The sequence below is a fragment of the Silvimonas sp. genome, assembly GCF_031291215.1.
Lineage (GTDB): Bacteria > Pseudomonadota > Gammaproteobacteria > Burkholderiales > Chitinibacteraceae > Silvimonas > Silvimonas soli.
Window position 1 is genome coordinate 515,053 of sequence record NZ_JARLJK010000054.1, and the last position, 57,671, is coordinate 572,723.

Consider the following 57,671-nt stretch of genomic DNA (forward strand, 5'->3'; position numbering starts at 1 on the left):
CAAAGTGCAAAATCATATCGGCACGGTTCATGCCATCGCCATGTGCAATATGGCCGAGCTGGCTGCTGGTACGATGACCGACGTCACCATCCCGGTCACGCACCGCTGGATTCCCAAGGGCATGACTGTTGAGTACCTCAAGAAGGCCGAAACCCATCTGCGCGCCGTTGCTACGGTCACCGCGCCTGCCGATTGGGGCACAGGGATGGACTTGCCGGTGAAGGTGGAAGTGCTGGATAGCAATGAGCAACTGGTACTGCTGGCGACGGTGACCATGTGGGTATCGGCAAAAAAGAGCTGAACCAAACGGGAATGTGACTGCGCGGAACCGGGCCGCCGCGCGTTAAAATGGCGTTTTGCGACCAGCCTTGCACCATGACCGAATTTACCCAAACCCATGAAGCCATCCTTGCAGCAACGCAACGCTGGCTCACCCGCGCCATCATCGGTCTGAACCTGTGCCCGTTTGCCAAGAGCGTGCATGTGAAGCAGCAGATCCGTTACGTGATCAGCGATGCCACTGATGCCGAAGGCGTCGAAGCAGCCCTGGAGCTGGCTTTGCTGGAGCTGAACGATAGCGATCCGGCCGACGTAGATACCACCTTGCTAATCCTGCCCGCCGCATTTGCCGATTTTCTGGATTACAACGATTTTCTGCACCAGGCCGACCGTTTGCTCAAGCTGATGGGCTTTCAGGGCAAGTACCAGATCGCCAGCTTTCACCCGCAGTATCAGTTTGCGGGCACCGAAGCAGATGACATCGAGAACTACACCAACCGCGCGCCGTATCCGACTTTGCATTTGATCCGCGAAGCCAGCATCGAACGCGCCGTGGCGGCTTTTCCCGATGCATCGGTCATTTACGAGCGTAACCAGGAAACCATGCGCCGGATCGGGCTGGATGGCTGGCGCAAGTTGATGAGTGCCGACGAGCCGGATTGAGCGTGACCTGAGTACCACCAACCGTAACCCCCGATGAAGTGAAACGAAAATCCGGGGGTGCAATGCAGAAACACAGCGCAGGCCCTGGATTTTGGCTGTGGAGGCCGCCCTGAGGCGCCCGCCGTATCCGGGTGTGGCGGGCGCAAAGTGCAGATGCTTTGGTGCTGTTGCCTGGATGCCTACTTGTCTTTCAAATAAAGCCGGTCATCAAACGTAGCGACCCATTGCGGGAAATAAACCACCAGCAAGGTCATGACGATGCCGCTGGTAAAGGCTTCCGGCCAGCCCATCAACAGGTAGTAGGGTAGTTGTTCGTCAACCAGAAAACCCAGGTCATACACACCGCTGGCCGCCAGCAGGCCGCAGGTGAGCAGCCCCACGCACCACATCGACAAAGCGCCCGCCGCAAAGCTGTTGACGAAGATATAGGTGAAGTAGTTGATGGGCATTTTCTTTTGGGCAAACCGCAGCAATTGCCAGGTGAGCGTGGTGGGAACAGCCGCCACAATCAGCCACGACAAACCCATGCTGGCCCAATCGCCATGCCCATCGTAGATATCTCCGCCCAACGCCACCGCCAAGCCCAGCCGCGCCCGATCCGGTCCGGCGATCAACGTTAACGCGGTGGCGCCGATCAAATGAAACGCCAGTCCGGGCTGGATATTGGCTTTCATTTGCCAGGCAATCAGCACGGCCACCGTGCCGCCAAACCAGCAGGTCAGTTCTGACTGCGGCAACTTGAGCCACGGCACTTGCCACGCCGAGCGGGCCAGCAAGCAGGCGCACAGCAGCCATGCCGTAATCAGCCAGGAATCGGGAAAATGCGCGGCGACCAGGTTCATGGCATCAGGCCAGGTGAATGCGCCACTGTTTGTCCACGATGTCTGCCAGTTGCGTCAGACGGCCATGGAAAAAATGCCCGACACCTGGCACCACAATAATCGGCAATTGTTGCGGACGCGCCCAATCGAACACACCAGCTAATGCCACCACTTCGTCCTCCTCACCGTGAATCACGATGGTGTCGGCTGGCACGTTGGGAAAAGCCTGACGAGTTACCGATGGACCGATCAAAATCATGCCTTCGACTTCGTCATCACCCAGGCGCTGGCGAAACTGCGATTGCACATAGGTACCAAACGAGAACCCGCTCAGCAGCACTTTGGGCAGGTATGGATATTCGCTGCGGGCATGCGTCAGCACCGCCGCCATATCGTTGGGTTCTTCCACTCCGCGGGTATGTTCCCCTTCAGAGTTGCCCACGCCGCGCAAATTGGGGCAGTACGCCACGTATCCCAGTCGCGACAAGGTTTTGGCTACCGTCGTCACAATCTTGTTGGTGAACGTGCCGCCTTCCAGCGGGTTGGGATGCGCCACCAGCGCAATGCCTCGTGTTTCGGGCTGCGCGGATTCCAGGCGCAGACATTCCAGGTTGCCCGCTGGGCCAGTGATGTTGATTTGTTCGAAGGTGGGTGCTTTGCGGGGGATGGTCATGGTGGTGGTGGGTTGGGCGGGGAAGGGAGTATTTTAGCGCAGGAGGGGATTATGTAGGGCGGGTGCACGCTGCCGTTGCGGATTGGGGTGAATATCAACCGCTAAAGCCAAAGCTTGAGTGCCTTCGGCACGGTGTGAAAGGCGTTTGATACCCGGGGGTGCCCGGGGGCACGTTTCTTTCTTTTGCGTCGCCAAAAGAAAGAAACCAAAGTCCCGCAGAGCGGGATCGCAAAAAGGCGACCCGGGCGCAAGCGCCGACGGGATCCGAAGTCAAAAGCAGAAACGAACCGTCTGTTTGCTTGGGGTCTTTACGCCCATCCTGCGTTCCCTCGGTCGGCCGGAGCCTAAGGTCTCCGGCTCTCGGTCGGCGTGGTAAGCATGGATGATTATTCTGGAAGAAACAGCAATATCAGTTCCCCTCTTTTTCAAAGAGGGGCTAGGGGAGATTGGTTTTTGGGTGGATCAGACAGCAATGGTGAATTCCATATTGCAGCCATCTCCCCCAGCCCCTCTTCCAGAAGAGGGGAGCTAAAAGCAACAGCACTGCAACAGCAACAGCAACAGCAACAGCAACAGCAACAGCAACAGCAACAGCAACAGCAACAGCAACAGCAACAGCAACAGCAACAGCACGAAACCCTTGCAGACCAATCACCTTGTCATTCCAGAGGGAATGACGAAATGGTGGAGGCAAAGGTGCATGAGGAGTTGAATCGCAATCGCTCGCCAACAGACGAAGTGCTCTTCCTCCCCTGTCAGGCGCCAAGCGAAGCGAGATTGAACCGGGGTTTCGGGTGACGCCTGTCCGACGCCCGCGTGCGGGCTAGTTCGTCGACCCGCCGGGGCAATCTTGCGAAAGCGCGGGTATCCAGCCGCAGGCTGGAAGCCGGTTCGGGGTCGCCTTCTTTTTGGTTATTTATCCCGGTTTACCGGGACACTTTCTTGGCGAAGCAAGAAAAAGTAACGTGTCCCCGGTCACCACCGGGTATGTAAATAGCCGTGCCGACGGTACTCAAGCGTTTGGTGCTCGGCTAATAAAAAGCACCGGGGAGATTAACTCCAGAAATCCTCGCCCAACAAACCTAAACCAACCCCATATCCACCGCCCGGACCCCCGGAAAAACCGCATCCAGCTGTTTGCCTGACAATCCATACATATGTCCGAACATCCCACCCAACATGCTCCGGTAATCATTCAACACCGGCCAGTCCCGATTCTGGAACAGCGTCGCAATCGACACCGCACTTTGCTGGCCAGCGATCTGGCCGCCACGAATGCCGCCACCCATTACCCAATACACACTGCCATGGCCGTGGTCGGTGCCTTTGTTGCCGTTTTCACGGAAAGTCCGACCAAACTCCGAGACCACAACCACGACAGTTTTTGACCACGTATCGCCGGTTTCCTGCGCAAATGCCGCAAGACCTTTTCCCAGATTGTTGAGATTGGTTGCCAGTGCACCATTGGCGTTGCCTTGGTTGACGTGCGTATCCCAGCCGCCGACATCCACAAACCCCAGCCGATACTGTTCGCGCATCAGTTTCCCCATCCGGCGGGCCTGATTTTCAAAGGCGGTACTGGACGCGGCGCCGCGGTTGGCGGCGGTCATTTCGTCTTGCAACATTTTGGCCACGTCCTGACGCAGGTTCAGGCCTTCGTGCACCTGTTGGGCGAGCGCAGTGTTGGAGTACATGGCAGCCAGCAGTTTTGATTGCCGCTCATCAAACGGGCTGTGATTGGCGTCTTGCAAAGCCACGTTGGGGATATTGATGCCGCCGCTGCAGCAGATCGGCAGCGTGCCAGTGAAAGAAATCGCCGGTATGCCCTGGATTTGCGCGGCCAGGCGATTGATAAACCCGCTCTGATAATCACGGTGCCCGCTCACCGGCTGGCCCAGTTCGATACTGTCTTGGGTTTCAAAGTGGCTGCGGGTCAGGTCGTCGGTACCGGCAAAGGGCACGAAGGCGATTTCGGAGCGTTGCCATAACGGGTAGAGCGAATCCTTCAGTGCTGGATGCAAACCCCAGTCAGTGGATAGCGGTAACGCCTGAGTTTTGGCAATCGAGATATTCGGGCGCACGCTGTAGTAATCGTCGCTGCTGATCGGCACCAGCAGGCTGGATGCGTCGTAACCACCGCGCAAAAACACCAGCAAAAACCGGGTGTCGGTGTTGCTGGCAGCGGCGAACAGCTTGCCGGACCAGCTTAATGTGGTCGCGCCAGCTGCCAAGGCCATCAGTTGCAATACGCGGCGGCGTTCGGGGGAGAAATCGGCGATGGCGTCAGTCATACATGAACTCCGGCGATGACAGCAGCAACATGTTCCATTCTTGCTGGGAGGCGGCTTGCGTCAGCGCGTTGCGGGTGGTGTCGGAGACGTACGGATCAAACAGCTGGTAATAAAGGCGGTTGTTCAGCATCGGAAAGCCGGTGCCCTTGCTGCCATCGGGTTGGTCGAACAAACCGGCGTTACCGGAGCCGATGGCCCGGGCAATTTCAAAGCGTTTTACCATCTGGCCCGAGCTGGACCATGCCTCGGCGGTGAGCGGATAGCCGTCTGGCGTGAGGCGGCCATATAGCGGCTCGCCCAGATTGTTGAGCCAGTTCACTTCCGGTTTCAGATTGATGATCTGGCGGCCGTCATAAGCCAGCCGCAATGCCGATACCGTATACGCCATCGGGTCTTTGAACTGCTTGCCCAGTGACGCGGTGAATTCGCGGCTTTGCAGCAGTGTTTTGAGGACGGCGGCAATGTCGCCATCCGTGTGTTGCCAGGTTTTGGCCATTTGCTCGACCACGTGTTCGGGCGGGGTTTGCGCCATGAAATAGGTGGCGATCTTGCGGCTGACAAACCGGGCGGTGGCGGGTTGGTTGGCCAGAATGTCGGCAACTTGTTCGATCTCGGCAAAGCCTTTGCCGTCGATGGTCTGCCCCAGAAACTGCTTGCTGCCAAAGTCGTGCCGTTGCGGGTTGAATTCAAACGCGCCATTGCGCACCAGATAAGCCGCCAACTCCGGTTTGACCTTGGCCGGTTGCGGATTGAAGTTGACGCCCAGGCCGGTAAACACGCGGGCCAGTTCCTGCACATCTTGCTGGGTATAACCGCTGTTCACGCCCATGGTGTGCAGTTCCATGATCTCGCGGGCGTAGTTCTCGTTGATTTTGCCGACGGCGTTTTGCGCGTTATCCAGATACACCAGCATGGCGGCGTTGGTCATGGTGGCCAGTAACAAATCGCGAAAATGCCCCAATACATGCGGGCGGATAGCGGTTTCTTCGTAATCCGGGATCAGATTACGCAGGTTGTTCTTACCCGCGTAAACACTGAAATGGTTGAGCCAGAACCAGTTCATGCGCTCTTGTAATTGGTCGGGCGAATACAGATCACGCAACAAATGACGCTGCATGGTTTCTTGCAGCAGATCGTTGCCCAAGTCATTGCGGGCTTTTTGCAGCGCCTGTTTTTGCTCGTCTGTGGTCGCGGTTTTGAGTTGGTCGTTGATATAACGCCAGTTGTTTTCCAGCGTCAGTGGCGTTTGCTGGTCGACCCACAATCCAGCAATTTGCTGTTTGACGGGCGCAGGCAGGTCACGGTCACCATGCGGATGCAGTTGTTCATCCAGAAAATTCGCGCGGCCCAATTTGCGATACCGCGCCACGGTGGCGCTGTCGGCGCCCCAAGTTACGCGTTGCAGCCAGTTCAGATCGGCTTGCGGCAAGTCTGACGACGAATCGGCCAGCGTGCCCGAGCTGTAGATCAGGCTACCCAGCGCCAACGCGCCAGCAAGAAAAGGGCCGGTTTGGAACATGCGTTCGTATCCTTGATCTGCGAGATCGCAATAAACATTCAACGGTTGGCTGGCCCCGACGATGACCGCCGCATGTAACGGACAGTAAGCAAGCTCACACATAGCCTTGCGGCCAGTCCACCGGGCGAAAGCACGCGCTCTGCGCTTATCGCAATGGCCTGTCCGTTAGCTGCTCTACAATGCGAAAGCCAGCCTTTACACATTTTTTACCTTCGACTAACCCTGGCTTAAGTCGATTTGCGGCAGACTTCGGGCCGTGGCTGTGATCTATACACTTGTAAGCAGCGAGTCCTGTAACAGGTTGGCGTGCGCCATCGGTATTAGTGCCGGATGTCGCGCCGTAAACTGGCTCCGCTGCCTGGCGTTGATCAATTCGCACCGTTGTTCCATACGTTTTAGAGCCGCTCGCCCCATCGTCCCGGCTGTTGCCGGGTTGCAAGCAGAGTAACAAGCGCCCGCTTTACCGGCACAAGAAGTCCGGACGGCAGCGCGAGTGGTTATTAAGCCCGTTGAAGGGCCGCACCGGATAACACTGGATTACCTCATGTCTGCTGACCAGCACCAAAACCCGCCTGTAGTTTCCGCTTCCAGTTTTCAGCCCCAGTCCCGTCGCCGCGTGTGGCCGTGGCTGCTTGCCGCCGTGGTGGTGGTGGCCGGTGCCGGGTACTTCATCCATAACGCCAAGCCAGGCGCTGCGGCCCAGGCCGGCGGTGGTCGTCGCGGGGGTGCGGCTGGAGCGGGCGGGGCGCCGATGCCGGTGCAGGCGCGCAAAGTACATGCGGGTGATCTGAACGTTTATCTCACTGGCTTGGGTACTGTGACGCCAGCCAATAGCGTGATCGTGCACACGCGGGTCGATGGCTTGCTGCAAAAAGTGTTGTTCACGGAAGGCCAGGTAGTGAAAGAAGGTCAGGTGCTGGCGCAGATTGATCCAGCGCCGTTTGCCGTTACCGTCGCGCAAGCACAAGGCCAGTTGCTGCGCGATCAAGCGCAATTGCTGGGTGCCCAACAAGATCTGGCGCGTTATCAGACGCTGCTGACGCAAGAATCTATCTCTAAGCAACAGGTTGATCAGCAACAGGCGCTGGTCAAGCAATACGAAGGCACGGTCAAGGCCGACCAGGCGGCGGTGGATAGCGCCAAGTTGCAGTTGTCGTACACCAAAGTGACCGCGCCTGCGTCCGGCCGTATCGGTTTGCGCCAGGTCGATCCGGGCAATATGGTGCATGCGGCGGATACCAATGGCTTGGTGGTGATTAACCAGGTCACGCCGATTTCCGTCATGTTTACCATTCCCGAAACCAACCTGCCGGCGGTGTTGCAGCAGGTCAACAATGGCCAGACGCTGGCGGTAGATGCCTTTGATCGTGGCCAGACCATCAAGCTGGCGAGCGGTAAATTGCTGTCACTGGATAACCAGATCGACACCACTACCGGCACGGTGAAACTGAAAGCCGTGTTCCCGAATACCGATGGTTCGCTGTTCCCCAACCAGTTTGTGAACGCGCGCTTGCTGGTGGAGACGCGCCATGACGCCACCATTTTGCCGAGCGCCGCCGTGCAGCGCGGTACTGCGGGCACCTTTGTGTTTGTGGTGGGCGATGACCAAACCGTCTCGGCCCGGCCGATTACGCTTGGCCCAGTCGATGGTGACAATGTAGGTGTGGAGTCTGGCCTCAAGCCCGGCGAAACGGTGGTGATCGACGGCGGCGACAAGCTCAAGGAAGGCTCGCCGGTTGAGGTGATCTCGCCCAATGCGAGTGGTGTGGCAGGACAAAAGCCGCATGCGCATCGTGGTAGTGGCCCGCACGGCATGCGAGCCAGTGGCGCGTGGAAACACAAGCAGAGCCAGGAATAAGGCGATGAGTCGGTCTGATCGTCCCCTGTTCCGGAGCCATAAATGAATCCCTCACGCCTGTTTATTCTGCGGCCAGTAGCAACGTCGTTGCTGATGGTCGCCATCTTGCTGGCCGGTTTGGTGGCCATGCGCTTTTTGCCGATTTCTGCGTTGCCGGAAGTCGACTACCCGACCATTCAGGTGGTAACGCTATACCCTGGCGCCAGCCCGGACGTCACAACGTCATCGATTACCGCGCCGCTCGAACGCCAGTTCGGGCAGATGCCTGGGCTGAACCAGATGTCGTCGGTGAACTCCGGCGGTGCCTCGGTTATTACTTTGCAGTTCAATCTGGCGATTGGCCTGGATGTGGCTGAACAAGAAGTGCAAGCCGCGATCAACGCAGCCAGCAATTTGTTGCCGACCGATCTGCCGATGCCGCCGATTTACAGCAAGGTGAATCCGGCCGATACGCCAATCATGACGCTGGCAGTGACCTCCGGCACCATGACGCTGCCCAAGGTCGAAGACCTGGTGGATACGCGACTGGCGCAAAAGATTTCGCAATTGCCGGGCGTAGGTCTGGTGAGTTTGTCCGGCGGGCAACGTCCGGCGGTGCGGATTCAGGCGAATCCGCAGCAATTGGCATCGTACGGGCTGAATATCGAGGACGTGCGCACTGCCATTGGCAACGCCAATACCAATCAGGCCAAGGGCAGTTTTGATGGCCCGATGCGTGCCTCAACCATTGATGCCAACGACCAGCTCAAGTCGGCGGCCGAGTACAACAGCCTGGTGCTGGCATACAAAAATGGCGCAGCGATTCGCTTGTCGGATGTCGCAACCATTGTCGATGGCTCCGAGAACACCCGCCTGGCGGCCTGGGCCAACGAAAAACCGGCCATTCTGGTGAATATCCAGCGCCAGCCTGGGGCCAACGTCATTCAGGTGGTCGATAGCATCAAGCAACTGCTGCCATCGTTGCAGGCTACGTTGCCTGGCGCGGTGCAGGTGCAAGTGCTGACTGACCGTACCACGACCATCCGCGCATCCGTGCTGGACACCATGTTTGAACTGCTGCTGGCGATTGCGCTGGTGGTGCTGGTCATCTACGTGTTCTTGCGCAACGTGCCTGCCACCATTATCCCGAGTGTGGCAGTGCCGCTGTCTTTGGTGGGCACATTTGGCGTGATGTATATGTGCGGGTTCTCGATCAACAACCTGACGCTGATGGCGCTGACTATCGCCACCGGTTTTGTGGTCGATGACGCCATCGTGATGATCGAAAATATCTCGCGTTATATCGAAGAGGGCGAAGAGCCGATGAAGGCTGCGCTCAAGGGCGCCGAGCAAATTGGCTTCACCATTATCTCGCTGACTTTTTCGCTGATCGCCGTGTTGATTCCGCTGCTGTTTATGGGCGATGTAGTGGGGCGCTTGTTCCGCGAATTCGCCATTACCCTGGCGGTATCGATCCTTATTTCTGCAGTCGTCTCACTCACGCTCACGCCGATGATGTGCGCGCGTTTGCTCAAGCACACGCCGGAAGAAAAACAAAGCCGCTTCTATCACAGCATGGGCGCGTTCTTTGATAACGTCATTGCCCGCTACGGCAAGATGCTGACCTGGGTGCTGGACCATCAGCGTATGACGCTGACCGTTGCAGTGGGCACGATTGCGCTGACTGCGTTGCTGTATGTGTTCGTGCCCAAGGGTTTCTTCCCGGTGCAGGATACCGGCGTGATTCAGGGTATCTCGGACGCTTCGCAATCGGTGTCGTTTACCGCGATGGCGCAGCGGCAGCAGGCGCTGGCTGATGTCATCCTGAAAGACCCGGATGTGGATTCGCTGTCTTCGTTTATCGGGGTAGATGGCGTTAACGCCACGCTCAACAGTGGCCGTTTCTTGATCAACCTGAAGCCGCACGATCAGCGCAGTTCGTCTGCTACCGATGTGATTCGCCGCTTGCAGCCGGAAGTAGCCAAGGTCGAGGGTATCTCGCTGTTCATGCAGCCGGTGCAGGATCTGACCATTGAAGATCGCGTAGCGCGTACGCAGTATCAGTTCACGCTGCAAACTGCGGACATCAACCAGCTGAGCGAATGGACGCCCAAGCTGGTAGCCAAACTGGCCACGCTGCCGCAACTGGCGGACGTGACCAGCGATTTGCAAGACAAAGGTTTGCAGGCGTACGTGGATATTGATCGCGACGCGGCAGGGCGCCTGGGCATTACCCCAGCGGCGATTGATAACGCGCTCTACAGTGCCTACGGCCAGCGCATGATTTCCACTATCTACACCCAGGCCAACCAGTACCGCGTGATTCTGGAAGCCTCGCCTGAACAGGCTGTCGGTCCGCAATCGCTGGAGAATCTACACGTGGCTGGCACCAACGGCGTGCAAGTACCGTTGTCGGCGGTGGCCAAGGTGGTGGAGAAAAACACCCCTCTGGTGATCAACCATCTGTCGCAGTTCCCGTCGTCTACCGTGTCGTTTAACCTGGCGCCGGGCGCATCGCTGGGTGAAGCGGTGAAACTGATCGACCAGGCCGAGCAAGAAATCGGCATGCCAGCGGCGGTGGAAACCAGCTTTCAGGGCGCTGCGCTGGCTTTCCGGGCGGCACTGTCCAACGAGCTGTGGCTGATTCTGGCGGCGATTGTCACGATGTATATCGTGCTGGGCGTGTTGTACGAGAGCTATATCCATCCGATCACCATTCTGTCGACCTTGCCGTCGGCTGGTATCGGCGCACTGCTGGCGCTGTTGCTGGCGCGCACTGATCTGAGCGTGATTGCCATCATCGGTATCGTGCTGTTGATTGGCATCGTCAAGAAAAACGCCATCATGATGATCGACTTTGCCTTGCAGGCAGAGCGTGACGAAGGCAAGCCGCCGCGTGAGGCCATCTATCAGGCATGTTTGCTGCGCTTCCGGCCGATTCTGATGACCACCATGGCCGCGTTGCTGGGCGCTTTACCGCTGATGCTGGGCACGGGCGTGGGTTCCGAATTGCGTCACCCGCTGGGCGTAACCATGGTGGGCGGTTTGCTGGTCAGCCAGTTGCTCACCCTGTTTACCACGCCAGTCATTTACCTGTGGTTTGACCGCGTCAGCCTGCGTTTCCGTAACTGGAAGGCGCAACGCGACGGCGGCACCACTACCGCGTCAACGGACGTGCGCTGATGAGTTTTTCATCTACTTTCATCAAGCGCCCGGTTGCCACCACATTGCTGACCGTTGGTATTGCATTGGCTGGTGCCGTGTCGTTCCTGTTGTTGCCCGTGTCGCCCTTGCCGCAGGTGGATTACCCGACGATCTCTGTTTCCGCCAGCTTGCCCGGCGCTTCCCCGGATACAATGGCCGCCACGGTGGCGACACCGCTGGAACGTGCGCTGGGCCGCATTGCGGGCGTGACGGAGATGACGTCTTCCAGCTCGCTCGGTTCTACCCGGGTGACGCTGCAGTTTGATCTGAATCGCGATATCAACGGTGCGGCGCGCGATGTGCAAGCGGCCATCAATGCCGCTCGCAGTTTGTTGCCGACCGGCATGCCGAGCAATCCAACCTATCGCAAAGTCAACCCGGCCGACGCGCCGATCATGATTCTGGCGCTGACCTCGGACACCCTGAGTCAGGGCCAGATGTATGACGCAGCCTCGACCATCCTGGCGCAAAAGCTGTCGCAGATTGATGGTGTTGGGCAGGTGGACGTGGGCGGCAGTTCGCTGCCGGCGGTACGGGTGGAATTGAATCCGCTGCAGCTGAACCAGTACGGTGTGTCGCTGGAAACCGTGCGCACTGCGCTATCAGCCGCCAACGCCAATCGCCCCAAAGGACAGACCGAAGACGGTGATCGGCACTGGCAGATTTACGCCAGCGACCAGGCCAAAACCGCCAAAGAATATTTGCCGCTCATTGTCAGTTACAAAAACGGCAACGCGGTGCGCCTGGCAGATGTGGCCGAGGTTAAAGACTCGGTGCAGGATGTGCGCAACGCGGGTTCGGCCAATGGCAAACCTTCGGTACTGCTGATTTTACGGCGGCAGCCTGGCGCTAACATCATCGAAACAGTGGATCGGGTGAATGCTGAACTGCCGGGCCTGACGGCGCAAATTCCGGCGGCAATTAACGTCGCCGTAGCCATGGATCGCTCGCCGACCATCCGCGCCTCGCTGTCTGAAGTGGAGCGCACGCTGATCATCTCGGTAGCGCTGGTGATCATGGTGGTGTTTTTATTCCTGCGAAATGGTCGCGCGACATTGATTCCGGCGGTGGCCGTGCCGGTGTCATTGATCGCCACCTTTGCTGCGATGTATCTGTGCGGATTCAGCCTGAATAACCTGTCGCTGATGGCATTGACCATCGCCACCGGTTTTGTGGTGGATGACGCCATCGTGGTGCTGGAAAACGTATCCAGGCATATCGAAGAGGGCATGAAACCGTTCCAGGCAGCCATGGCCGGTGCGCGCGAGGTGGGTTTTACGGTTATCAGCATGAGCATTTCGCTGGTGGCGGTGTTTATTCCGATTTTGATGATGGGCGGGATTGTCGGGCGGTTGTTCCGAGAATTTGCGGTGACACTGTCGGTGGCCATTCTGGTGTCGCTGGTCGTTTCGCTGACCACCACGCCAATGATGTGTTCGCGCCTGCTGCGCGCCGAGCGCAAAGAACATGGCCGCTTGTATCGCCTGAGCGAACGCATCTTCAACGGGATGCAAAACGGGTATCGGCGCTCGCTCACGTGGATTTTGCTGCACGGCCCGCTGACCATGCTGATTCTGCTGATCACCATTTGCCTGAACGTGTATCTGTACGTGGTGATCCCCAAAGGGTTCTTCCCGCAGCAAGATACCGGCCGCATTACCGGCAACGTGCAGGCGGACCAGAGCATTTCGTTCCAGGCCATGCGCCTGAAAATGGCCGACTTTACCCGGATTGTAAAAAACGATCCGGCGGTCGATTCGGTGGTGGCTTATACCGGCGGTGGCCAGCGCAACAGTGGTTTCATGTTTGTCTCGCTCAAGCCATTGGCCGAACGCAAGCTCTCGTCCGATGCGGTGATTGCACGGCTGCGCGACAAACTGGCCAACGAACCGGGCGCGAAGTTGTTCTTGCAATCAGTCCAGGATATTCGCGTGGGTGGCCGAAGCTCTAACGCCCAGTATCAATACACCTTGCAAGCCGATGACCTGGCCGTGCTGCGCGAATGGCAGCCGAAAATCCAGAATGCGCTGGCCAATGTCGACATTCTCAAAGATGTAAACACCGACCAGCAAGACAAAGGTTTGCAGACCACGCTGACGCTCAATCGCGATGCCATTGCGCGGCTGGGGCTGACGGTGAGTCAGGTTGATTCGGTGCTCAATGACGCATTCGGCCAGCGGCAGGTCTCCACCATTTACCAGCCGCTAAACCAGTACCACGTAGTGATGGAAGTTGCCCCGCAATACTGGCAGAGCCCGGAAGCGCTAAAGAATATCTACATCATCAGCTCGACTGGGGCGCAGGTGCCGTTGTCGACCGTGGCAAGCTATGCGCCGACATTTACGCCGCTGGCAGTGAACCACCAAGGCGAATTTGTGGCGGCGACGATCTCGTTCAATCTGGACCCGGGAACGTCATTGTCTGAAGCGCAGACGGCCATTGAAGACGCCATGAACCGGCTGAGCGTGCCGTCGTCGATACACGGCAGTTTTGCCGGTAGCGCCGCCGCTTTCCAGCAGTCCAATGACTCTCAGAAGTGGCTCATTCTGTCCGCCATTGTGGCGGTTTATATCGTGCTGGGCATCTTGTATGAGAGCTACGTGCATCCGATCACCATCTTGTCGACGCTCCCTTCGGCAGGTGTCGGGGCACTGTTGGCGCTGATGTTGTTCAAAACTGAATTCACCATCGTGGCGTTGATTGGTGTGCTGTTGCTGATCGGTATCGTTAAAAAGAACGCCATCATGATGATCGACTTTGCGCTGGATGCAGAGCGTCGCCAGGGCATGAGTTCGCGTGATGCCATCTTTCACGCCTGCATGTTGCGCTTTCGGCCGATCATGATGACCACCATGGCGGCCATTCTTGGGGCCATTCCGCTGGCGCTGGGACATGGCGATGGCGCCGAGCTGCGTCAGCCGTTAGGCATCTCGATCGTTGGTGGTCTGGTGGTGAGCCAGATACTGACGCTGTACACCACACCCGTAATGTATCTCTACCTGGATCGTTTCCGTCTCTGGTGTTTGCGCCGCATGGGCCGCACTGAAACCCAAACGACCTTTGACGCGCAAAGTGGAGCAGGAGTCCGCTAAATGAACCGAAAACTACAAATCAGCCTGATGACCCTTGCCATCGTCACCGCCTTGACTGGTTGTGCCGTTGGCCCTGACTACAAAGGCGCGCCCCAGGTCGATGCTGGTACCGCGTTCAAGGAGGCGGCAGGCTTTAAACCAGCCAACCCGCAAGATCTGACACCGCGCGGCAAATGGTGGGAAGCCTACGGTGACCCGACGCTCAACGGTCTGATGGAACAAGTCCAGATCAGCAACCAGAACGTGAAGCAGTTCGAGGCGCAGTATCGGCAGGCCCAGGCCGCTGGTGACGTGGCCCGCGCCGCATTCTGGCCCACGGCCGGGCTGGATCTGTCCGCCGGTCGCAGCCAGAGCAACACCAGTACCGTGAGCGGTACCGGTGGAGCAGGCGCCACCACATCCAACCGCACCGCCATCAAGAACAACTATGGCACGGTGCTCGATGCCAGCTGGGAACCGGATATCTGGGGTAAGGTCCGCCGCCAGGTAGAAGCGCAAGACGCCAGCACGCAAGCCAGCGCAGCTAATCTGGCTGGGGCTTTGTTGTCGGCACAAGCCACACTGGCGCAGGATTATTTCCAGCTGCGCGTGCTGGATGGGCAAAAGGCGTTGTACGTACAGACCGTCGCCGCTTACCAGAAGTCGCTGACGCTGACGCAGAACCAGTACAAAGCCGGCATCGTGACACGTGCTGACGTGGCGCAAGCGCAAACGCAGTTGTATGCGGCGCAGGCTTCACTGACTGACTTGGGCGTTTCGCGGGCGCAGCTGGAACACGCCATTGCCATTTTGATTGGCAAGGCTCCGTCCAACTTCACGCTGCCAGAAGAAACCCTGGCCGCGAACTTGCCAGGTATCCCGGCCGGTTTGCCTTCTCAGTTGCTGGAACGTCGCCCGGATATCGCTGCGGCAGAACGTGCCGTCGCCCAAGCCAATGCCAACGTCGGCGTCGCCACTGCGGCTATGTATCCAGCGCTGACGCTCTCTGCCACCGGTGGTTATCAAGGCAACAACTTTGCCGATTTGTTTAATTTGCCCAGCCGTATCTGGTCGCTCGGGGCCGGGCTGACGCAGCCGATCTTTGAAGGCGGTTTGCTGCGTGCCGGTAAAAACGAAGCTGAAGCCCAATACGACGCGGTGGTGGCAGAATATCGCCAGACCGTGCTGGGTAGCTTGCAGGAAGTAGAAGACAATCTGGCCGCGCTGCGGATTCTGGAAGACGAAGCCAAAACCCAGGAAATGACGGTGCATGCGGCGCAAGATTCGGCCGATCTGGCGTTCAATCAGTACAAAGCCGGAACTGCGACCTATGTGAATGTGGCGACGACGCAGGCTGCGTTGCTGAACGCGCAAAGCAATGCGCTGAACGTGCGGCAGCGGCGCTTTACCGCCAACGTGTTGTTGATCAAAGCATTGGGCGGTGGCTGGGAAGCGTCTGAAATGACGCAAACCGCATCGGCAAAGTAAATCCGCAATACGCATGAACGTAGCAGCAAAAAAGCCTCCGAAACTGGAGGCTTTTTTCATTTATTCGGGCCGATAGCCTTCGCGCGTTACCTCGCCCTCAATGCTGCCAGCCGCGCCGGTTAATCCACAGCGCCGCAAGCATCACCAGTCCGCCAATCACCAGCCTTGGGATATCCGCATGCTGGTTGAAGAACGCCAGATTGATGAGCAAGCCCACTGGAATATGCATGTTGTTCATGGCGCCTAGCGTACCGGCATCGACCATGCACGCGCCTTTGTTCCACCAGTAAAAACCCAGCGCTGACGAGATCAGTCCCAGGAACGCCAGCACGGCAAACTGGTCAAGGGTTGCGGGCAATTTGGCCGCGTTGCCAAAGATCAGGAACGAGGGCAGGGCGACGATCAACGCGCCGAGAAAGAAATAACCAAACGAGCGATATTGCGGCAGGTCGCTCGGGTAACGGGCAACCAGACGGCGGTATCCAACCTGGCCGGCGGCAAAGGTCAGATTGGCCGCTTGTAGCAGCAAAAAGCCGGTGAGGGCGTTGCTGTCGATGTGGTCGTATCGAATGATCAGCGAGCCAATCACTGCCACCAGCGCCGCAGCAAAGGCGCGCGGATTGAAGCGGCGTTGCAGCAGATCGTCCAGCAGCGTGATGTAGATCGGCGTGAAGATGGTAAACAGCAGCACCTCTGCCACGCTGACAAAATGAAAAGAGCGATACAACAGCAGATAAGTCACGCCAAACTGCAGCGCGCCAGCCGCCATGGTGCCCAGCTTGCGCATGCCGGCAATGCCGTTCCAGGCCGTAAATGGCAGAAAGACCAGCCCGGCAATGGCCACGCGGGTGAGCACGGCAAAATCACTATCGACATGACCGGCCAGAAAGATGCCAATCAGATTGAAAGACAGCGCCCAGACGACGGTGATGATGGCGAGATAAGGCATACGGGAACCTTTGAACAAGTTTTTTGGGGCAGCGACGGTCCTTTGCGGGATGGAGCGCGGCGTCAGCCTGTATGACAGGCCCATTACCTGTTCAGGGCCTGCAACACAGCAAGCAGCCCGCAACGGACTGTCCCTGCGGGTTTGCGCGAAATCGGGTGCCTGCCGCGCCGTTGCTGTGCCCAAAGGCGCCTGGCCTTGGGGCACAGCAACGGGTCAACAGATCATCCCGATTTGGCGCAAACGCTGCTCCCAAAGAACCCGTTCAGAGGTTCCTTGAGGTCTTCCGCAGCGGTTTTGTACAAGTTGTAATATGACGAAATACTAATTTCGTGCGCGGATGATACAGCGCTGGCGGATTTCGGCCTATCATTCGGGAGTGCGCTTTATGTTGCTTTGCATCAAACCGACCGGTCCAGTGAATGGCCGCGTTGTGCAAGGCCTTGAGTGCCCTTCATTTTCTCGTTATAGCGTTGTGTCATGTCTTCAGATTCCAGCTCTACCCAATTGCCCGATACCGCCGCCGAAGCAGGCGTCACCCGGCGTGTCGTCAGCATTGTGATGTTCACTTTCATTGCTTATCTCACCATCGGTATTCCGCTGGCGGTGCTGCCTTCTTATGTCCATCTGGATCTGGGTTTCGGCTCGGTATTGGCGGGGCTGGTGATCAGCGCGCAGTATCTGGCCACGCTGGCCAGTCGCCCGCAGGCTGGGCGAATGTCGGATAACCTGGGCGCCAAACGTACCGTGTTATATGGCTTGGCCGCCGCGGGTGTCAGTGGCGTGTTCATGCTGCTGGCCGCGCTGACCAGCCATATGCCAGGCGTGAGTTTTGCCTTGTTGTTGGTGGGGCGTCTGATCCTGGGTTTTGCTGAAAGCTGCTGTGGTACCGGCGCCATTACCTGGGGCATCGGTACGGTGGGTGCGCAGCATACCGCCAAGGTTATTTCCTGGAATGGTGTCGCCACCTATGGCGCATTGGCCGTCGGTGCGCCGCTGGGCGTTATGCTCACGCACCAGTTTGGCTTTGCCGTGATCGGCATCGTGGTCATGCTGCTGGGCGTGCTTGGTGTTGCCTTGGCGCTGCCGCGCACAGCTTCACCGATTGTGCATGGTGAGCGCCTGCCGTTTCGCAGCGTGCTGGGCAAAGTGTTCGCTTATGGCACGGGGCTGGCGCTTGGTTCGGCCGGATTCGGCACCATCGCCACATTTGTGACGTTGTTCTACGCCAGCCGCCACTGGCCCAATGCGGCGTTCACGCTGAGCATGTTCGGTCTGTGTTTTGTCGCGACGCGTCTGATATTTGCGCGCAGCATCAACAGCTACGGCGGCTTCAAAGTGGCGATTGTGTCATTTGTGGTGGAGTGCATTGGGCTTACCCTGTTGTGGACCGCGCTGACGCCCACCATGGCGCTGGTCGGCGCAGCGCTGACCGGCATCGGTTTCTCGCTGGTATTCCCGGCGTTGGGTGTCGAAGCCGTGGCATTGGTGCCCGCTGCCAGCCGTGGTGCTGCGCTGGGGGCGTATTCGGTGTTTCTGGATGTGGCTCTAGGCTTGATCGGGCCGGTTGCTGGCTTGATTATTGGTGGCTATGGCTACCCGGCCATTTTCTTTGTGGCGGCCATTGCTGCAGCGGCGGGCGTGGTGCTTACGGTGGTGTTGCATCACAAAAATCCACGCGGGCCGCAGGCGATTGCTGCGGCATAAAGCACTGATGCAGACCACGACCGGCTGAGCACTCCAACGCCAGTCAGCAAGGTATTTCCCAAAGCCCGACGAAGCAGCTTCGCCGGGCTTTGTCGCATCTACGCGACGTTTCTAACAGTCCTTGCAGGCGAAACGTAAGCAAGCAGCCCTGTTTATATGCTATTTGATATTCAGGGGGCTCAAAAAATGCCAGGGTTCCCGGCGCGATCATTCGAACTATTCCGTAATCGCCTCCCCTGGCTTGAACTTGAACTATCTAGAACCTTATCGATTCTGCGGGAATATCACGCACATGCGTCGCTTGATCCAGTGCCTTGCACTTATGTTGTTGGTAATGAACGTCCCGACATGGGCCGCCAATCCGATTTCCATCGTCGAGCATTCGGCTTCCGCGCCGATGGCCTCAGCGCCAGAACCGGCCGACTTTCGCTATATGAACCGGACCATCGTCCAGTTCCGCGACGATCTGGCGGGAGCGACTCCAGCGGTGCGGGCACAACGCGCGCAAGCCGTGCTGGAAAGCCTGAAGGAATCCGATCTGGATCTGCCCCTCAATCGCATTCAGGTGCTGTTTGGCAATATCCAGGTCACGGTATTCCAGTTGGGCGACCGGCTGCTGTTCTCACTCTTGCCTAATGACCAAAACCCCGGCGATCGCCGGCCCTTTGAGGCTTTTGCCACGGATACCGAAAGTAATCTCAAAACGGTACTGGCCGTGCGCAAAGAAGGCATGCATTGGCCCAATCTGATCCACGGCATTGTGGCGACATTGCTGGCCGTTGCCGTGCTGGCAATGGCCGTGTGGGGGCTGGGCCGTTTACGCAAAATACTGCTGCGCTGGTGTGAGCGTTTGCAGAAACGCCATGATGAAGCCGAAGCAACCACAGGGTTTGACTGGCTGGGCGCCTCGGTACAACTGGCGCATCGGTTGATCCAGATTTGTTCCGCCTTTGCATTGCTGACTTTGTTGTATGTCTGGTTGGTATTCGTGCTCAAGCAGTTCGTGCTGACCCAACCACTGGGTGATCGCATGGGCGGCTTTCTGGTGGATCTGCTGACACGTATTGCCGAAGGCTTTGTGAGCGCAGTACCGGGCGTGATCACCGTGGTGGTGATCTTGCTGATCACAAGGGCGGTGCAAGACATCATTGCCCGGGTGTTCGAGGCGGTGCAGAAAGGGCGCATGGAAATCCCCGGCTTGCATCCGGATACCGCCGGTGCCACGCGCCGCATGGTATCGGTGATGGTATGGGCGCTGGGGCTGACGTTTGCCTACCCGTATATTCCCGGCTCGCAAAGTGACGTGTTCAAGGGCTTGTCGGTGCTGTTCGGCTTCATGATCACGCTGGGGTCGGCGGGGATTGTGAACCAGCTTATGAGCGGCATGGTGCTGATTTATTCGCGGGCGCTGACCAAAGGAGATCTGGTGGCGATCGGCGAAACCACAGGCGTGGTGACTGAGCTTTCTACTTTGTCGGTCAAATTACTGACGCTGCGCAAAGAGGAAATCACCATCCCGAACGCGGTGGTAGTGGGCAATACCATCCACAACTACACCCGTGCCGCCGGCGCAACCGGGTCGCTCTTGTCCACGACCGTGACCATCGGTTACGACACGCCATGGCGGCAGGTACATGCCATGCTGGAGGCCGCCGCGCAAAAGACGCCTGGGCTGGCAGCAACGCCAGCGCCTTATGTGTTGCAACGCGCGCTGTCGGACTTTTACGTGGAATATCAACTGTTTGCCCACACGCCAGATCCGATGGGGCGGGCCGGAACCTTGTCTGTGCTGCATGCCAATATCCAGGACGAGTTCAACACCTGGGGCGTACAGATCATGTCGCCGCATTTCGAGGAGCAACCGCATCAAGCGGTACTCGTGCCCAAAGGCCAGTGGTATCCGGCGCCAGCCAAACCGGCCAATGGCGAGGGGACTTCCTGACCAGCGGCGTTGTTTCACAACCAGACTGCCTCGCGACCAGTCTTACAAGCGTCTAGCTTTAGGAATGAGCATTAATGAGGTGCACAAGGCTGATCAACCCGGCCTTGCTGCCCACACAACAAGATCGATAAAAAAAACGGACTCACTCGCCAGTCCCAGGTGCAATGAGCCGGGAGATGCGTATGCGACAAGGCTTGTTCAAGCTAAGGGTCCGGTGCGCGCTGGTGAGTAGTCTTTCCGGCATTTTGCCTGCTGTTGCCTTGGGCGACGGTTTTGTTCCCGATATGTCCATGCAGCCCGGCGCAACGCTGGTGGCATCCCGTCTGGGTAATAGCAGTACCAACACTGGCTGGGGCAGCAAAAGCACCGAACCGGGCGCAGCTGCCTATTTATTGAATAGCCAATGGAGCCTGGTGACCCAGCCCTTGCTCAACGGCGGGCAGTCTGACTTGTTGCCCGGCTCCAACCCCTACGGCACCGGTCAAGACGTGCAGAACGTTTTGGTGCTGCCGGCCAAAGTCCCTGAGAGTGGCTGGATCGCCGGCGGCGGGACTGCTTTTCTGGGCGACAACACACTGGTTTCCACCGCACCGCTGACCCGCTGGGGCGGCGGCCCCTCCGGCATTGTCATGATGCAAAACCAGAGCTGGAGTTGGGGCGTGGAGGCCAACCATATCTGGTCGTACACCATTCCGGCTTTGCACGGCAACGCCAGCACCTCGGCCTTTCAACCGTTTATGGCCTTCACTCAAAGCTCCGGGCTGACATGGTCGGTAGGTTCCGAAACCACCTACGATTGGGTGGATAAAGTGTGGACCGTGCCCGTGAGCGCCGGCCTGAGCAAAATGTTTTCATTTGGTAGCCAGAAAGCCATGCTGGGTGTCGAAGGCAAATACTGGATTGCGCGCCCGGATAGCGTGCCGGGCTGGGGCGTGCGTCTGACTGCCTCGGTGTTGTTTCCGGATTAGCCCATCTTTAATGATATGGCCGGTTGTACTGGCTGCCGGTAGAACCAGGTGCAAAGTTCGCAAACTGCCCTTGTCTGACTATGATGATGAATCAGCCAGCCATCTATGCCTCGGGCACGGTGCAGTTGCCAGTCAATGGAGTTCACAACGCATGCCAAACGAAGAAGCCACCCTGGAACAGCGCAAAGCGATCGGGATCGAAGCACGCAAGCAAACCAAACGCAGCAGTCACCACAAGACTGGCAATACGGATCGCGATCCGTTGGCGTTGCTTGAGGCCAATAGCGAAGGGCGCGTGACCAAACTGGTGCCGTTGCGTTACGCGCGCATGCTGGTGTCACCGTTTGCGTTTTTCCGCGGCAGTGCAATTTTGCAGGCACATGATCTGGCAGGCACACCTGACTCCGGCATCCAGATGCAAATCTGTGGCGATTGTCATCTCTCCAATTTTGGCGGCTTTGCCACGCCAGAACGCAATTTGTTGTTTGACGTAAATGACTTTGATGAAACCCATCCCGGGCCTTGGGAGTGGGATCTGAAGCGTCTGGCCGCCAGTTTTGCCGTGGCCGCCCGCCACCTCGGGCACGGTGACTCAGCCGCCGAAGAAACGGCTTATATTGTGGCGGAGTCCTATCGGCAAAAAACGCTCGAATACGCAGAAATGGGCGCGCTGGAAACCTGGTATGACCAGATCACGTTTGAGCGAATTCTGGAAAGCGCCAAGACTGCCGAAGGGCGGCGGTTGGTGCGCGAGGGTATGGCCAAAGCCGACCGGCGCAGTAGCGAGGAGCTGCTGCCAAAACTGGGCGTGATGAAAGACGGCGTCTGGAAAATCCGCGATGCGCCTCCTGGTGTGTTTCATATTCACGGCAACACCAGCCTGTTTGATGAAGTGGATGACTGGGTGCAACTGGGCAGTCCGGAAGCGTTGATCAAAAAACTGTACAAAGAGTATTCGGGCACGATTTCGGCCAGCCACCGGCAATTACTGGAACGCTTCACGCTGCATGACATGGCCTTCAAGGTGGTTGGGGTGGGTAGCGTCGGTACCCGCTGCTTGATCGCCTTGATGATAGGCAGTCAGGGCGAGCCGTTGTTCCTGCAAATCAAGGAAGCCCGCGATTCGGTGCTGGCGCCGTATGTCAAACCCAAGACCCCGTTCCAGCATCAGGGGCGAAGGGTGGTGGAAGGGCAGCGCCTGATGCAGGCTTCCAGCGATATTTTCCTGGGCTGGTCAACCGGGCCATCAGGGCGGCACTTCTATTTGCGCCAGTTGCGGGACATGAAAGTCTCGCCGCAGGTTGAATTGTTCGACTCCACCATACTCAAAGGCTATGCACGCTCCTGCGGCTGGGTCCTGGCGCGGGCACATGCAAGGGCCGGTGGTCTGGCAACGGAAGTGGCCGGTTACCTGGGTAAAAGCGACAGCATGGCGGTTGCCATTGGCAAATATTCAATGGCTTACGCCGACCAGGTCGAACGCGATTACGACCTTTTCTCCAAAGCGTGTCGCTCCGGTCGGCTTGTCGCACGTACCGAAGCAGATTACACCGCAGATTTTCTGGTGTAGCTGCGCGGCGAGATGGGCTATAACCGCTATGAAAGGTATGTACGACGTTTTAAAATCCGGGCTAGCCCACCAAAAGGAATTTGCTTGATGCGTTCGATTCGTCAAATGGCCATTGCAATGGCTCTGCTAGCAACGCTAGCTGTTACCAGCCATGCAGCCGGCCTTGGCTTCATGAGTGACACGCCGCTGGCCCGGCTGAAGCCAGATGAAATCACCAGTCTGAACAAAACCATCCAGGATGCGCTGGCCAACAGCAAGATCGGAGAAAAGGAAAACTGGAGCAACGTGGATCAGCCCAGTTCCACACCAACTTCGGTAGAGATCACACCCACGCGTGATTTTGAGCGCGATGGCGTGAGTTGCCGGGCGCTGGTCCTGGCGTTCAAGAGCAAGATCCAGAACGACACCATGACCCCATCCTATTGCAAAGCGGCAGATGGCACTTGGCAACTGGCGCCGCCGACCAGCGCCAAAAAGCCCAAAAATGCTTCGGCGACGACGACCAGGTAAGCGCTCGTTAGCCAGCAAAAAAGCATGCAGCCAGAACGGCGCATGCTTTTTTTTGTCCTGATTTTTAGGAAGTTACGAAATGTCACGTCCTCGGTCACAGCAAAAATACCCGCAGCGGGCTAAACTGCGATGATTGGACTATTGCAATTTATTTCCCGGAGTTTTCATGTTTGTTCAATTAGTACAGTCTCGGTTGAAAGATCCAAATTCATATGACGTATTTGTGTCTCTCACCAATGACATGCTGGCCTGGTTGCGGGTACAGGCGGGTTTTGTCGCCTACGAGATGTACGAAGGCGATGGTTACTTTTTCGACCGGCTAGTGTGGGAAGACGAAGCCAGCTGTCGCAATGCCGCAGATCGCTTCATGGATACCGGCACCGCTTTCAGCATGCTGGCGTTGCTGCAGCCTGAAATTCATACGCTATTTGGTGAAGAAGTCATGCGCTCGGTTGCGCAGCACATGACCTGATCAGGTCGCTCTGGCACTGCGGATGTTATTCTTGTCGCACCGGCCGCATGTAAGCCTGCCGGTTTTTCGACAATTTCTTTCCCGACATTCTTCGCCTATGCCCGCAGTAAAACTCGTTTGTTTTGATATGGATGGCACGCTGGTAGACAGTGAAAAACTGTGCAACCAGGCCTTTCTCGAACTCTTGCCGCAGCTGGACGAGACCATAGACGGCATGGTGCAGCGTTATCGCGGCATCAAATTCGCGCCCATTGCGGCTGATTTGGCCCGGCGGATAGGCCAGCCGTTGCCCGATGATTTCGAAGCCCGCTATCGCGCCCGCGTGGTCGAACTGTTTGATGCCGAACTGGAAGTCATGCCCGGCGTCATTGAAATGCTTGATCAACTGCATTTGCCGTTTTGTCTGGTCTCCAACGGCCCTGCCGCCAAAATTCGCCACGCGCTTGAAATCACTGGCTTGGCGGAGTTATTTGGCGAGCGCATTTACAGCGCGTACGACGTGGGCAAATGGAAGCCTGATCCCGCTTTGTTCCTGCATGTTGCTCAAGAACTGGGCGTTGACGCTGCCGCTTGCGCCGTCGTAGAAGACAGCCCAACGGGCATCCAGGCCGCATTGGGCGCGGGCATGCACGCCTTGTATTACCAGCCGCATGGCCAGCAAGACGCTGTTCCGGCCGGTGTAACGGCGTTTACCCATATGGCGCAATTGGTGCCACTGCTGCAGCAAATCAGCTGAACATCGCACACAAAACAAAGGCCCGGAGTAGTGATGATCCGGGCCTTTGTTTTGAGCGTGTATCTCCGCGCGCGATTTATTCGTCCATCAGCCGTACTTTGAAACGCTTGCCCTTGATATTGCTGTTGGAAAGCCGCTTGCAGGCTTCATCGGCAATATTGTGGTCGACTGCAACAAAGGTCGAAAAATCAAACACATTGATTTTGCCGATCTGTTCGCCCTTGAAACCGGCATCGCCAGTCAGCGCGCCCAGTACATCGCCGGGGCGGATTTTTTCTTTGCGGCCAGCGGCAATGGCCAGTGTGGACATGGGCGGCTGTAGCGTTTTGCCATCGGCAGGCTTGGCTTCGTTCAGGTGATGCCAGACGGCTTTGACGCCTTGCTGGTAGTCCTCAATCAGCTTGACCCATTTCTTTTCGTTGGCTGCCGCCAGCGTCACTGCCAGACCACGTTCTTTGCCGCGACCAGTCCGGCCAATACGGTGGACGTGGACTTCAGCATCTTTGGAGACGTCGACGTTCAGCACCATGTCCAGCGAGGCAATATCCAACCCGCGCGCAGCCACGTCGGTAGCAACCAGGATGGAACAGCTGCGATTGGCAAAGCGCACCAGAATCTCGTCGCGATCACGTTGTTCCATATCGCCATAAAGAGCCAGGGCCGACAAACCACGCGCCCGCAGTTCTTCGGTCAGCTCGCGGCAATGGATTTTGGTGTTGCAGAACGCCAGCGTGGAAACCGGACGGAAATGCTCAATAATCTGCGCGGCGGCAGCGTTACGCTCGGTGGGTTCAACGTCGTAAAAACGTTGCTCGATGCGGTTGGCATCGTGGAACGATTCCACTTTGACTTCCACTGGCTGGCGCAAGAACTCTGCACTTTGCTTGCGTACGTCTTCCGTATACGTGGCCGAGAACAGCAGAGTCTGCCGGCGTTGCGGACACTGGCGCACGATGTTGGCGACTTCGTCAAAGAAGCCCATATCGATCATGCGGTCGGCTTCATCCAGCACCAGTGTGTTGATGCGACGCAGGTCCAGCGTTTCGCGGAACAGGTGATCGTGCAGGCGGCCCGGCGTGCCGACCACGATATGCGCACCGTGTTCCAGCGAGCCAATCTGTGGCCCCATCGGCGTGCCGCCACACAGCGTGACGATCTTGATGTTGTCCATATGCCGCGCCAACTGGCGCAGCGATTTGGCCACCTGATCGGCCAGTTCGCGCGTCGGGCACATCACCAGCGCCTGAATCGCAAACAGCTTGGGGTTCAGGTTATGCAAAATGCCAAGGCCAAACGCCGCGGTTTTGCCGCTGCCGGTTTTGGCTTGGGCGATGACATCTTTGCGATCCAGGATCAGCGGCAAGCTGCGGGCCTGGATGTCGGTCATTTCAAAGTATTCAAGGCTGTCCAGATTGGCCAGTTGTTCTGGCGACAATGGCAGCGCGGAAAAAGGTTGTTTCCTGGTCACAGGGCGTCCTCGATTTTTAAGTGTGGATTAGAGGCTTGAGGGCCAGGGGGTAAGAATTTCAAAACCGTCGTCGGTTACGGCGATCATGTGTTCCCATTGCGCGGACAGCGAGCCGTCACGGGTCACAACGGTCCAGCCATCGGCCAGTGAGCGCACTCCTGGTTCACCGGCATTGATCATCGGCTCCACAGTAAAGGTCATGCCTTTTTTCAGGCGCAGACCGGTGCCGGGGCGGCCGTAATGCAGCACTTGCGGGTCTTCGTGGTACACCCGACCAATGCCATGGCCGCAATATTCGCGCACCACCGAATAACCGCGGCTTTCGGCAAGCGTCTGGATTGCGTGACCCACATCGCCCAGCGTCGCGCCCGGTCTTACCACTTCAATGCCTGCCATCATTGCTTCAAAAGTCGTATCGACCAGTTTTTGCGCGGCGGGTGAGGGCGTACCGGCGTAGAACATGCGGCTGGTATCGCCGTGCCAGCCATCTTTGATGACGGTAACGTCGATATTGACGATATCGCCATCCTTGAGCAGTTCCTTGGGGCTGGGAATACCGTGGCAAACCACGCCATTGACCGAGGTACACAGCGTTTTGGGGAAACCGTGATAACCGACATTTGCCGGAACGGTTTTCTGGATTTTGGTGATGTATTCAAAACAGCGCCGATCCAGTTCTTCAGTCGACACGCCCGGCTGCACGTATTCGCTGATCATCTCCAGCACTTCGGCGGCCAAGCGGCCAGCCACGCGCATAGACTCAATCTGTTCGGGCGTTTTGAGGGTAATGGGCATTGCAATCCTTTGTTTTCTGCCTGAGGCAGCTATCCATAAACGGATTATCCCGTGCAATGTGCGGGACATACAGCTTTTTCGCGTTTTTTGGCCCGATAGACTCCGTTGGGTCAGCTTTGTAGCGCGCGATATTTGCCTTTTTGAGTGCGGGGTTCTTCAATCCACAGGCTTTGGGCAATTCTTGCTGTCAATTCAGGGAGATACCCACGCAGCTGCCGCGCCGCTCGCATCGGCTGCGCGAGTACGCCGAACTTCGTCACGTACCCGTTCCAGAAATGCTTGCACCAGCGCGGGCTGGCTTTCGCGCCGATGGACCAGCCAGACCGCTGTGCGTGCGGCAGGGTGGTCAATGGTGCGATAAGCCACGGTTTCTACCTGAATACGCTGTTGCAGAGCGGGCATGATACCCACGCCAAACCCGGCGGCAATCAAGGCAATCTGCGTCGAGGTTTCCCGCGCTTCCTGCACGATGTTGGGCGTAAAACCGGCATCGCGGCACAAATGCCAGACCTGTTCAGCCAGCGTAATGCCAATGCCGCGCGGAAACATCACAAAGCCGTCGTGGGCAAATTGTTCCAGCGATACCGGCACGGCCGGATCGCCCTGCGCGGCGGGGTGGCTGGTGTGCATGGCAATGACCAAGGGCTCTTGCAAGAGTTCGATAATCTGCAAAGCATCGGGTACGGCGATTGGCCTGATTACGCCAATATCCAGCCGTCGTTCCATCAGCGCGTCAATCTGATGGGGCGTAGTCATTTCCCGCAAAGTGAGCTGCACTGCCGGATGGCTTTCGCGAAAATCATGAATCGAACGGGCAAACACCGCGGTAAATGGCGCCGAACCGGTAATGCCCAGCCGCAATTCCCCCGATTGCCCGCGATGCGCGCGTACGGCTTGTTCGACCGCTTGATCCAGTTGCTTGAGTATCAGACGGGCGTCATTCAGAAATGAACGCCCGGCCTGGGTGAGCTCGACGCGGCGGTTGGTGCGATTAAACAGCCGCACGCCCATGTCCTGTTCCAGTGCCTGTATCTGCTGGCTCAGCGGTGGCTGAGTCATTTCCAGCCGCTCTGCGGCACGGCCAAAGTGCAGTTCCTCGGCAACGGCCACAAAGTACCGCAGTTGTCTCAATTCCATGGCGGGGTTTTTTCGGTCAGGCTTATTGGGTCGAAATTCATATCAAATAGGTCGATTGATATTATCGACATTAACTGACCATTTTTCTAGACTGTATGCTCAGAGTTTCCTTGCACTTTACACCTCTACGCCACTGTGGCCGCGAGGTGTTCTTTTGCGTGATACCTACCCAAAATGAATATTCAGGCTGACGGCGTACCGCTCCCCAAACGTTATTGGGCAATCCTGACCGTTGCCTTGGCCATCAGCATGGCTGTGCTGGATGGGGCCATCGCCAATATTGCTTTACCGGTTATTGCCCGTGATCTGCACGCCAGCCCGGCTGCATCGATCTGGGTGGTCAACGCATACCAATTGGCTATCACCGTGTCGCTGCTGGCGTTTTCTTCGCTGGGCGATATCTATGGCTACCGGCGGGTTTATCAAACCGGTCTGGCCGTGTTTACGGTGACCTCGGTGATTTGCGCGTTGTCTGATTCGCTTACCACGCTGACCATCGCCCGGATTCTGCAAGGCTTTGGCGCTGCCGGTTTGATGAGCGTAAACGCGGCGTTGATCCGGGTGATTTATCCCAAAGCCCAGTTGGGGCGCGGTATGGCCCTGAACTCGCTGATTGTGGCGCTTTCGTCGGCGGCTGGCCCGACCATTGCTGCGGCGATTCTGGCGGTGGCGTCATGGCAGTGGCTGTTCGCCATCAACCTGCCATTGGGCGTGCTGGCGTTTGTGATTGCCATGAAAGCTTTGCCCAACAACGCCCACAAAGCCACGCACGCATTCGACTTCAAAAGCGCGCTGCTCAATGCCTTGACCTTTGGATTGCTGATTTTCAGCATCGACGGTCTGGGGCACGAGGCCAATCGTCTATTGGTGCTGGCGATGCTGGCGGTTGCGATCGTGGTGGGTTATTTCTTTGTGCGCCGCCAATTGACGCTGTCTGCACCTTTGTTGCCGATTGATCTGCTGCGCATTCCGATCTTTGGCTTGTCGATTTGTACTTCGATCTGCTCGTTCTGTGCGCAAATGCTGGCCATGGTGTCGCTGCCGTTTTACCTGCAGGAAACCCTGGGCCGTACCGCTACGCAAACGGGGCTGTTGCTCACACCGTGGCCCTTGGCGATTGTGTTTGTCGCACCGCTGGCCGGGCGCCTGGTAGAAAAGAAATACTCGCCAGGCATGCTCGGGGGAGTAGGAATGGCCATTTTCGCGGCTGGTCTACTACTGCTGGCGCTGTTACCGGCTGATCCGTCCGGGCTGGATATCGCTTGGCGTATGACACTGTGCGGTATTGGCTTTGGCTTCTTTCAGTCGCCCAACAACTTTGCCATGCTCTCGTCGGCTCCCGCTCATCGCGGCGGCGGAGCCAGCGGCATGCTCGGTACAGCGCGTTTGCTGGGGCAGACCATGGGCGCATCACTGGTGGCGCTGATGTTTAGTTTGTTTCCCATGAACGGCACCCGCAATAGCTTGCTGGCCGCAGCACTGTTTGCCATTTGCGCTGCTGGAGTGAGTTGCATGCGCATGGCCAATGGCGTAACCAAGAAAATGGCGCCAGGTTAAACGCTGGCGCCAGGTATATCGGTCATTCAGTTGTGATGCTGTCGGGATGCCCGATCATCTTGCTGCGTCTTGTTGCGCATGAATACAATCGCCACGATCCCCGCGATCAGCACGCCGGGGATCAACAATGGCAGCATCAGAAAAATCGCCAGCAGAATCAGCAGCACTGGCGCCAGAATCAGCGTCACCAGCAAGATGGATGATCCAGCCAGCAGCAGCATGAGCAACATTGCCACTAGCGATTCCGCCACCAAGGCAAGTAGCACACTGCCAGCCGCCAGACCCCAAGTCGCGAAGCCATGCACGGGCTCACCGTTGTAGCTGATTGAAAATCGCTGCGCCGGAATCAGATAATGGCCAAGTGCCATAAACAGCACTGCCAGTAATACAACTCGCCAAACGCTGGTGCTACGCATGAATCTGCCTTTTGCCTGAAATGAGCGGTGAAGGTTTTTTGGATGATTCTGTGCTGAATAATGGCGTATCTGCGCCAGGATGCAACAAACGCCACCGCCTGCGGCTATCAGGTGTTGTTTTGCGCTGATGAATTTGAAAGCAAGGCGCGGAGTGCTGGTCGTGGCATGATGAACGAATATGGTTGCACCACTGAACCGGGAGCAATCATGTCTGCCCAACTTCTTATGCCCGCAATGAACCCGCAAGCAACTGTTGACCAATCATCTGGTTATGCCAGCGAAGAAGAGCGCTGGGACGCCATCTTGCGTCGCGATAAAGCGGCTGACGGTGCCTTCTGCTATGGCGTGCGCACCACTGGCGTCTATTGCCGACCATCTTGCCCGTCACGCCATGCCCGGCGTGAGAATGTCGGTTTTTATGACTCCGGAGCGCAAGCGGAACAGGCCGGTTTTCGTGCCTGCAAACGCTGTAAGCCGGATCAGGAATCGCTGGCGCTGCAACACGCCAAAGCGGTGGCCCAGGCTTGCCGGTTGATTGAAAGTAGTGAAACGCTACCGGCGCTGGCCGAGTTAGCCAGCGTGGCCGGGCTGAGCCGCTATTATTTTCATCATGTTTTCAAAAACATCACCGGCGTCACTCCACGTGAATACGCCGTTGCACACCGGGCCGGGCGAGTGCGCGACGAACTGCAGCGCAGCGATAGCGTTACCGATGCTTTGTACGGCGCCGGTTTTGGCTCTAGTGGGCGCTTTTACGAGAAATCCAGCCAGTTACTGGGAATGAAACCGCGCGACTACCAACGTGGCGGTCAGCGCGCGCTGATTCGTTTTGGCGTGGGCCAGTGCGCTTTGGGGGCGATTCTGGTCGCGGCAACCGAACAAGGCGTGTGCAGCATTTTGCTGGGCAATGATCCAGATGAACTGGTGCGCGATTTGCAGGACCGCTTTCCCAATGCGGAGTTGACCGGTGGTGACGCTGCGTTTGAAGCCTGGATGGCGCAAGTGATCGGTTTTGTCGATGACCCCACGCTGGGGCTGGCGTTGCCGCTGGATATTCGCGGCACCGCGTTCCAGCAGCGCGTGTGGCAGGCGCTGCGCGACATTCCGCCAGGCAGCACCGCCAGTTACACCGATATCGCCCAGCGTATCGGTTCGCCCAAGGCAGTGCGGGCGGTAGCGCAGGCATGTGCCGCCAACGCCTTGGCGGTGGCGATTCCGTGTCATCGGGTGGTGCGCAATGATGGCGCTTTATCTGGTTACCGCTGGGGCGTGGAGCGCAAGCGCGCCTTGCTGGAACTGGAGTCGGAGAAGAACTGATGGCGATGGGCGATTTATTCAGCGGCATGTTGCAAGGTGAGGAACAGATCGCGCCAGGCGCCGTGCTGCTGCGCGGATTCGCCCGGGACATTGCCCCGGCTTTGCTGGCGTGCGTGGCCGAAATCAGCCGCGTGGCACCGTTTCGCCATCTGGTTACGCCGGGTGGCTATACGATGTCGGTCGCCATGACCAACTGCGGTCGCGTGGGCTGGGTGTCGGATGAACGCGGTTATCGCTACGCGCCGCATGATCCGCAAACGGGTTTGCTCTGGCCGCAGATGCCAGTCTTGTTCAGTGATCTGGCCCGGCGTGCGGCAGAGGCTGCGGGTTTCAATGGCTTTGCGCCGGACGCCGCCCTGATCAACCGCTACGTGCCCGGTTCGCGCTTGTCTTTGCATCAGGATAAAGACGAAGACGATGCCCGTGCGCCGATTGTGTCTGTGTCGCTGGGTTTGCCTGCGGTGTTTTTGTTTGGTGGACTGAATCGCAGCGACAAAACCCGTAAATATCGCGTGGAACATGGTGATGTAGCGGTATGGGGCGGCCCGTCGCGGCTGGCTTTTCACGGCATCGCTCCCTTGGCCGATGGCGATGATCCATTTACCGGCAATTGCCGGATCAACCTCACTTTTCGTGCTGCACTCTAAACACAGATAGTTCGGCGTCATCTCGCCCACTGTACCTGTAGCGCCAGCTTTGCCCGCAAGGTGTACCGATACGCCTGCGGATATGGCAACGTAATATCAGGTTCTTGTTCCCGAGTTTGCAAAGGCACGCTTCATGTCCGGTTTATCACTGCCACGCCCCTTACCGCTGTCTACCGTTGCCGCCGGCTTTGTGACGGTACTGGTGGGGTTCACCAGTTCAGTGGCGATCATCTTCCAGGCCGCGCAAGCAGCGGGGGCCTCTCCCGCACAGGTGTCATCGTGGATTGCGGCATTGGGTTTTGCCATGGGCATTACCTGTATTGGCCTGAGCTTGCGTTACCGCAATCCGGTTGTCACCGCGTGGTCGACGCCGGGCGCGGCGTTGCTGGTGACTTCTCTGTCGGGCGTGCCTATGGAATACGCCATCGGCGCTTTTGTGTTTTGTGGCGCATTGATGGCCTTGAGCGGCATCACCGGCTGGTTTGAGCGGGTAATGAATCATCTGCCGCTGCCAGTGGCCGCCGCGATGATGGCCGGGGTGCTGGTGCATTTCGGCATGAACGCATTTGTGGCCATGAAAACCAACTTTGCCATGGTGTTGGCGATGTTTGTGGCGTACTTGGTACTGAAGCGTTTCTGGCCGCGTTACTGCGTAATTCTGGTGTTACTGCTGGGCATTGCGCTGGCCGCATTGCAAGGCCAGTTGCATCTGAACGGCCTGCAATTGCAAATCGCCCGGCCAGTCTGGGTGACCCCGGCGTTTTCCTGGCAAGTGTTGATCGGCGTGGGGATACCGCTGTTTGTGGTGACCATGGCTTCGCAAAACGTGCCCGGCGTCGCGGTCATGCGGGCGGCTGGTTACAACACGCCGGTTTCGCCGTTGATTACCTGGACCGGGGTCACCACCTTGGTGTTGGCGCCGTTTGGCTGCTTTGCGGTGAATCTGGCGGCAATTTCCGCGGCGTTGTGCATGGGTAAAGACGCCCATGAAGACCCGTCCCAGCGCTATCTGGCCGCGATCTTTGCCGGGATATTCTATTTGCTGGCGGGCTTGTTTGGCGCCACCGTCGGCGCTTTGTTTACGGCCTTCCCCAAAGAACTGGTGATGGCCATCGCCGGGATCGCGCTATTTGGCACCATTGCCAACAGTCTCAGTACCGCGATGCGTGATGACAACTTGCGTGAACCGGCCATGATTACTTTTCTGGTCACAGCCAGCGGTACCAGCCTGTTTGGTATCGGTTCGGCCTTCTGGGGCTTGGTCGCGGGCGGGCTTACGATTGCGATACTGAACGGCTGGCGCCGCACCTGTGTTTGACGGAAAAATAAAAAAAGGGCCAGCAATTGCGTGGCCCTTTTTTGCCTGATCCGGCTATCAACACATGATTAGAACATGGCAGGTTGCGGGCCGGCTGCCGGATTGAAAGGCGTAGCCGGTGCCGAATCCAGCTTGTCGGCCGAGTTGAGCAAGGACTGGATTGCGCGCTCGAACAGCGGTGTGGTTTCCAGGAACCGGGCGCGACCTGCAGCCAGCAAGCGCTTGAACAATTTGACGCTGATAACGGAGGGGCGATCGTTGCCTTCCATCGTCAAAACCAATGTGGTGGCAGAACTGCTGACCCAGTTCAGGCGGGCAGTGGCCGGATGACCGGTGAGGTTGACCTCCACGGTAACGCCGTCTTGCAAGCCCGCATCCACCGCCTCGTCTTGCGCGATTTCTTCCGGCGTTGCGGTTTCTTTGGCAGGAATGGCGGGCAGGGCTTCTTCGTCCAGTTCCAGCATGTGATCGATCAGATCCAGCTCCACTGCCAACTCGTTAATCGCCTCGGTGACCATTTGCCGATCAAAGGCCGGGGCAACTGCGGCGTTGGTGGTGTCCGCAGCTTCAGCCGCGAGGAAAGAAACAAAGTTCTCGCGCACCATTTCAACGGGTGGCACCGGTGCGGAGACATGCGTGGCGGACAAGGCCAGGCGGTGCGATTCGGCCAGCCATGTCAGCAACTTTTGCTGATCCGGCTTGGGCAGGCCGGTGTCTTCCAGCCCCACGCGCAGGGTTGCCAGCATGCCTGGAATCATTCCCAACAGTTCTTTGCGTTCGCTGAGTGACACTTTGGGCGCCAGGCTCCAGATCAAATCCGGCACCAGCAAACGGTAACTCAAGGCGCGATCCGGGTTGCTGCGACCGGCCCGTTCAATGGCGTGGGTCCAGTCATTGACCAGAAAATCGTGTAGATAGCCATCAAGTCGGTAATTGGAGAGCGAATCGCCCAACATGCCGCTAGTGCGGGCGTAATCGAGGGTGTGGTTTTCCGCGTTTTCTACTGCCTCGACGGCGCGTTCAACCGACGTGCTGGCGTTGCGCAGTTCGCGCGCAATAAACGCGTCGAACTCATCCAGCATGGCGCCAAACAACGCCAGGCCTTCAGTTTTGTCGGCCAGCAAGGTTTCAATGATCTGGCGAATCTCGACGCTGATGCGTTCACCGGTTGGATCAAGTGAACGCAGGCCCAGCGAAATCGAGCCAATGCGGTTCACCAGCATGCGGGCAGGGTGGTGAGCCTGGGTAAAGAATTCGGGGTCGAGCAGCGCCGTTTTGAGCACCAGGAACTGCAGTCGGCCCAACTGTGCGCGCACTTCAGCCGGTACTTCGCTATCGCTCAAGATGAACTCGAACAGCATGGCGACTGTATCGATAATCATCTGCTCGGAACTGTCTTTGGCGACATCCGACAAGCGCGAACGTGCTTCCAGAATCAGGTTGCGTACGCGACCGTTGTCAAAAATCTGTTCCACAGTCGGTGTGGCAGCAAATTGCAGTTCTTCGACCATGCCGGACAGTGGCGTATGGCGAATGATGCCGCCGCTCGCGCCGCGAACACCAATGCCAGCCAGGCTGCCATCCGCACCGGCACTGGGTTCGTATTCATTAAAGGGCAAGTGGTCTTCTTCAGCGTAATCGCCCGCCGCAGAACCGGCAGAACCGGAGCGCGATTTGGTAAACAGATTACGCAGAACTTCACCCACGCCCTGAGTTGCGCCCAGCCAGCCGCGGCGCCCGCCAGCTTGCTCCCCCGGCGTTTGACCCTGACCTTGACCTTGCCCCTGGGCAGCGCCGCCGCCGTAGCCATAAGGCTGCGGCGCCATGCCTGCGCCATATTGGCCGGGGCCGCCGCCTGCGGGCATCTGTCCCCCGCCTTGGCCCGCAGGCCAGCTTTGACCAGCGCCACCGCCACCGGACCAGCCGGGAGCCGCACCGTATTGTGGTGAGCCGCTACCTTGCGTTTGTGCGCTGTGTGCCTGCAATGCCGCTGGCTCCGGTCCCATACCCAAAGCGTGTTGTACAAACTGCAGCAACTGGTCGCTGCGATCTGGCTGTGGTGCCGACATCGCCGGCATGGTCGGGATCATGCCCGGGTTAAAGCCCATGCCCGGCGGCGCGCCGAATGGCGATTGCAAACCAGCCGGATTAAAAGGCATTTCGCCAACATAGTTGGAGTCATGGCCGTCGGCACCACCCATGCCACCCATTACGTCATCATGACCCTGTGGCTGGCCAGGTTGTGGCGCTTGTTGGCCCTGCTGCCAAGGTGCGGCTTTGCTGCGACGAATTTTCAGTTGTAGCGTGCTGGCAATGCCTTGCGCCGCCAGATGTTCATTCAGCTGTTCGTAGATTTTGACCACCGGCCCGGTCATGTCGGATGCCAGTTGGTCGGTGAGCACCAGCGCAGTATCTTCTTCCAGACCCAGCGCATCCACGGTCTGGGTGATACAACGCGTAAACAGGTAAGGCCGGAAGGGATTTTCCCGCTCTTTGATGTCTTCTTGCCCAAACAGCACGGCGATACGGATATTCAGATCACGCAGTTGCTGTTCGGCCGAATTGCGATAGCGCCGCATGATGTTATCCAGGCGCACTTCTTCTTCTTGCGCCGAGGTATCAATCAGGCTGAGCGTGGTCTGGGTAAAAGCGTCGGCAAACGAAGGGCGCAGGGTGCTATAGGCGGTCTGAAAGGCGCGATTGAGCAGGCCTTCCATTTTTTGATTGAGCTGCTGGCGTATTTCAATGTCGCGCTTGAAGAGCACGCTGCGTGCATCAAACCGCGAATAACGCTCTGCTGCGGTACCAGCAGATTCGGCCAGTTCATCCAGGTTATGCAAGGAAACGGGAGTCAGAGCATCCACAGCCTCGGCAAAGGCCTTGAGGAATTCTTTACGTGTCTGGGCTAGTACCGCGTTTCGATCCATCTTTTGCTGCTGCCCTTCGCCAGTGGCGTGTATTTAGAGATATCAATCAGAGATATCGAGGTATTGAACTGATTGTAAGCAAATAGCATGTGATCTGCGACATATTAGCGAGGCTAATATGCCAGGTGTATGCCGGTTGCGACACCGTTCATCCCCGGTTATACCGCCACTGGGCCCGCCTGGCTGTCTTTTTCCTGAGAGAGTAAGGTTTTTTCCCTACGAAAGCTGACGGGTATTGGTCATATTTCTGACAAGTACTCGCCATTTTCAGGCGAAACGTAGCGCAAAAGGGTGCGCGAGCAGCGCCGCCGAGCGATCGTTGGCGCATGCCTCGGTAACGAGTTGTGTCAAGAGACGGCTTCGTTATTGATAGCAGCGAGCTGGCCGCATTGGGCCAGCGATCGCGCTCAAAACCCGCGCAACGGCAGAGCGGGTTCGTCCATCAAGGCCACTTGCTCGCGCAGCTCCAGCACGCGGTCTTGCCAGTAACGTTGCGTATTGAACCAGGGAAAGGCCGCGGGGAAGGCGGGATCGTTCCAGCGCTGGGCCAGCCATGCCGAGTAATGGATCAGCCGCAGCGTGCGCAGGGCTTCGACCAGATGCAACTCACGGGCGTTAAAGTCGGCAAATGATTCGTAGCCTTCCATGATCTCGGAGAGCTGCACGGTCATTTCCTGGCGCTCGCCAGACAACATCATCCAGATATCCTGAATGGCCGGGCCGCTGCGGCAATCGTCAAAGTCGACAAAGTGCGGGCCATCGTCAGTCCACAGGATATTGCCGGCGTGGCAATCTCCATGCAGTCGGATGTTACGAATATCGCCTGCCCGTTCGTAGCAACGCTGCACGCCTTCCAGGGCCTGGGCGCTGACTGATTCCCAGGCTGCGAGCAGGTCGGCCGGAATAAAGCCGTTATCCAGCAAAAAGCGGCGTGGCTCAACGCCAAACGTTTCGGGATTCAACGCCGGGCGTTCGCCAAAAGATTTCTGCGCGGCTACGGCGTGAATGCGACCCATAAAACGGCCAAGCCAGGCCAGTGTATCCAGATTATCCAGCTCTGGTGCGCGCCCGCCGCGACGCGGGAACAGGGCGAAGCGATAGCCCTGATATTCGTGCAAGGTGGCACCGTTGATAAGCAGTGGCGCGACTACCGGGATTTCACTGGCGGCCAGTTCGGCGCTATACGCATGTTCTTCGGCAATGGCCGCATTGCTCCAGCGCAAAGGGCGATAAAACTTGGCGACTACGGCCGGGCCTTCATCAATGCCTACTTGATAAACGCGGTTCTCGTAGCTGTTCAAGGCCAGCAGGCGGCCATCAGCGATCAGTCCGGTGGATTCAATGGCATTGAGGACACAATCCGGGGTGAGTCCGGCAAAAGGCGGGGTTTGCTGCGTGTTTTCTGTCATGCCGTCATGATGCCAGTGCAGCGCTTTTGCCGCGAGCAACTTGCGGTATATGGCCTTTTCACGTCATGCTGTTTGCGTATTGCCGCGACCTGGATCAACCAGCCCAATCCGGCCAGACGGCATGATGCAAAAATCCGACTCACCACACAGACACAGAGCCATGACCAAAAGCATTATTTCAGATATGGACGGCGTGATTTATCGGGGCAAAGCCTTGATCCCCGGCGCCAACGACTTTGTGCAGCGCTTGCTGGCTGCCAAAACGCCGTTTTTGTTTTTGACCAACAACGCCGAACAAACGCCGCTGGATTTGAAACTCAAGCTGGAACATCTGGGGATCAAAGGCCTGACTGAAGACAACTTCATTACCAGCGCCATGGCCACGGCCATGTTCCTGAAAAGCCAGAAAGAACACGCTACGGTATATGTGGTGGGCGGCGGCGGCTTGATCAACGAGTTATATAACGTTGGCTATTCGATTTCAGAGTCGAACCCGGATTACGTGGTGGTGGGCAAGACTACCAGCTTCAGCTATGAGCAAATGAAAAAAGCCGTACGCCTGATTGATGGCGGCGCCAAGTTCATCGGTACCAACCCCGACATGATCGATCCGGTGGAAGGTGGCAATGAACCGGCGGCGGGGACCATCCTGGCCGCCATCGCTGCCGCAACGGGCAAAACGCCCTACATCGTCGGCAAACCCAATGCACTGATGATGACTTTGGCGACACGCAAGCTGGGCGTGCATCCGGACGACGCGGTGATGGTTGGTGATCGCATGGACACCGATATTGTTGGCGGTCTGGAAGCAGGGATGACCACTGTGCTCGTGTTGTCTGGCGTGAGTACCCGGGAATCGATCAAACAGTTCCCGTACAAGCCAAACCACGTTTTCAACAATGTTGGCGAAATCGATATCGAAGCATTGTGATTGCAACAGCGACCTGGCCAAGCCCGGCCGCTACTGCCGCAGCATGAAAAACGCCCGATTGATGAACCGGGCGTTTTGCATTGCGTTTTACCAGTGCCTGGTTACAGACCGCTGGCCCGACCGAAGCGCTTGCCATCCGTGCTGACACTACGAACCTGCACAGCTTGCGGATCAGCCACTGCTGGCGCATTGGCGGCATTCCATGCTTGCCACGTTTTACCTGCATCCAGCGAATACTGGATATGCACGCCAGGCAACTCAGTTACCGCCGCCAGCTTACCGTTCACGACCTTGGCACCGACCATGGACAGACGGTAATCGACACCAGCCCGATCCAGCTTGGCCAGTTCACGTTGCCCCAATGCATTGGCAAAGCCGGTGTAGTCATTGGCAATTGCCTGGGCATCGACGTTATGCGTTACGCCGGACTTGAACACCGCGCCCGATTGATATGGCAATTCCCATGAAGCTTTGTGCCATGCGCGTTCAGCCACTGCGATCAGACGCGGGAAGGCCATATATTCGTATTGCTGGTCAGTACGGAACGATTCACTCCAGACCTGGGCGGAAAGGCCGATGACATTCGGCGCGACATCCGCCGACTTGACCTCGAAGGCCTTGCCATCCCGATCAAGTGACGTTTCGGCATTCTGCGGCAGGTTTTCCGGCGCGAAAGTGAAGATCTTTTTCAGCGTATTGGAACGTGCGCCCCAGTAATAACCACGCTCATTTGGATCAACTTCGTTAGGGAAGTCCAGATAGACATAATCCGGGCTGGAAATGATTTGCGCAAAGCCCTTGGCACTCATCTCGGACGCTGTATCAGCGCCGCCCCAGAACAGGGTGTCCCAGAAGTTGACGCGCGGTGTCACCGGGAATTCCTTGGCATTCGGCGCTTTCTTCAGACCATCTTGCCATGCCTGGAAGTTGGTCACGCCGTACTTCGGCAGCAAGCCGTTGACCTGATGGGCGTAGTAGGAAGGCAGGTGTTCCATGCTGTCCACTTTGCCCGATTTGACCAACGCCTGGCAGACTGGTGATTTGCCCCACGGATGATCTTGCAGACTCATGTCCATCTGGCCCTTACCCGCGTTGTCCTTCGCGTTTTTGTCGGCATAACCGCCGCCGAGGAAGATGTTTTTGGCTTCATCGGCACCAAAGTGCCAAGTGTTCATTTTGAGGCCGGCATCTTTATACATCTTCGCCACTTCGCCAATCACCTTGTCGGTGAACTTCAGGGTCGAAGGCAGGCATGGGTTCAGTGTCGACAGGCGGTTGTAGTACTGCACGGTGGTGATATTGCTGGTGTCTTGCGGATCAACCAGGCGGTATTCGTTGGCCTCAGCGGTTTTGCCTTGCGCCGACAGTTCTTTGTAACGCGCTTCCATCGAAACTACCGCAGCACGGGAGTGAGCCGGCATATCGATTTCCGGGATCACTTCGATATTGCGGGCGTGGGCGTACTTGAGAATCTCAATAAATTCAGCGCGAGTGAAGTAACCACTGCCATTGGTTGAGGTGTCCGGCCCGGCCCCCAGCTGTGGCAACAGGCATTTGGTTTCGCTCAGGTCCAGGCAACGTTTGCCGCCCACGTCGGTCAGTTGTGGCAGGCCAGGAATCTGCAGTCGCCAGCCTTCATCGTCAGACAAATGGAAGTGCAACTTGTTGAGTTTGTACGCCGCCATCTGGTCGATGGCCTTGAGCACCATTGCCTTGCTGTGGAAATTGCGGGCCACGTCAATCATGAAGGCACGATAGTTAAAGCGCGGTGCATCGACGACCTGCATGGCTGGCACAACAGTCGGACCCTGCACGTTGACCAGCGACAGCAGTGATTGCACGCCATTGAATGCACCAGCTGCATCGTAGCCAGTCACGGTCACGCCCTGCGGCGTAATGGTCAGGCTGTAGCCTTCGGTTTTACGGGCCGCTTCTGGCACAGCATCGGGTTGCACCGAAACACGGACAGGCAATGGCGCAACTTTGGCTGGCAGATTCCCTGACTTGGGCGCAACGCCCAGCATTCTGAAGCGGGCCTGCAGTGCCTCCACGTTACTGGCCGTTAAACCGGTTGCTTTCAGCTCCAGCCCGTTGGCGATGGTGATGTTGCCACCGGTCATGGTTTGCTGCATGGGTTCTGGAATCATGCGGCCGGCAATGGCAGCTTGAGGTAATGCCGGGGTCTGGCTGTATTGCTCGAAGCGGCTGCTGGCGTTCATCAACACATTGGCGTCGGTGGCCGTACGTTGCCAGTTTTTGCCCAATGGCCCGACAAAGCTATTGATGTCTTCTGTGTTGGTATTGGCGATTACCTTGGCATCGGCGTTACCTGCCTTAACCATCCAGCGGGGCATGGTGTCGTAAGTGGAGATTTGCCAGTATTCCAGCACCAGCGGAATCTTGATCGCGGCGTTCGCGCCGAAGCCGTTGAACTTTTCGGTCGGCTGCAGGCGGTAAAGGTCACCAGTCAGATGGGTAATCTTGAACTGGTCAGTGTCTACCTTCAGCACCCGGCGGATGCTGGAAAAATAGATCTCCCAGTCTTTGCCATTGATGGCCGCGCCAGTGTTGGTCAGCGTGACGTCCACCGAATAACAAGAGGCCCAATCCGCGCCCAGCGGTGCGCATTTTGCAGCGTCCAGACCGTTGGCAATCACGTCGTATTGCACGTTGAGCTGATGAGCCATGGTGTTGGTCAGCTCGGCATCCGGCGTGGCAGCCAGTGCCATACCTGACAAGGCCATGGATAAGGCAATCAGACCCGGTTTGAGTTTCATGATGTTGTCCTCTGCAATAGCAATTTCGATGTTAGATCGTTATGGCCGCAGCGCGGGCCGGTCCGCCCATTGGGTGGATCTATGGACGAGTCCGTGTGCAAGTGCCTGCTAAAAAGTGCTGGGGCAAACGGTAGGCGTCATGACGGCAACCGTCGTTGCCTTTTATCAAAATTCTCGGGTGGAATATTGACAATGAACAAATCCAGAAATGGCGAATCTGGCAAGTGGCCGTAGTGGTGGAGAGGGGTACGGGCGGGGCCTGATGAACTAACTGGCCTTGTTTTTAATTTATGGCAAAAATACGGGCAAAGCAGATCAGCCAGCTTTGGTGATTCGAACGCCATGTATCACAACGCAATTAGCCTGGGCTTGCGCCCGCTCTTGCGGCAGAGCACACCCGCAATGCCCAATCCCGCCAGCATCAATGCCCATGAGCCAGGCTCGGGCACTGCAGGCAGGATATGCACGGTAAAGGCGGCCAGAACCGGGCTGGTTATGCCCACCGGATTGGGCGCATTGCCTTCCGACATGTCGACATACAGGCCAAAATTTTGCCCCGCCAGCACGCCAATATGCCGGTAGCGACCGCTCACGTTCAGGTCAGCAAGGGTGAACTGATCGGAGAGGGAGTCAAAAAACGGTGTTTTCACGCCATCACGCAGATAACCAAATTGCGCATTTTTGGTGAGCAACAGATCGTCATTGCCATACCACCAATCCAGATCAACTGTTTGCGCGGTGGGAAAGGTATAGCTGATCGACACAAAATCGGGCTGCTGCTCGGTGGTGCTCAAAAAGTAGACATAGTTGTAATTGTATGGAGGCTGACCGCAGCAGTTTTGAATAATCCCGCCAGTGGGATAGCCTTGCGACGAGAAAGCAACCCAGTTCCAGTTGCTTTGGTCCCACGCCAAGGCGCTGCTAGATGCAAACAGAGTCGCTGCGCAACTAAGCAGCGCAAGGGTCTTGCCCATTTGCAATTGCATTGTCATCTCCCGGCGATGTCTCGATTCAAGAACGGATATCGAACGCGAACATTGAGATTTATTCTTGATCGGTCGTCGGCTTTTTGCGCATATTTTTGCTGCTTTTAGATGGGCGGCGGCCCGTTCCGCCCAGAGAGTGGCTGGAACTTGCGCTGAGTAGTTCAGGCTGGTTGGGTAAATCCTCGCGCAGCCCGCCCGGCCGCCCAATCCAGCGCTGCACAAATCACAAAATAAATGGCCCCGGCAAACAGAAAGATGGGCACTGGATGAATCATCACCCGGTTGCTGACCTGACTGGCGATGGTCGATAACTCGCTTACGCCCACGATATATGCCAGCGACGTATCTTTGATCAGCGTGATCCACTGGTTTACAAAGCTGGGCACCATCATGCGCAGGGCTTGCGGCAGGACGACGTATCGCAGCACCTGACCTCGGGTAAAGCCCACGGAATAACCGGCATCCCACTGACCGGCGGGGATGGCCAGAATACCTGCGTGCACCGCATGGGCCAGATAGGCCGCGCTGATCTGCGAGAGTGCGCACATCACCGGCAGCAAGCCCGGCACATCCAGCCCGAACACGATGGGCAGCAGAAAGTAAGTCCAGAAGATCAGCATCAACACCGGAATGGCCCGCAGAAATGCCAGTACCAGCGTGAGCGCATGCCCGACCACGCCACGCGAGAAGGTCAGGGCAATGCCAAGGAGCGCGCCCAGCACGGCCGAGGCGACGGCCGAACCGATGCTCAACAGTAGCGTTAACGCTGCTCCGCCCAACGGGCCATCCGGAAAAGCACCCCACAGCAGGTAGTCCAGGTTGTGCCAGATCACGATCAGTGCATCCATGGCTCAGGCTCTCCCTGACAATGCCGCGCGGCGACGGGCGAGTTGGGAAAGTGCTTCGATCAGCGCAATGATGCCGATGTAGCCCAGCGTAGCCACGCCAAATGCCTGAAAGGTGAGAAAGCTGGCGGCCTCGACCTGGCGCGAGGTGTAGCTCAACTCGGCTAGTCCGATTCCCATCGTCAGCGAGCTGTTTTTGACGATATTCATGTACTGCCCAAACAGCGGCGGCTGGGTAATGCGAAGGGCTTGTGGCAGCACGATATAGCGCAACGTTTGCCAGCGGGTGAGCCCGGTAGAAAGCCCCGCTTCCACTTGTGCGCCCGGCACGCCGCGCAGGCCGGAACGAATATCCTCGGCAATAAAGGCCGTGGCATAGAGCGTCAGCCCGAACACGGCGGCAAGAAACTCGAACGATGGCCATGCCAGCGTAATGCCAGGTAATGGCCATTGATGTGGCGTATTCAACCAGGTCATGGCCGATTCCGGCAATAAATTAGGCGCGCCGAAGTACCAGAAGAACAGCTGGATCAGCAGTGGGGTATTACGAAATATCTGCACATAAGCGGTGGCGAGGGTACGCAAGCCGCGATGAGTGCTGTTGCGGGCTAATGCGAGCAAGAACCCGCTTATCGTGGCCGCGATAATGACGATGAATGCCACCCAGGCGGTCATGGCCAGCCCATTGGCCATCCAGTGGAGGTATTTGGGGGAGAGGAGGAGGGTGGTCATATTGGAGATTCGTGAGCGATGTGTATGGCAGGTTTTTTACGCCTGGATCGAATGAAACGAGTAAAACACCAACCCCGGAAACGCTGCTTTACCGTAGAAACACAATGTGGCGGACCACGCCGACCGAGAGCCGGAGACCCACGCTCCGACCCACAGAGGTAGTGGACCACCTGGCAAACAGACGGTTTGTTTTTGCTTTTGACTTTGGGCCCCCTTGCGGCAGCGGGGTCGCCTTTTTGCTATCCCGCTCTGCGGGACTTTGGGTTTCTTTTCTTTGGCGACGCAAGTTGCACGATAAGTGTCTTTTGCATATGAAACGTGCTCCCGGGCACTCCCGGGTATCAAATGTTTTTCACCAGCGTGCCGAAGGCATTAACAAAACATGCTCTAGAGACTTAAGCGCAAATATCAAGGTCGGTTGCACCTTCCGGAGAAAAGAGGAGCCGGTTCTGTGCCGCAAATACCGTGGCTCTCGGCAAAACAGCAATCCCGGATTCTCACTACGTTTCCTCCGGGCTACGCAAGCCAATCCTGGCAAAAGAAAAACATCGCGCCCCTTGCGCGGCGCGATGTATCAAAAAGCAATCAGAAGACGTGGACGAGAGAGTTTGCACTTGTTGGGGCGATAGCCGCCTTACTGGGCGCGGATGTGCGCGTCGCCGATTTTGAACAACCGTGGCAGCGGCGCTTTGGTAGTCGGGCCAAACCAGCGATCGTAAATTTTGCTGGCCGTGCCGTTCTTTTCCAAATCTTTGAGGGTGTCGTTCAGGAACGCGGTCAGGCGCGCTTCACCTTTCGGTACACCGACACCTTCCAGCTCTTCAGAGATTGAAAAAGCCGGAATTTCGTATTTATCTTTGTCTGGCAAATTGCCCAGAATGGCCACCAGTTTGGAGCCGTCTTGTGTAATCGCCTGCACATTGCCGTTACGCAGGGCTGTGAGCGCAAACGGCGTGTCGTCGTACAACACAACGGTGGCGTTAGGATATTTCTCGCGCAGCGTGGCTTCCATGGTGGTGCCTTTGTCGGCGCCAATGCGCAAGCTCGTTACCTGATCTGCGCTCTTGACTACGCCTTTTTTGGCCAGAAATTGCTGGCCAGAGGCAAAGTATGGAATGCTGAAATCAATCACTTTGGCGCGTTCTTCGTTGATGGTGAAGTTGGCGAAGACCAGATCCACTTTGTTGGCGGTCAGCAACGGAATACGGTTGGCCGGATTGGTGGGAGTGATTTCCAGCTTCACGCCCAGGCGCTTGGCCACTTCCTGGGCGTAATCGACATCCAGACCGACAATCTTGTGGGTTTTTTCATCAACAAACCCGAACGGTGGGTTGCCATCAAAAGCGGCAACGCGCAGCACGCCGGCTTTTTTGATGTCATCGAGTTTGTCGGCCAGCGCAAGGCCAGAAGTGAGCGACAGCAGCAGCAGAGCGAGTACTTGTTTTTTCATTGTCATGGTCAGGAAAATCCCGGTGCGATTGATAGTCAAGGCAGGAGCGAGGCGTGATCCGGTTTGTGTTCGACCAACGCAAAGGCGGTGGCGGGTAGGCCAGACGCCGTGTTTTTGCTCCATCTGGATCGCATATTAGCGGGCGCTTTTAATTCTTACTAATTATATAAAATAATTTTGTTATCGTTAATTTGCATATAAATGTCGATAAAGAGTCACTAAACCAACGTGGGCGCGGTTTGCGACTGTGCCAGCCAATCTGCGGGGCAACTGTAGATAGCGGCTTATCCAGGCGAGGTTTAATCTCAAAACTCATTGCTTTATAGATATGCCGCGCAGGCCAGGAGAATCCCATGCAGGAACGTTTTTACATTGATCCTTACCAGACCACCCTGCAGACCACGGTCATGCGCCACGATGATGCTGGTTTGGTGCTGGGTGATACCTTGTGCTATCCGCTTGGGGGAGGTCAGCCGGGAGATACCGCACAGCTCGCGTTGGCCGACGGTGGCGTGCTGGCAATAACCGACACCCGCCGCGACAAAGCCACGCGAGAAATCGTGCACCTGCTGGCGGCCGATGCCCCGCGTCTGGCAGAAGGCACCGCCGTAACCCTCACCCTGGATTGGGCGCGGCGGCATCGTCATATGCGCGTGCATACTTGCCTGCACTTGTTATCGGTGGTGATCAAGGCCGGTGTCACCGGTGGCAATCTGACCACGGAATCCGGGCGGCTGGATTTCGATTTGCCCGAAGGCATGGAACTGGATCGGGAATTCATTGAGAGCGAACTGAATCGCTTGATCAGCGAGGACCATCCGGTGGCGGTCCAGATGACCAGTGGCGCAGCTTTGAAACGCCAGCCAGAGCTGATCAAAACGATGTCAGTGACGCCGCCGCTGGAGTTGCCGGAGATTCGTTTGATCGCCATCGAAGGCATTGATTTACAGCCGTGTGGTGGCACCCACGTGCAACGCACCGGTGAAATTGGCGCGGTGACGGTAAAGAAGATCGAAAGCAAAGGCGCGCGCAACAAGCGGGTGGTGCTGGCTTTGCTGGATTGAGCGAAAGGCGCGCTGTTGCGCTGTACGTAGTCTGAATCGATGATGCGGGCCATGGTTTTGGCCCGTCTCTTTTAATATCTGGCTGAAAACGCGTCGCAACCGTGCTCTAAATGAAACATGAACACGCTCGCCCTGGAGTTGAGAACGATGGATCAGCAAAGAACAGATCGCTTGCCGCCGCTGCCGTTAGAGACGTTGACCGAGGCACAGCGTACCGCCGCGCAAGCCTTGATTGATGGCCCGCGCAAAGGTGTAAAAGGGCCGTTTATTCCGATGTTGCGCAGTCCCGAATTACTGGATCGGGTGCAGCGGGTCGGCGAATACCTGCGTTACGACACGGTGCTGGAAAACCGGATTGGTGAGTTCGTTACGCTGATTGTGGCGCGGGAATGGAGCGAACCCTTTGAGTGGTCAACGCATTATCCGTTGGCGCTGGCGGCGGGCGTGGCGCAAAGCACGCTGGATGATCTGGCCGAAGGTGCGCGGCCACAAACGATGGCGCAGGATGAAGCGCTGGCTTGGGATTTCACTACTGAGCTCACCCGCAACAAGGGCGTTTCGGACGGTACCTGGCAGCGAGCGCTGCAGCAGTTCGGTGAGCAGGGCGTGGTAGAACTGGTGGGACTGATTGGCTACTTTACGTCGGTGATCATGTTGTTGAGCGCGGCGCACACGCCGGCGGTCAATCCGCTGCCATTACCGGTTTTGCCACGCTGAAAGTGGGTGAGTCGGCAGATGGCAGATAAAAAGAAAGGGAGGCAAAAAACTGCCTCCCTTTTTCATTTGCGCCAGTTCGCGCTTGAGTGTTTGCTTGTCATTACGCCGTTTCACTTTGTGTGCTTTATCGTGAGCGCCAGCGTGGCGTTGGGTTGCGGCCAGCGCAAATGGATTGCGCGGCACCAGCGTTTTGCCTCGGGTTTTCATGGGGTATGCCTCAATGGTTGCGATCTATGGCCAACCAGCCAGATTGGCCGGTCTGCCAGAGCGCGCACATTGTAACTGGCAATCCGGTCAGATCACATCCCTGTGGCCAGTCAAAACCAGTCCAGTCCCAAGGCTTAAACCCGGCGTACCGACTCGCGCCGCACCAATTCAAATTGCGGTTGCACCACCGGTTCGGTCGAGCCGTTCATCATGCCCAGCAAGGTATGTCCGGCCAGCCTTCCCATATCAAACGTGGGTTGGCGAATGGTAGTGAGTGGCGGCAGCATGTAATTGGAAACAGCCAGATCATCAAAACCGATCAGCGAAATTTCTTCCGGCACCCGAATGCCACGCCGATACAGGCCAAGCCGTGCGCCCATGGCGCTTTGATCGTTGGCGGCAAAAATGGCGGTAAACGGACTACGCGATTCCAGTAACTGGTTAATCGCCAGCACGCCACCCACTTCAGTGAAGTCGCCGCTGGCGATCAGGGCAGGGTCTACCACCACGCCAGCATCTTTCATGGCGCGCTTGTAGCCTTGCAGGCGTTCTTCCGCATCGGGCTGGCCCAGTCGCCCGCAAATATGGGCAATGCGCCGGTGGCCTTGGTCGAGCAAATATTGAGTGGCTTCGTAGGCGGCTTGTTCGTTGTCTACGGCCAAGCCGATGGCACGTGGCGCATCCAGTCGACGCCCGGTAATCACCACTGGCACCTGGCGTGACAGAGACAAAATCTGCTTGTCGCTGGAGGTGGCGGTAAAGATGATGATGCCGTCCACGCGACGACCAATCAGCAATTCTGCGTGATCTTTTTCTTCGCGTGATTGCCAATGCCCGCTGACGATCAGCAGGGCGTAGCCCGTGCCGGAGATGGCGTTCTCCACGCCTTTCAGTTCTTCACCAAAGAAAGGGGAGCCCAGATCTTGCGTGATGATGCCAATGGTTTTGGTGCTGCCTGTCTTCAGACTTTGCGCCAAAACGTTGGGCGTGAAATTCAAAAGTTCAATCGCCCGCGAGATGGCTTCTTGTTTGATTTTTGAAACACCGGTAACGCCTGTCAGGTAGCGCGACACCGTGCTGGCCGAAACCCCGGCTTCGCGCGCGACGTCTTGCACCGTGACATTTTCTTTTCGCGAATGATCTTCCATATTGCTTCTATGTTTGGGTTGACTACGAAGTACGCACCATAGAGGTGCGATAAATAGTTGTGTTAGTCAAGTTTATCGGTTTTGTCAGCACTGGATTGAATCATGCTCTTTACTGATTTATAACCATGTAAATCAATATATTGCCTGGAATGTTACGGTGTTGTTCGGGCCACCATGTATGGCAATTGCATGGTGTTGCTATTTTGTAGTGCAAACGTTGCACCTACATGGAACCACTTATTGCCCTAGCTCAAAGGATGCCTGAAACTGAAAACGATTTCAAAAAAATCAGCGAAAAAGCACTGAAATTGCTGCAAACGCGAAATCGATTTCAATGGTACTACAACCCCAATCGTTGGAGAGAGCGATGAAACAAGTTGTACGACTTGCAGTTCTGGGTGCACTGGTTGCTGCGACCGCACCCGCATGGGCCACCACAGTATTGACCGTTTCCAGCTTCCCGGATCTGGATCGCGATATCAAAACAGCGATTCCGCTGTACAAGAAGCTGCATCCGGATGTCGAAATCAAACTGGTTAGCCGCGAACGCGTTGACCATGTGAATGCACTGACCACCCAACTGGCTTCCGGTACTGGCTTGCCAGACCTGATGGGCCTGGAAATTGGCTTTGTCGGTCGCTTCATCGCTTCGGGCGGCCTGGAAAATCTGTCCAAGGCACCGTACAACGTCAACCAATACCAAAGCCAGGTAACCAGCTATTCCTGGGCACAAGCCAAGGGTACCAATGGTGACCTGTACGCCATGCCAGTCGACATCGGCCCGGGCACACTGTTTTATCGCAAGGATCTGCTGGACAAAGCCGGGGTTTCCGAAGCTGATCTGACCAAGAGCTGGGAAACCTATCTGGCCTCGGGCAAGAAGATCAAGGCAGCGACCGGCGCTTACCTGGTCGCCAGCCCGGTGGATATCAAGGATATCTACATCCGTTCCAATCTGAAGAACGGTGAAGGCATCTATTTTGACAAGTCTGGCAAGGTGATCGTAGCCGGTAACCCGCGCTTCGAAACTGCTTTCAAGCTGGCTAAAGAAGCTAACGATGCCGGCATCGCTGGCAACATCAAGCAGTGGACCAACGACTGGGCGGCTGGCTTCCAGCATGACCAGATCGCTACCCAGCCAATCGGCGCGTGGTTGAATGGTCACCTGGCTCACTGGCTGGCTCCGGACGAAGCAGGCAAGTGGCGTGCGGCTGATCTGCCAAACGGCGCATATGCATCGTGGGGCGGTTCTTTCTACGCTATTCCGACCAAGAGCACACACAAGGCTGAAGCGTACGAGTTCCTGAAGTTCCTGACGCTTAATCGCGATCAGCAACTGGCTACCTTCAAGGAAATGGACGCATTCCCGTCGCTGAAGTCGGCACAGACTGATCCGATCATGTCCGAGCCGCTGCCGTACCTGGGTGGTCAGAAAGCCCGTGAAATGTGGCGCGAAGCTGCCAAGCACATTCCGGAAATTCCGATCAACAAGAACGATGGTGTAGCTGAAGACATCATCAACGACCAGCTCGACCAGGTTGTCCATCAGAACAAGGACATCAAGGCCGCTCTGGCTGACGCTCAGTCGGATATCGAGCGCCGCGCAAAACGTTGATTGTAATGTGTTGATGTAAACGCGGCTGGCCCGGCCTGTTGGCTTGCCGGTCGCGTGTTTTACCGGGTTTGCACTCTCCTGGTGGTTGTTCAGGATCAAAGGCAGATGCGGCATGGTCGGATCAGACGTGTTGTTGCGGTGGCTGCCACCATCAAGGCGACACGACTGGCCGGTTTTGCAGTGATCACCAGACTCTACAACCGATGCAAGGTCGCCCGTTTCAGGGTTAAAGGCGCGAGAGTCTGTTCAAAGTGTTTATGCAGCTATCCCAGGCGGCGAAAAAATTTTGAACAGGCTCTAATGACTCTTTGACCATTTTTTCCCGGAACGCCGGAGCAAGTTTCATGGAATCCGTGTTGTCCCCCGCTGCAAGTGTTACCTCGCGGCCCCGCCGCAAGCGTGTACACGCATGGAAGTGGGCCCCCTATCTGTTTATCAGCCCGTTTTTGATCATCTTTGCCGTGTTCGGCGTGTTTCCTTTGTTGTTCTCTGCCACCTTGTCGTTCGCGCAGTGGGATCCTGCGGCGGGTTTCTCCGCCGTTAAGTGGATTAACTTCGACAATTACAAGTTTGTCATGACGGACACGTGGTTCTGGAAATCCCTGTTCAACACGGTCTACATGGCGCTGGCCTCTGGCGTGCCGCAGCATCTGGTGGCGATCCCGTTTGCCGCCTTCCTGTGCACCGTACTGCGTGGCCGCAACACGATTCTGGGTGCGTATTTCCTGCCGTTTATTACCTCCAGTGTCGCCATTGCGCTGATTTTCAGCTCGTTGTTTTCCAAGGACTTCGGTGCCATCAACGCCATGGTGATGGGCCTGCACAATTTGCCGCTGATTGGCGGATTGTTCCCGGATCACAAGATTGACTGGTTGCTGGATACCTCGCTGGTCAAACCGACCGTGAGCTTTGTGGTGTTCTGGCGTTATGTGGGCTGGAATACCGTGCTGTACCTGGCCGCAATGCAGACCATTCCAGAAGACCTGTACGAAGCCGCCACGCTGGATGGCGCAGGGACTTTCCGCAAGTTCTGGCACATCACGCTGCCCATGATCCGCCCGATGATGTTCTTTGCCGTCTCGCTCACGCTCATCAATAACCTGCAGCTGTTTGAAGAGCCGTTCATCTTGCTGGGTGACAACGGTGGCATGGGGCAGGCTGGTATGACCACCGCCATGTATATGTATCGCACCGCGTTCTATTTCAGCGATTTCGGCACGGCATGTGCGATTTCCTGGGTGATGTTCATTCTGATTGCCGTGTTGTCGTACGGAAATCACAAGTTGTTCTCGCTGTTTGCTGGTGGGGAGGAATAAACCATGGCTATGGTCAACAACAAGAGTTCAAGAAGCCGTCCACTCGCCTGGGTGATCGTGGTCATCGGTGCGGTGCTGATGCTGGCGCCGTTCTACTTCACTTTCGTGCTGGCAACGCAGCCGCGTGAAGCCATTTACCATATCCCGCCACCCATGTGGTTCGGCCCGGCCTTGCTCAAGAACATCAACACCCTGGTGTCGATGATTCCGTTCTGGCACAACCTGGGCATGAGCTTGTACGTGGCGTTCATGACCACCATTCTGGCGCTGTTCTTCTGCTCGATGGCTGGTTACGCCTTTGCCATGTATGAGTTCCGCTTCAAGAAGGCGCTGTTTGCCATTGTGCTCGGTAGCATGTTGCTGCCGCCGTTCGTGGGCCTGATTCCGACCTTCATGCTGATGAACTTCCTGGGTTGGCTGGATCAACCGCGGGCCTTGTACTTGCCCGCAGCAGCAGCAGCGTTCGGCATCTTTTTGATGCGCCAGTACATCAGCTCGGCCGTACCTAAAGAATTGATGGAAGCGGCGCGTATTGATGGTTGCGGCGAGTTCCGCATTTACTGGAACGTGGTACTGCCGCTGATTGGTCCTGCGCTCGGTACGCTTGGCCTGATTACCTTCATCAGCAGCTGGAACAGCTTTCTGCAACCGCTGGTCATCATGCACTCACCAGAGAACTTCACCGTACCGGTCGCACTGCGCAGTATGCAAAGCCCGACCAATACGGACTGGGGCGCGGTGATGGCGGGTTCGGCTATCGCGGTATTGCCGCTGCTGATCCTGTTTGCGATGTTCTCCAAGCGGCTAATTGCAGGTTTGACCGCTGGCGCAGTCAAGGGCTAAGCCAACCGATACAGCAGACCGCCACCAAACCTTAACAACACGTTTCCCGCCTGAAGCCCGCCCGGATCGCTGAGTTTTACGACCGGGGCAGGGCGGGCTACGTCCGCAGTCTGGTTTGGGGTGGTCAGCAAATGAAACCGCACGCATTGAAATCTGGATTTTCATTCTGGATTTGACTTTTATATTCAGCGGGTTGCGCTGGCAGGCGTGCCCATTACTTACCTGATTGATTCATTGCATATAGATACGGAGTTGCCATGACAAACCCAACTTTTCCTCGTGACTTTATCTGGGGCACTGCCACCAGCTCTTTCCAGATTGAAGGCGCAACTGACGTAGACGGCCGCGGCCCGTCCATCTGGGACACTTTCTGCGCGACGCCTGGCAAGATCAGCGACGGCAGCGATGGCTCCGTGGTGTGCGATCACTATCATCGCTACAAAGAAGACGTGGCCCTGATGGCCGGTCTGGGTCTGGATGCTTATCGTTTCTCCATCGCCTGGTCGCGCGTTCAGCCTAAAGGCTTTGGCGACTGGAACGAAGCCGGTTTTGCGTTCTATGAAAACCTGATCAACGAACTCGAAGCCAAAGGCATCAAGCCGCACGTGACGCTGTACCACTGGGATCTGCCGCAAGCGCTGCAAGATCGCGGCGGCTGGGCTAACCGCGAAACTGTGCATCACTTTGCTGCTTATGCCGCTGAAGTGGGCCGTCGCTTTGGCAACCGCGTGGCATCGATTGCCACTCACAACGAACCGTGGTGCACCGCTTATCTGGGTAATTTCCATGGCCGTTTCGCGCCTGGTTTTACTGACGTGGCACTGGCTAACCAGGTTTCGCACCACTTGCTGCTGTCACACGGTCTGGCCGTAAAAACCCTGCGTGGACAAGGTGTTACTGCGCAACTGGGTATCGTGCTGAACCAATCGGATGCGGATGCCGCGACCGACAGCGCTGCTGACAAGCGTCAGGCTCAACTGGAATACGAAAACTTCACCGGCTGGTTTATGGACCCGATCTTCAAGGGCCACTATCCACCGCTGGCGCTGGAAGTCTACGGCGATGCCGCACCGAAAGTGCAAGACGGCGACTTTGAAATCATTGGCCAGAAGCTGGATTTCCTGGGCGTGAACTACTACTTCCGCGCATGGTGCAGCACTGACACACCAAAGATTCCGGAGCCGTGCGAGCTGGGCCGCACTGACATGGGTTGGGAAATCTATCCGAAGGGTCTGACTGACCTGCTGGTGCGCATCAACCGCGAATACACCGATCTGCCTCCGATTCTGATCACCGAAAACGGCATGGCCAACCCGGATCGCATCGATAGCGATGGCGGCGTGCATGACAAAGAACGCATCGACTTCCTGCAGCGCCATCTGGGCGCGCTGAAAGACGCGATGGATGCCGGTGTGGATATCCGCGGTTACTTTGAGTGGAGCTTGCTGGATAACTTCGAATGGGATTCGGGTTTGTCCAAGCGCTTCGGCATTGTTCATGTGGATTACCAGACGCAAAAACGCACGCTGAAAGACAGCGCGCACTGGTACCGTGAATTCATCAGCCAGCAAAAGAAGGGCTGAGCGACATGGCGGCTATCTCGTTACGCAATATCACCAAGACCTATGGCGACAATGCGCCAGTGATTGATGGTCTGGACCTGGAAGTCAAAAAAGGCGAGTTCGTGGTGTTTGTCGGGCCTTCGGGCTGCGGCAAATCCACCTTGCTGCGCATGATTGCCGGTCTGGAAGAAATCTCTGGCGGCGATCTGTATATCGAAGGCGAACGCGCCAACGATCTGCATCCGTCCGATCGCGGCATCGCCATGGTGTTCCAGAGTTATGCGTTGTATCCGCACATGACCGTAGAACAGAACATGGGCTTTGGTCTCAAGCTGTCCGGTATGGACAAGTCGAAGATCAAAGAGGCCGTGGGCCGTGCCGCCGAAGTGCTGCATATCACCCACTTGTTGCATCGCAAGCCTGCCGCTTTGTCGGGCGGGCAGCGGCAACGGGTGGCGATTGGCCGCGCTATCGTGCGCCAGCCCAAGGTATTCCTGTTCGACGAACCGTTGTCTAACCTGGACGCCTCGCTGCGCGTGCAAATGCGCATTGAACTGGCGCGGCTGCACCGTGAACTGGGTACCACCATGGTTTACGTGACGCACGATCAGGTCGAAGCCATGACCTTGGGTAATCGCATTGCGGTGTTCAACCAGGGCAAGCTGGAGCAAGTGGGCGCGCCTATCGAGCTTTACAAAGATCCCAAGAGCACGTTTGTGGCGGGCTTCCTGGGTTCGCCCAAGATGAACTTCCTGGCTTGCCAGACTGCAGGTGTCGCGGCCGGTAATCTGCTGCTGAAGGTGGGCAACGAGCAACGCCTGCAACTGGATCGCACGGCTGCGGCAGATATGCCAGAAGAAGTCACACTGGGTATTCGTCCTGAACACGTCCGTGTGGTGGCGCCTTTTGAAGGCCTGCAGGCGCGAGTGGATCTGGTAGAAAACCTGGGTGATACCCAACTGGTGCATACCGCTGTTGCGGGCTGCCAGGAAGCCTTCTCGATCCGCCTGCCAGGCGATAGTGACGCGCCGAAGGTTGGCGAGACCGTGGGTCTGCACATCGAATCATCCCGCGCGTTGTTGTTTGACCGCGCAGGTCGGGCGCTGGAACTGGCCTGATCGATTGTTGTAGCAAGTGGTAAGTAGCAAGAGCAGTACCGCGTTAAATGCATCATCCATCCTGGTTGTAATGCTGTGAGCACACTTTAAAACCCCGCTGATGCGGGGTTTTTTTTGCGGCGAGCGCCTGATGGTTTGCAAATTGGCCCGAAACGTATTAAATCGCACGCTGATCATTCAAACCCATCCTCACAAGCCCGCTCTTATGACTTTCAAGCCGCCACTGCTGTTCATCACCCGTCTTGCCGTATTCGTTGCTGCCAGCCTGAGTTGCGTTGCCGCACAGGCCGCGCCCCAGGGCGAGTCGTTTGCAGTAACGGGCGAACGAGTCGTTACCGCCATTCCGCAAGGCTGGAAACTGGCCTGGATGATGGGCACGCCAGCGGGCGGTTTTATGGCCGAATACATTCCGGCTGCGGACAATATCGACACTTGGCATGGCGGTTATCTGGCGATAGCGCGGTTTCCTTATCCGTCGGCCAAGGTGATGCAGGAATTCAAAGACAAAAAGGTCCATCCGGCAGAAGTGGCGCAGGCGCAGTTGCAAGACGCGCTGCGTAACTCCTGCGGCGACAAGTTTGAAGCCATGCCCCGAGGCCTGAATCAGCTAGGTGATTTGCTGTTTTCGGTCAGCGGCGGCTACTGCCCGCATATGGGCACCACCGCGCCGTTTGGCGAGGGTTCTTTTGTGGCGTTTATCGAGGGCAAAGAGTTCTTGCACAAAGTGCAGTATTCCTGGCGCCCCGCCAGTGCCAAAGAACAAGACCAGAACAAGCCGTGGGGCATCGGCAAGGACAAGAGCGTGCAGTATCTGGAGGCGATGAAGGCCAGCACCTTGTGTGACGGGAGCTACAAGACTTGTAGCGCAAATTATCGTTAGTGGCGTTTTGGGCTTGATGCAGTATTCAACTCAAAACAAGCGCTTGAAGTTGGCGACGAAGCTTGAGCCCAGAGCGGGCTACCTACTAAGCCCGCGTTCCTACATCCACTCTGGCTCCAGCGTAAACCGTACCGACAAAATCTCTCCGGGCGCCAGCCACGCGCCACCCACCAAGCCGGGATGAGTGTCAGCCAGGTTCAGCCAATCGGTGCAGTTGCTCACCGGCTCCATGCAAAAGTGATCCAGCCCTGGCGGCACATACAGCACAAAGTAATCCAGCGGCGCGTCCGCGCGCAGGGTCAGGCGTGAGGCCGATTGCGGCCATGTAATTCGGGCCTGATGACTCCAGCCGGTGAAGTTGTTATCCAGTACCAGATCATCCAGTACTCGTCCGGCGCGCATTTGCGCCAGCAAATCGGGCTGCACCAGCGCGGTGGGCATGACTTCTTCATCCGCCGCCCACATCGCTTCTACGTCGGTCTGGATTTGCGTATCGGCCTGGCGCAGAAAATAGGGATGATGCCCCAGGCCCGCTGGCATGGGCACGTTGTCGGTGTTTTTCAGAGTCATGCGCACGGTGAGACGCTCCGCCGTGAGTTCAATCCGCTGGCTGGCAAAGAACGCCCACGGCCATGCGCCGGGCTCGTGTTCCAGGGTGAGCGTTGCCGCATCACTGGAAAGCGCAGCCACTTGCCACGGTCGTTGCCAGCCGTAACCATGCAAGGTGTGGGGTGAACCCGCGACATTGGCGGGCATGTTCACCACGCGCTGACCACCGGGCGCGACGCCGTTGCGGATGCGGTTACAAAACGGCAGCAATGGAAAAGTGGCCATTTCCAATGGATTACCGTCGGCCAGGCTTTGCGCCGTACCGGGCCTGAGCCAATCGTGTTCGCGCTGATCTTTAGTGCTGAAGTAACGAAAAATGCTGCCGCCAATGCCCGGGGCCAGCAATAAGGTGTGTTCGCCGCGGGTCAAGCGCAACAGCGCGGATGGGGCGAGCGTAGTGCCGGGCAGGGCAGAGAGCGACATGGCAGAGTCCACACGACGGTTAAGGGGCCGTTCCTGGCTTTTTTTGCGATTCTATCAATATTTTCCATAAATTATTACTAATAATAATGGCTAATTATGGGGCGCCTATCAGCGATAAAGCGGAAAAAATCAAACTGATCGCATATCATTGCGTGTGAAAACGCCTGCTGGTGCTGTCGCCAGTAGCTCATATCCAGGATCGCTTGATGGCCAGCCCAACCCGCAAGACCAAAAAACTGCCGCAACGGCGCCCGACCATGACCGACATCGCCAAGCAGGCCGGGGTGTCGCAATCCACGGTTTCGCTGGTGCTGAACAACAATGTGGGCAGCGCCAAACTGTCGGAAAAAACCCGGGCCACGGTGCTGCGTATTGCCAGCGAACTGGGCTACCGGCTGACTCACCGCACCAGTGCGGCGCCACAGCGCGGCCGCAATATCATTGGTTATATCGTGGATTCGATTTCTACCAGTCCGCATCCGGTAGTGAGCGTGGATGGCGCACGCGACGCGGCGTGGGAGCACGATTGTGTTTTGTCGGTGTTCGCCACGCGCGGCGACCCGGAGGTGGAAGAGGCGGTGCTCAATGCCTTGCTCGCCAACCCTTCGCTGGTGGGCGTGGTGTATTCCACCATCTTTACCCGCAAAGTCAATGTGCCCGAGGCTTTGCACCGCGTACCCACGGTGTTGCTGAACTGCTACACCGATGAGCGCAACTTCTCGCATGTGGAGCCGGGTGAGGTTGGCGGCGGCCATACCGC

Annotated in this window: 47 protein-coding genes (2 of these 47 only partly in view); 28 read left to right on the top strand and 19 right to left on the bottom strand. The window is 57.1% G+C overall.

Annotated features, from left to right (window positions below):
* Positions 1–301: the 3' portion of a hotdog fold domain-containing protein gene (locus P4L78_RS03845; RefSeq protein ID WP_309327007.1), read on the top strand. 173 nt of this gene lie to the left of the window's left edge; only the last 301 of its 474 coding nucleotides appear in the window; its start codon lies beyond the left edge, outside the window; its stop codon occupies positions 299–301.
* A 74-nt stretch (positions 302–375) separates the two neighbouring features.
* Positions 376–942, top strand: a complete 567-nt coding sequence (locus P4L78_RS03850; protein WP_309327008.1) for a DUF1415 domain-containing protein — start codon at positions 376–378, stop codon at positions 940–942.
* Positions 943–1,121: 179 nt separating this feature from the next.
* On the opposite strand, the gene P4L78_RS03855 is transcribed toward P4L78_RS03850, so the two are convergent.
* Positions 1,122–1,784, bottom strand: coding sequence for an energy-coupling factor ABC transporter permease (locus P4L78_RS03855; protein WP_283148856.1), 663 nt, complete (start codon positions 1,782–1,784; stop codon positions 1,122–1,124).
* 4 nt (positions 1,785–1,788) lie between these two features.
* Positions 1,789–2,436 (bottom strand): alpha/beta fold hydrolase, encoded by a 648-nt coding sequence (locus tag P4L78_RS03860; RefSeq protein WP_309327009.1) that lies wholly within the window; start codon positions 2,434–2,436, stop codon positions 1,789–1,791.
* Between the two features lie 378 nt (positions 2,437–2,814).
* Here P4L78_RS03860 and P4L78_RS03865 point away from each other — a divergent pair, with 378 nt between their 5' ends.
* On the top strand, positions 2,815–3,234 hold the full coding sequence (locus P4L78_RS03865) for a hypothetical protein (protein WP_309327010.1): 420 nt from the start codon (positions 2,815–2,817) through the stop codon (positions 3,232–3,234).
* Positions 3,235–3,518: 284 nt separating this feature from the next.
* On the opposite strand, the gene P4L78_RS03870 is transcribed toward P4L78_RS03865, so the two are convergent.
* Together P4L78_RS03870 and P4L78_RS03875 are read right to left on the bottom strand one after the other, a co-directional pair.
* Positions 3,519–4,727 carry a DUF1501 domain-containing protein gene (locus P4L78_RS03870; protein WP_309327011.1) on the bottom strand — a complete coding sequence of 403 codons (1,209 nt, stop codon included), beginning with the start codon at positions 4,725–4,727 and terminating at the stop codon, positions 3,519–3,521.
* Complete coding sequence (locus P4L78_RS03875; protein ID WP_309327012.1) at positions 4,720–6,246, bottom strand: DUF1800 domain-containing protein; 1,527 nt, start codon at positions 6,244–6,246, stop codon at positions 4,720–4,722. The genes P4L78_RS03870 and P4L78_RS03875 overlap by 8 nt, the downstream gene beginning before the upstream one ends.
* Positions 6,247–6,790: 544 nt before the next feature.
* On the opposite strand from P4L78_RS03875, the gene P4L78_RS03880 reads away from it, so the two are divergent.
* Genes P4L78_RS03880 through P4L78_RS03895 form a run of 4 tightly spaced genes read left to right on the top strand, consistent with a single transcriptional unit; the run spans position 6,791 to position 15,846 of the window.
* Positions 6,791–8,104, top strand: a complete 1,314-nt coding sequence (locus P4L78_RS03880; protein WP_309327013.1) for an MdtA/MuxA family multidrug efflux RND transporter periplasmic adaptor subunit — start codon at positions 6,791–6,793, stop codon at positions 8,102–8,104.
* A 42-nt stretch (positions 8,105–8,146) separates the two neighbouring features.
* Positions 8,147–11,266, top strand: coding sequence for an MdtB/MuxB family multidrug efflux RND transporter permease subunit (locus tag P4L78_RS03885; protein ID WP_309327014.1), 3,120 nt, complete (start codon positions 8,147–8,149; stop codon positions 11,264–11,266).
* The gene (locus tag P4L78_RS03890; RefSeq protein ID WP_309327015.1) at positions 11,266–14,379 is read left to right on the top strand and encodes a multidrug efflux RND transporter permease subunit; all 3,114 of its coding nucleotides are present in this window, start codon (positions 11,266–11,268) and stop codon (positions 14,377–14,379) included. The genes P4L78_RS03885 and P4L78_RS03890 overlap by 1 nt, the downstream gene beginning before the upstream one ends.
* Positions 14,380–15,846 (top strand): efflux transporter outer membrane subunit, encoded by a 1,467-nt coding sequence (locus tag P4L78_RS03895; protein WP_309327016.1) that lies wholly within the window; start codon positions 14,380–14,382, stop codon positions 15,844–15,846.
* A gap of 97 nt (positions 15,847–15,943) precedes the next feature.
* Here P4L78_RS03895 and P4L78_RS03900 read toward each other — a convergent pair whose 3' ends face one another.
* Entirely contained in the window at positions 15,944–16,795 is an 852-nt protein-coding gene (locus P4L78_RS03900; protein WP_283148865.1) for a carboxylate/amino acid/amine transporter, read from the bottom strand.
* A gap of 477 nt (positions 16,796–17,272) precedes the next feature.
* Here P4L78_RS03900 and P4L78_RS03905 point away from each other — a divergent pair, with 477 nt between their 5' ends.
* The 7 genes from P4L78_RS03905 to P4L78_RS03935 all read left to right on the top strand — a co-directional run bounded on the left by P4L78_RS03905 (position 17,273) and on the right by P4L78_RS03935 (position 24,697).
* Complete coding sequence (locus tag P4L78_RS03905) at positions 17,273–18,499, top strand: MFS transporter (protein ID WP_283148866.1); 1,227 nt, start codon at positions 17,273–17,275, stop codon at positions 18,497–18,499.
* Between the two features lie 292 nt (positions 18,500–18,791).
* Entirely contained in the window at positions 18,792–20,441 is a 1,650-nt protein-coding gene (locus P4L78_RS03910; protein ID WP_283148867.1) for a mechanosensitive ion channel family protein, read from the top strand.
* A gap of 176 nt (positions 20,442–20,617) precedes the next feature.
* Positions 20,618–21,409 (top strand): hypothetical protein, encoded by a 792-nt coding sequence (locus tag P4L78_RS03915; RefSeq protein ID WP_283148868.1) that lies wholly within the window; start codon positions 20,618–20,620, stop codon positions 21,407–21,409.
* A gap of 151 nt (positions 21,410–21,560) precedes the next feature.
* Positions 21,561–22,979, top strand: a complete 1,419-nt coding sequence (locus tag P4L78_RS03920) for a DUF2252 domain-containing protein (RefSeq protein ID WP_309327017.1) — start codon at positions 21,561–21,563, stop codon at positions 22,977–22,979.
* A gap of 87 nt (positions 22,980–23,066) precedes the next feature.
* Positions 23,067–23,489 carry a hypothetical protein gene (locus P4L78_RS03925; RefSeq protein ID WP_309327018.1) on the top strand — a complete coding sequence of 141 codons (423 nt, stop codon included), beginning with the start codon at positions 23,067–23,069 and terminating at the stop codon, positions 23,487–23,489.
* 223 nt (positions 23,490–23,712) lie between these two features.
* Positions 23,713–23,961, top strand: a complete 249-nt coding sequence (locus P4L78_RS03930; RefSeq protein ID WP_283148871.1) for a hypothetical protein — start codon at positions 23,713–23,715, stop codon at positions 23,959–23,961.
* A 97-nt stretch (positions 23,962–24,058) separates the two neighbouring features.
* Complete coding sequence (locus P4L78_RS03935; protein WP_283148872.1) at positions 24,059–24,697, top strand: HAD-IA family hydrolase; 639 nt, start codon at positions 24,059–24,061, stop codon at positions 24,695–24,697.
* Between the two features lie 76 nt (positions 24,698–24,773).
* Here P4L78_RS03935 and dbpA read toward each other — a convergent pair whose 3' ends face one another.
* The 3 genes from dbpA to P4L78_RS03950 form a co-directional block, all read right to left on the bottom strand.
* A complete protein-coding gene (gene dbpA / locus P4L78_RS03940; RefSeq protein WP_309327019.1) occupies positions 24,774–26,165 on the bottom strand; it encodes an ATP-dependent RNA helicase DbpA in 1,392 nt (463 codons plus the stop codon).
* Between the two features lie 27 nt (positions 26,166–26,192).
* A complete protein-coding gene (gene map / locus P4L78_RS03945) occupies positions 26,193–26,960 on the bottom strand; it encodes a type I methionyl aminopeptidase (RefSeq protein WP_309327020.1) in 768 nt (255 codons plus the stop codon).
* A gap of 192 nt (positions 26,961–27,152) precedes the next feature.
* Positions 27,153–28,097 carry a LysR family transcriptional regulator gene (locus P4L78_RS03950; RefSeq protein ID WP_283148875.1) on the bottom strand — a complete coding sequence of 315 codons (945 nt, stop codon included), beginning with the start codon at positions 28,095–28,097 and terminating at the stop codon, positions 27,153–27,155.
* A gap of 174 nt (positions 28,098–28,271) precedes the next feature.
* Here P4L78_RS03950 and P4L78_RS03955 point away from each other — a divergent pair, with 174 nt between their 5' ends.
* Entirely contained in the window at positions 28,272–29,654 is a 1,383-nt protein-coding gene (locus P4L78_RS03955; RefSeq protein WP_309327021.1) for an MFS transporter, read from the top strand.
* A gap of 26 nt (positions 29,655–29,680) precedes the next feature.
* On the opposite strand, the gene P4L78_RS03960 is transcribed toward P4L78_RS03955, so the two are convergent.
* On the bottom strand, positions 29,681–30,070 hold the full coding sequence (locus P4L78_RS03960; RefSeq protein WP_283148877.1) for a hypothetical protein: 390 nt from the start codon (positions 30,068–30,070) through the stop codon (positions 29,681–29,683).
* A gap of 207 nt (positions 30,071–30,277) precedes the next feature.
* On the opposite strand from P4L78_RS03960, the gene ada reads away from it, so the two are divergent.
* The 3 genes from ada to P4L78_RS03975 all read left to right on the top strand — a co-directional run bounded on the left by ada (position 30,278) and on the right by P4L78_RS03975 (position 33,352).
* A complete protein-coding gene (gene ada / locus P4L78_RS03965; protein ID WP_309327022.1) occupies positions 30,278–31,387 on the top strand; it encodes a bifunctional DNA-binding transcriptional regulator/O6-methylguanine-DNA methyltransferase Ada in 1,110 nt (369 codons plus the stop codon).
* Positions 31,387–32,034 carry a DNA oxidative demethylase AlkB gene (alkB, locus tag P4L78_RS03970; protein WP_309327023.1) on the top strand — a complete coding sequence of 216 codons (648 nt, stop codon included), beginning with the start codon at positions 31,387–31,389 and terminating at the stop codon, positions 32,032–32,034. The genes ada and alkB overlap by 1 nt, the downstream gene beginning before the upstream one ends.
* A 133-nt stretch (positions 32,035–32,167) precedes the next feature.
* Positions 32,168–33,352, top strand: coding sequence for a benzoate/H(+) symporter BenE family transporter (locus P4L78_RS03975; RefSeq protein ID WP_309327024.1), 1,185 nt, complete (start codon positions 32,168–32,170; stop codon positions 33,350–33,352).
* 68 nt (positions 33,353–33,420) lie between these two features.
* Here the strand turns inward: P4L78_RS03975 and P4L78_RS03980 are convergent, their stop codons facing one another.
* Positions 33,421–36,279 (bottom strand): DUF1631 family protein, encoded by a 2,859-nt coding sequence (locus P4L78_RS03980; protein ID WP_309327025.1) that lies wholly within the window; start codon positions 36,277–36,279, stop codon positions 33,421–33,423.
* A gap of 407 nt (positions 36,280–36,686) precedes the next feature.
* A complete protein-coding gene (locus P4L78_RS03985; protein WP_309327026.1) occupies positions 36,687–37,688 on the bottom strand; it encodes a serine/threonine protein kinase in 1,002 nt (333 codons plus the stop codon).
* A gap of 160 nt (positions 37,689–37,848) precedes the next feature.
* Here P4L78_RS03985 and P4L78_RS03990 point away from each other — a divergent pair, with 160 nt between their 5' ends.
* Positions 37,849–38,619 carry an HAD-IIA family hydrolase gene (locus tag P4L78_RS03990; RefSeq protein ID WP_283148883.1) on the top strand — a complete coding sequence of 257 codons (771 nt, stop codon included), beginning with the start codon at positions 37,849–37,851 and terminating at the stop codon, positions 38,617–38,619.
* Between the two features lie 101 nt (positions 38,620–38,720).
* Here P4L78_RS03990 and P4L78_RS03995 read toward each other — a convergent pair whose 3' ends face one another.
* The 5 genes from P4L78_RS03995 to P4L78_RS04015 form a co-directional block, all read right to left on the bottom strand.
* Positions 38,721–41,396, bottom strand: coding sequence for a family 20 glycosylhydrolase (locus P4L78_RS03995; RefSeq protein WP_309327027.1), 2,676 nt, complete (start codon positions 41,394–41,396; stop codon positions 38,721–38,723).
* A 347-nt stretch (positions 41,397–41,743) separates the two neighbouring features.
* Entirely contained in the window at positions 41,744–42,382 is a 639-nt protein-coding gene (locus tag P4L78_RS04000; RefSeq protein ID WP_309327028.1) for a PEP-CTERM sorting domain-containing protein, read from the bottom strand.
* 161 nt (positions 42,383–42,543) lie between these two features.
* Positions 42,544–43,230 carry an amino acid ABC transporter permease gene (locus P4L78_RS04005; protein WP_309327029.1) on the bottom strand — a complete coding sequence of 229 codons (687 nt, stop codon included), beginning with the start codon at positions 43,228–43,230 and terminating at the stop codon, positions 42,544–42,546.
* Between the two features lie 3 nt (positions 43,231–43,233).
* Positions 43,234–43,959: an amino acid ABC transporter permease gene (locus tag P4L78_RS04010; RefSeq protein ID WP_309327030.1), complete on the bottom strand. Its 726-nt coding sequence runs from the start codon at positions 43,957–43,959 to the stop codon at positions 43,234–43,236.
* Positions 43,960–44,593: 634 nt separating this feature from the next.
* Positions 44,594–45,415 (bottom strand): ABC transporter substrate-binding protein, encoded by an 822-nt coding sequence (locus P4L78_RS04015; RefSeq protein ID WP_283148888.1) that lies wholly within the window; start codon positions 45,413–45,415, stop codon positions 44,594–44,596.
* A 347-nt stretch (positions 45,416–45,762) separates the two neighbouring features.
* On the opposite strand from P4L78_RS04015, the gene P4L78_RS04020 reads away from it, so the two are divergent.
* Together P4L78_RS04020 and P4L78_RS04025 are read left to right on the top strand one after the other, a co-directional pair.
* Positions 45,763–46,473 carry an alanyl-tRNA editing protein gene (locus tag P4L78_RS04020; protein WP_309327031.1) on the top strand — a complete coding sequence of 237 codons (711 nt, stop codon included), beginning with the start codon at positions 45,763–45,765 and terminating at the stop codon, positions 46,471–46,473.
* Between the two features lie 147 nt (positions 46,474–46,620).
* A complete protein-coding gene (locus P4L78_RS04025) occupies positions 46,621–47,190 on the top strand; it encodes a carboxymuconolactone decarboxylase family protein (RefSeq protein ID WP_309327032.1) in 570 nt (189 codons plus the stop codon).
* Here P4L78_RS04025 and P4L78_RS04030 read toward each other — a convergent pair.
* Together P4L78_RS04030 and P4L78_RS04035 are read right to left on the bottom strand one after the other, a co-directional pair.
* A complete protein-coding gene (locus P4L78_RS04030) occupies positions 47,170–47,397 on the bottom strand; it encodes a hypothetical protein (RefSeq protein ID WP_309327033.1) in 228 nt (75 codons plus the stop codon). The genes P4L78_RS04025 and P4L78_RS04030 overlap by 21 nt on opposite strands.
* Before the next feature lie 134 nt (positions 47,398–47,531).
* Entirely contained in the window at positions 47,532–48,545 is a 1,014-nt protein-coding gene (locus P4L78_RS04035; RefSeq protein ID WP_283148891.1) for a LacI family DNA-binding transcriptional regulator, read from the bottom strand.
* 367 nt (positions 48,546–48,912) lie between these two features.
* Here P4L78_RS04035 and P4L78_RS04040 point away from each other — a divergent pair, with 367 nt between their 5' ends.
* The 6 genes from P4L78_RS04040 to P4L78_RS04065 all read left to right on the top strand — a co-directional run bounded on the left by P4L78_RS04040 (position 48,913) and on the right by P4L78_RS04065 (position 55,879).
* Positions 48,913–50,160 (top strand): extracellular solute-binding protein, encoded by a 1,248-nt coding sequence (locus P4L78_RS04040; protein ID WP_283148892.1) that lies wholly within the window; start codon positions 48,913–48,915, stop codon positions 50,158–50,160.
* A gap of 344 nt (positions 50,161–50,504) precedes the next feature.
* Positions 50,505–51,476 carry a carbohydrate ABC transporter permease gene (locus P4L78_RS04045; protein WP_283148893.1) on the top strand — a complete coding sequence of 324 codons (972 nt, stop codon included), beginning with the start codon at positions 50,505–50,507 and terminating at the stop codon, positions 51,474–51,476.
* Positions 51,477–51,479: 3 nt separating this feature from the next.
* A complete protein-coding gene (locus P4L78_RS04050) occupies positions 51,480–52,319 on the top strand; it encodes a carbohydrate ABC transporter permease (protein ID WP_283148894.1) in 840 nt (279 codons plus the stop codon).
* Between the two features lie 257 nt (positions 52,320–52,576).
* On the top strand, positions 52,577–53,902 hold the full coding sequence (locus tag P4L78_RS04055) for a GH1 family beta-glucosidase (RefSeq protein ID WP_309327034.1): 1,326 nt from the start codon (positions 52,577–52,579) through the stop codon (positions 53,900–53,902).
* 5 nt (positions 53,903–53,907) lie between these two features.
* Complete coding sequence (locus tag P4L78_RS04060; protein ID WP_283148896.1) at positions 53,908–54,999, top strand: ABC transporter ATP-binding protein; 1,092 nt, start codon at positions 53,908–53,910, stop codon at positions 54,997–54,999.
* A gap of 205 nt (positions 55,000–55,204) precedes the next feature.
* On the top strand, positions 55,205–55,879 hold the full coding sequence (locus P4L78_RS04065) for a hypothetical protein (protein ID WP_309327035.1): 675 nt from the start codon (positions 55,205–55,207) through the stop codon (positions 55,877–55,879).
* Between the two features lie 99 nt (positions 55,880–55,978).
* On the opposite strand, the gene P4L78_RS04070 is transcribed toward P4L78_RS04065, so the two are convergent.
* The gene (locus P4L78_RS04070; RefSeq protein WP_309327036.1) at positions 55,979–56,911 is read right to left on the bottom strand and encodes an aldose 1-epimerase; all 933 of its coding nucleotides are present in this window, start codon (positions 56,909–56,911) and stop codon (positions 55,979–55,981) included.
* Positions 56,912–57,117: 206 nt separating this feature from the next.
* Here P4L78_RS04070 and P4L78_RS04075 point away from each other — a divergent pair, with 206 nt between their 5' ends.
* On the top strand, positions 57,118–57,671 hold the 5' portion of the coding sequence (locus P4L78_RS04075; protein ID WP_309327037.1) for a LacI family DNA-binding transcriptional regulator. Its footprint extends 532 nt past the window's final position; only the first 554 of its 1,086 coding nucleotides appear in the window; its start codon is at positions 57,118–57,120; the stop codon falls past the right edge of the window.

What these genes read in the sequence shown, in the direction of transcription:
- P4L78_RS03880 (WP_309327013.1), top strand. Translation starts at nt 6,791, where the DNA reads ATGTCTGCTGACCAGCACCAAAACCCGCCTGTAGTTTCCGCTTCCAGT.
- P4L78_RS04070 (WP_309327036.1), bottom strand. Translation starts at nt 56,911, where the DNA reads ATGTCGCTCTCTGCCCTGCCCGGCACTACGCTCGCCCCATCCGCGCTG.
- P4L78_RS03990 (WP_283148883.1), top strand. Translation starts at nt 37,849, where the DNA reads ATGACCAAAAGCATTATTTCAGATATGGACGGCGTGATTTATCGGGGC.
- P4L78_RS03860 (WP_309327009.1), bottom strand. Translation starts at nt 2,436, where the DNA reads ATGACCATCCCCCGCAAAGCACCCACCTTCGAACAAATCAACATCACT.
- P4L78_RS03910 (WP_283148867.1), top strand. Translation starts at nt 18,792, where the DNA reads ATGCGTCGCTTGATCCAGTGCCTTGCACTTATGTTGTTGGTAATGAAC.
- P4L78_RS04035 (WP_283148891.1), bottom strand. Translation starts at nt 48,545, where the DNA reads ATGGAAGATCATTCGCGAAAAGAAAATGTCACGGTGCAAGACGTCGCG.
- P4L78_RS03995 (WP_309327027.1), bottom strand. Translation starts at nt 41,396, where the DNA reads ATGAAACTCAAACCGGGTCTGATTGCCTTATCCATGGCCTTGTCAGGT.
- P4L78_RS04050 (WP_283148894.1), top strand. Translation starts at nt 51,480, where the DNA reads ATGGCTATGGTCAACAACAAGAGTTCAAGAAGCCGTCCACTCGCCTGG.
- P4L78_RS03960 (WP_283148877.1), bottom strand. Translation starts at nt 30,070, where the DNA reads ATGCGTAGCACCAGCGTTTGGCGAGTTGTATTACTGGCAGTGCTGTTT.
- map (WP_309327020.1), bottom strand. Translation starts at nt 26,960, where the DNA reads ATGCCCATTACCCTCAAAACGCCCGAACAGATTGAGTCTATGCGCGTG.
- P4L78_RS04015 (WP_283148888.1), bottom strand. Translation starts at nt 45,415, where the DNA reads ATGACAATGAAAAAACAAGTACTCGCTCTGCTGCTGCTGTCGCTCACT.
- P4L78_RS03850 (WP_309327008.1), top strand. Translation starts at nt 376, where the DNA reads ATGACCGAATTTACCCAAACCCATGAAGCCATCCTTGCAGCAACGCAA.
- P4L78_RS03925 (WP_309327018.1), top strand. Translation starts at nt 23,067, where the DNA reads ATGCGTTCGATTCGTCAAATGGCCATTGCAATGGCTCTGCTAGCAACG.
- P4L78_RS04040 (WP_283148892.1), top strand. Translation starts at nt 48,913, where the DNA reads ATGAAACAAGTTGTACGACTTGCAGTTCTGGGTGCACTGGTTGCTGCG.
- P4L78_RS03885 (WP_309327014.1), top strand. Translation starts at nt 8,147, where the DNA reads ATGAATCCCTCACGCCTGTTTATTCTGCGGCCAGTAGCAACGTCGTTG.
- P4L78_RS04045 (WP_283148893.1), top strand. Translation starts at nt 50,505, where the DNA reads ATGGAATCCGTGTTGTCCCCCGCTGCAAGTGTTACCTCGCGGCCCCGC.
- P4L78_RS03935 (WP_283148872.1), top strand. Translation starts at nt 24,059, where the DNA reads ATGCCCGCAGTAAAACTCGTTTGTTTTGATATGGATGGCACGCTGGTA.
- P4L78_RS03875 (WP_309327012.1), bottom strand. Translation starts at nt 6,246, where the DNA reads ATGTTCCAAACCGGCCCTTTTCTTGCTGGCGCGTTGGCGCTGGGTAGC.
- P4L78_RS03870 (WP_309327011.1), bottom strand. Translation starts at nt 4,727, where the DNA reads ATGACTGACGCCATCGCCGATTTCTCCCCCGAACGCCGCCGCGTATTG.
- P4L78_RS04025 (WP_309327032.1), top strand. Translation starts at nt 46,621, where the DNA reads ATGGATCAGCAAAGAACAGATCGCTTGCCGCCGCTGCCGTTAGAGACG.
- P4L78_RS03920 (WP_309327017.1), top strand. Translation starts at nt 21,561, where the DNA reads ATGCCAAACGAAGAAGCCACCCTGGAACAGCGCAAAGCGATCGGGATC.
- P4L78_RS03865 (WP_309327010.1), top strand. Translation starts at nt 2,815, where the DNA reads ATGGATGATTATTCTGGAAGAAACAGCAATATCAGTTCCCCTCTTTTT.
- P4L78_RS03855 (WP_283148856.1), bottom strand. Translation starts at nt 1,784, where the DNA reads ATGAACCTGGTCGCCGCGCATTTTCCCGATTCCTGGCTGATTACGGCA.
- P4L78_RS04010 (WP_309327030.1), bottom strand. Translation starts at nt 43,959, where the DNA reads ATGACCACCCTCCTCCTCTCCCCCAAATACCTCCACTGGATGGCCAAT.
- P4L78_RS03900 (WP_283148865.1), bottom strand. Translation starts at nt 16,795, where the DNA reads ATGCCTTATCTCGCCATCATCACCGTCGTCTGGGCGCTGTCTTTCAAT.
- P4L78_RS04055 (WP_309327034.1), top strand. Translation starts at nt 52,577, where the DNA reads ATGACAAACCCAACTTTTCCTCGTGACTTTATCTGGGGCACTGCCACC.
- P4L78_RS03980 (WP_309327025.1), bottom strand. Translation starts at nt 36,279, where the DNA reads ATGGATCGAAACGCGGTACTAGCCCAGACACGTAAAGAATTCCTCAAG.
- alkB (WP_309327023.1), top strand. Translation starts at nt 31,387, where the DNA reads ATGGCGATGGGCGATTTATTCAGCGGCATGTTGCAAGGTGAGGAACAG.
- P4L78_RS03985 (WP_309327026.1), bottom strand. Translation starts at nt 37,688, where the DNA reads ATGACAGAAAACACGCAGCAAACCCCGCCTTTTGCCGGACTCACCCCG.
- P4L78_RS03890 (WP_309327015.1), top strand. Translation starts at nt 11,266, where the DNA reads ATGAGTTTTTCATCTACTTTCATCAAGCGCCCGGTTGCCACCACATTG.
- ada (WP_309327022.1), top strand. Translation starts at nt 30,278, where the DNA reads ATGTCTGCCCAACTTCTTATGCCCGCAATGAACCCGCAAGCAACTGTT.
- P4L78_RS04020 (WP_309327031.1), top strand. Translation starts at nt 45,763, where the DNA reads ATGCAGGAACGTTTTTACATTGATCCTTACCAGACCACCCTGCAGACC.
- P4L78_RS03975 (WP_309327024.1), top strand. Translation starts at nt 32,168, where the DNA reads ATGTCCGGTTTATCACTGCCACGCCCCTTACCGCTGTCTACCGTTGCC.
- P4L78_RS03955 (WP_309327021.1), top strand. Translation starts at nt 28,272, where the DNA reads ATGAATATTCAGGCTGACGGCGTACCGCTCCCCAAACGTTATTGGGCA.
- P4L78_RS03915 (WP_283148868.1), top strand. Translation starts at nt 20,618, where the DNA reads ATGCGTATGCGACAAGGCTTGTTCAAGCTAAGGGTCCGGTGCGCGCTG.
- P4L78_RS04005 (WP_309327029.1), bottom strand. Translation starts at nt 43,230, where the DNA reads ATGGATGCACTGATCGTGATCTGGCACAACCTGGACTACCTGCTGTGG.
- P4L78_RS04060 (WP_283148896.1), top strand. Translation starts at nt 53,908, where the DNA reads ATGGCGGCTATCTCGTTACGCAATATCACCAAGACCTATGGCGACAAT.
- P4L78_RS03905 (WP_283148866.1), top strand. Translation starts at nt 17,273, where the DNA reads ATGTCTTCAGATTCCAGCTCTACCCAATTGCCCGATACCGCCGCCGAA.
- P4L78_RS04000 (WP_309327028.1), bottom strand. Translation starts at nt 42,382, where the DNA reads ATGCAATTGCAAATGGGCAAGACCCTTGCGCTGCTTAGTTGCGCAGCG.
- P4L78_RS03895 (WP_309327016.1), top strand. Translation starts at nt 14,380, where the DNA reads ATGAACCGAAAACTACAAATCAGCCTGATGACCCTTGCCATCGTCACC.
- P4L78_RS03950 (WP_283148875.1), bottom strand. Translation starts at nt 28,097, where the DNA reads ATGGAATTGAGACAACTGCGGTACTTTGTGGCCGTTGCCGAGGAACTG.
- P4L78_RS04065 (WP_309327035.1), top strand. Translation starts at nt 55,205, where the DNA reads ATGACTTTCAAGCCGCCACTGCTGTTCATCACCCGTCTTGCCGTATTC.
- P4L78_RS04030 (WP_309327033.1), bottom strand. Translation starts at nt 47,397, where the DNA reads ATGAAAACCCGAGGCAAAACGCTGGTGCCGCGCAATCCATTTGCGCTG.